The 55,537-nt window shown below is 69.0% G+C and carries 62 protein-coding genes (1 of these 62 cut by a window edge); 26 read left to right on the forward strand and 36 right to left on the reverse strand.

The window, feature by feature from the left end; all coding sequences use genetic code 11:
* A partial coding sequence (locus VFV19_06970) for a hypothetical protein (protein ID HEX4824037.1) occupies window positions 1–626 on the forward strand: 626 nt, incomplete at its 5' end.
* Between the two features lie 62 nt (window positions 627–688).
* Here the strand turns inward: VFV19_06970 and VFV19_06975 are convergent.
* The gene (locus VFV19_06975; GenBank protein ID HEX4824038.1) at window positions 689–1,012 is read right to left on the reverse strand and encodes a hypothetical protein; all 324 of its coding nucleotides are present in this window, start codon (window positions 1,010–1,012) and stop codon (window positions 689–691) included.
* A gap of 155 nt (window positions 1,013–1,167) precedes the next feature.
* Window positions 1,168–5,436, reverse strand: a complete 4,269-nt coding sequence (locus tag VFV19_06980) for a sigma 54-interacting transcriptional regulator (GenBank protein ID HEX4824039.1) — start codon at window positions 5,434–5,436, stop codon at window positions 1,168–1,170.
* Window positions 5,437–5,761: 325 nt separating this feature from the next.
* Between VFV19_06980 and VFV19_06985 the strand changes: the two genes are divergently transcribed.
* The 5 genes from VFV19_06985 to VFV19_07005 all read left to right on the forward strand — a co-directional run bounded on the left by VFV19_06985 (window position 5,762) and on the right by VFV19_07005 (window position 10,825).
* The gene (locus VFV19_06985) at window positions 5,762–6,220 is read left to right on the forward strand and encodes a hypothetical protein (protein HEX4824040.1); all 459 of its coding nucleotides are present in this window, start codon (window positions 5,762–5,764) and stop codon (window positions 6,218–6,220) included.
* 267 nt (window positions 6,221–6,487) lie between these two features.
* A complete protein-coding gene (locus VFV19_06990; protein HEX4824041.1) occupies window positions 6,488–7,711 on the forward strand; it encodes a glycosyltransferase family 9 protein in 1,224 nt (407 codons plus the stop codon).
* Window positions 7,708–8,409: a class I SAM-dependent methyltransferase gene (locus VFV19_06995; protein ID HEX4824042.1), complete on the forward strand. Its 702-nt coding sequence runs from the start codon at window positions 7,708–7,710 to the stop codon at window positions 8,407–8,409. The genes VFV19_06990 and VFV19_06995 overlap by 4 nt, the downstream gene beginning before the upstream one ends.
* Window positions 8,406–10,025 (forward strand): hypothetical protein, encoded by a 1,620-nt coding sequence (locus tag VFV19_07000; protein HEX4824043.1) that lies wholly within the window; start codon window positions 8,406–8,408, stop codon window positions 10,023–10,025. Before VFV19_06995 ends, VFV19_07000 begins: the two co-directional genes overlap by 4 nt.
* Window positions 10,026–10,033: 8 nt before the next feature.
* A complete protein-coding gene (locus VFV19_07005) occupies window positions 10,034–10,825 on the forward strand; it encodes a class I SAM-dependent methyltransferase (protein ID HEX4824044.1) in 792 nt (263 codons plus the stop codon).
* An 11-nt stretch (window positions 10,826–10,836) separates the two neighbouring features.
* Here the strand turns inward: VFV19_07005 and VFV19_07010 are convergent, their stop codons facing one another.
* A complete protein-coding gene (locus tag VFV19_07010) occupies window positions 10,837–12,060 on the reverse strand; it encodes a glycosyltransferase family 39 protein (protein HEX4824045.1) in 1,224 nt (407 codons plus the stop codon).
* Between the two features lie 123 nt (window positions 12,061–12,183).
* Between VFV19_07010 and VFV19_07015 the strand changes: the two genes are divergently transcribed.
* Window positions 12,184–13,329, forward strand: coding sequence for a DUF2914 domain-containing protein (locus tag VFV19_07015; protein ID HEX4824046.1), 1,146 nt, complete (start codon window positions 12,184–12,186; stop codon window positions 13,327–13,329).
* Between the two features lie 42 nt (window positions 13,330–13,371).
* On the opposite strand, the gene VFV19_07020 is transcribed toward VFV19_07015, so the two are convergent.
* From VFV19_07020 to VFV19_07030, 3 genes are read right to left on the reverse strand one after another with little or no spacing between them, the layout of a single operon-like run.
* Complete coding sequence (locus VFV19_07020) at window positions 13,372–14,232, reverse strand: hypothetical protein (GenBank protein HEX4824047.1); 861 nt, start codon at window positions 14,230–14,232, stop codon at window positions 13,372–13,374.
* Window positions 14,233–14,246: 14 nt separating this feature from the next.
* Complete coding sequence (locus tag VFV19_07025) at window positions 14,247–15,791, reverse strand: M56 family metallopeptidase (GenBank protein HEX4824048.1); 1,545 nt, start codon at window positions 15,789–15,791, stop codon at window positions 14,247–14,249.
* Window positions 15,788–16,162, reverse strand: a complete 375-nt coding sequence (locus tag VFV19_07030) for a BlaI/MecI/CopY family transcriptional regulator (GenBank protein ID HEX4824049.1) — start codon at window positions 16,160–16,162, stop codon at window positions 15,788–15,790. The genes VFV19_07025 and VFV19_07030 overlap by 4 nt, the downstream gene beginning before the upstream one ends.
* Window positions 16,163–16,316: 154 nt before the next feature.
* Here VFV19_07030 and VFV19_07035 point away from each other — a divergent pair, with 154 nt between their 5' ends.
* Entirely contained in the window at window positions 16,317–17,537 is a 1,221-nt protein-coding gene (locus VFV19_07035; protein ID HEX4824050.1) for an exopolysaccharide biosynthesis polyprenyl glycosylphosphotransferase, read from the forward strand.
* Here the strand turns inward: VFV19_07035 and VFV19_07040 are convergent.
* The 10 genes from VFV19_07040 to VFV19_07085 form a co-directional block, all read right to left on the reverse strand.
* Complete coding sequence (locus tag VFV19_07040) at window positions 17,489–18,202, reverse strand: response regulator transcription factor (GenBank protein HEX4824051.1); 714 nt, start codon at window positions 18,200–18,202, stop codon at window positions 17,489–17,491. The genes VFV19_07035 and VFV19_07040 overlap by 49 nt on opposite strands.
* Before the next feature lie 26 nt (window positions 18,203–18,228).
* Window positions 18,229–18,861, reverse strand: a complete 633-nt coding sequence (locus tag VFV19_07045; GenBank protein ID HEX4824052.1) for a response regulator transcription factor — start codon at window positions 18,859–18,861, stop codon at window positions 18,229–18,231.
* Between the two features lies 1 nt (window position 18,862).
* Complete coding sequence (locus VFV19_07050) at window positions 18,863–19,792, reverse strand: ATP-binding protein (protein HEX4824053.1); 930 nt, start codon at window positions 19,790–19,792, stop codon at window positions 18,863–18,865.
* Complete coding sequence (locus VFV19_07055) at window positions 19,789–20,412, reverse strand: SpoIIE family protein phosphatase (GenBank protein ID HEX4824054.1); 624 nt, start codon at window positions 20,410–20,412, stop codon at window positions 19,789–19,791. Before VFV19_07055 ends, VFV19_07050 begins: the two co-directional genes overlap by 4 nt.
* Window positions 20,400–20,819: an anti-sigma regulatory factor gene (locus VFV19_07060; GenBank protein HEX4824055.1), complete on the reverse strand. Its 420-nt coding sequence runs from the start codon at window positions 20,817–20,819 to the stop codon at window positions 20,400–20,402. The genes VFV19_07055 and VFV19_07060 overlap by 13 nt, the downstream gene beginning before the upstream one ends.
* A complete protein-coding gene (locus VFV19_07065; GenBank protein HEX4824056.1) occupies window positions 20,791–21,174 on the reverse strand; it encodes an STAS domain-containing protein in 384 nt (127 codons plus the stop codon). Before VFV19_07065 ends, VFV19_07060 begins: the two co-directional genes overlap by 29 nt.
* A gap of 26 nt (window positions 21,175–21,200) precedes the next feature.
* Entirely contained in the window at window positions 21,201–22,121 is a 921-nt protein-coding gene (locus VFV19_07070; protein HEX4824057.1) for an STAS domain-containing protein, read from the reverse strand.
* A 337-nt stretch (window positions 22,122–22,458) separates the two neighbouring features.
* Window positions 22,459–22,950: a hypothetical protein gene (locus VFV19_07075; GenBank protein ID HEX4824058.1), complete on the reverse strand. Its 492-nt coding sequence runs from the start codon at window positions 22,948–22,950 to the stop codon at window positions 22,459–22,461.
* A complete protein-coding gene (locus VFV19_07080; GenBank protein HEX4824059.1) occupies window positions 22,947–23,258 on the reverse strand; it encodes a hypothetical protein in 312 nt (103 codons plus the stop codon). Before VFV19_07080 ends, VFV19_07075 begins: the two co-directional genes overlap by 4 nt.
* Complete coding sequence (locus VFV19_07085; protein ID HEX4824060.1) at window positions 23,255–23,755, reverse strand: RNA polymerase sigma factor; 501 nt, start codon at window positions 23,753–23,755, stop codon at window positions 23,255–23,257. The genes VFV19_07080 and VFV19_07085 overlap by 4 nt, the downstream gene beginning before the upstream one ends.
* 129 nt (window positions 23,756–23,884) lie before the next feature.
* Between VFV19_07085 and VFV19_07090 the strand changes: the two genes are divergently transcribed.
* Genes VFV19_07090 through VFV19_07105 form a run of 4 tightly spaced genes read left to right on the forward strand, consistent with a single transcriptional unit; the run spans window position 23,885 to window position 25,574 of the window.
* On the forward strand, window positions 23,885–24,346 hold the full coding sequence (locus tag VFV19_07090) for a periplasmic heavy metal sensor (protein ID HEX4824061.1): 462 nt from the start codon (window positions 23,885–23,887) through the stop codon (window positions 24,344–24,346).
* A 13-nt stretch (window positions 24,347–24,359) separates the two neighbouring features.
* Entirely contained in the window at window positions 24,360–24,878 is a 519-nt protein-coding gene (locus VFV19_07095; protein ID HEX4824062.1) for an RNA polymerase sigma factor, read from the forward strand.
* Complete coding sequence (locus VFV19_07100) at window positions 24,875–25,192, forward strand: hypothetical protein (GenBank protein ID HEX4824063.1); 318 nt, start codon at window positions 24,875–24,877, stop codon at window positions 25,190–25,192. Before VFV19_07095 ends, VFV19_07100 begins: the two co-directional genes overlap by 4 nt.
* Entirely contained in the window at window positions 25,185–25,574 is a 390-nt protein-coding gene (locus VFV19_07105) for a hypothetical protein (GenBank protein ID HEX4824064.1), read from the forward strand. The genes VFV19_07100 and VFV19_07105 overlap by 8 nt, the downstream gene beginning before the upstream one ends.
* Here the strand turns inward: VFV19_07105 and VFV19_07110 are convergent.
* Window positions 25,544–25,963, reverse strand: coding sequence for a hypothetical protein (locus VFV19_07110; GenBank protein ID HEX4824065.1), 420 nt, complete (start codon window positions 25,961–25,963; stop codon window positions 25,544–25,546). The genes VFV19_07105 and VFV19_07110 overlap by 31 nt on opposite strands.
* A gap of 142 nt (window positions 25,964–26,105) precedes the next feature.
* Between VFV19_07110 and VFV19_07115 the strand changes: the two genes are divergently transcribed.
* From VFV19_07115 to VFV19_07140, 6 genes are all read left to right on the forward strand, one after another.
* On the forward strand, window positions 26,106–26,651 hold the full coding sequence (locus tag VFV19_07115; GenBank protein ID HEX4824066.1) for a sigma-70 family RNA polymerase sigma factor: 546 nt from the start codon (window positions 26,106–26,108) through the stop codon (window positions 26,649–26,651).
* Window positions 26,648–26,968: a hypothetical protein gene (locus tag VFV19_07120; GenBank protein ID HEX4824067.1), complete on the forward strand. Its 321-nt coding sequence runs from the start codon at window positions 26,648–26,650 to the stop codon at window positions 26,966–26,968. Before VFV19_07115 ends, VFV19_07120 begins: the two co-directional genes overlap by 4 nt.
* Window positions 26,969–27,038: 70 nt before the next feature.
* A complete protein-coding gene (locus VFV19_07125; protein ID HEX4824068.1) occupies window positions 27,039–27,932 on the forward strand; it encodes an alpha/beta fold hydrolase in 894 nt (297 codons plus the stop codon).
* Window positions 27,933–27,948: 16 nt separating this feature from the next.
* A complete protein-coding gene (locus VFV19_07130) occupies window positions 27,949–28,569 on the forward strand; it encodes a nucleotidyltransferase family protein (GenBank protein HEX4824069.1) in 621 nt (206 codons plus the stop codon).
* A gap of 123 nt (window positions 28,570–28,692) precedes the next feature.
* On the forward strand, window positions 28,693–29,469 hold the full coding sequence (locus VFV19_07135; GenBank protein HEX4824070.1) for a hypothetical protein: 777 nt from the start codon (window positions 28,693–28,695) through the stop codon (window positions 29,467–29,469).
* A 17-nt stretch (window positions 29,470–29,486) separates the two neighbouring features.
* On the forward strand, window positions 29,487–30,407 hold the full coding sequence (locus VFV19_07140; protein HEX4824071.1) for a protein phosphatase 2C domain-containing protein: 921 nt from the start codon (window positions 29,487–29,489) through the stop codon (window positions 30,405–30,407).
* Here VFV19_07140 and VFV19_07145 read toward each other — a convergent pair.
* The 15 genes from VFV19_07145 to VFV19_07215 form a co-directional block, all read right to left on the reverse strand.
* Window positions 30,404–30,730, reverse strand: coding sequence for an antibiotic biosynthesis monooxygenase family protein (locus VFV19_07145; protein ID HEX4824072.1), 327 nt, complete (start codon window positions 30,728–30,730; stop codon window positions 30,404–30,406). The two genes, VFV19_07140 and VFV19_07145, sit on opposite strands and share 4 nt — an antisense overlap.
* 77 nt (window positions 30,731–30,807) lie before the next feature.
* The gene (locus VFV19_07150) at window positions 30,808–31,677 is read right to left on the reverse strand and encodes an alpha/beta hydrolase (protein ID HEX4824073.1); all 870 of its coding nucleotides are present in this window, start codon (window positions 31,675–31,677) and stop codon (window positions 30,808–30,810) included.
* On the reverse strand, window positions 31,674–32,747 hold the full coding sequence (locus tag VFV19_07155; protein HEX4824074.1) for a hypothetical protein: 1,074 nt from the start codon (window positions 32,745–32,747) through the stop codon (window positions 31,674–31,676). The genes VFV19_07150 and VFV19_07155 overlap by 4 nt, the downstream gene beginning before the upstream one ends.
* 23 nt (window positions 32,748–32,770) lie before the next feature.
* A complete protein-coding gene (locus VFV19_07160; protein ID HEX4824075.1) occupies window positions 32,771–33,454 on the reverse strand; it encodes a class I SAM-dependent methyltransferase in 684 nt (227 codons plus the stop codon).
* A 101-nt stretch (window positions 33,455–33,555) separates the two neighbouring features.
* Window positions 33,556–33,966, reverse strand: coding sequence for a hypothetical protein (locus tag VFV19_07165; GenBank protein HEX4824076.1), 411 nt, complete (start codon window positions 33,964–33,966; stop codon window positions 33,556–33,558).
* Window positions 33,963–34,913 (reverse strand): alpha/beta hydrolase, encoded by a 951-nt coding sequence (locus VFV19_07170; protein ID HEX4824077.1) that lies wholly within the window; start codon window positions 34,911–34,913, stop codon window positions 33,963–33,965. Before VFV19_07170 ends, VFV19_07165 begins: the two co-directional genes overlap by 4 nt.
* A complete protein-coding gene (locus VFV19_07175; GenBank protein ID HEX4824078.1) occupies window positions 34,910–35,293 on the reverse strand; it encodes a VOC family protein in 384 nt (127 codons plus the stop codon). Before VFV19_07175 ends, VFV19_07170 begins: the two co-directional genes overlap by 4 nt.
* Before the next feature lie 12 nt (window positions 35,294–35,305).
* A complete protein-coding gene (locus VFV19_07180) occupies window positions 35,306–36,064 on the reverse strand; it encodes a hypothetical protein (protein HEX4824079.1) in 759 nt (252 codons plus the stop codon).
* Window positions 36,061–36,402, reverse strand: a complete 342-nt coding sequence (locus VFV19_07185; GenBank protein HEX4824080.1) for a hypothetical protein — start codon at window positions 36,400–36,402, stop codon at window positions 36,061–36,063. The genes VFV19_07180 and VFV19_07185 overlap by 4 nt, the downstream gene beginning before the upstream one ends.
* Before the next feature lie 111 nt (window positions 36,403–36,513).
* Window positions 36,514–36,927, reverse strand: coding sequence for a hypothetical protein (locus VFV19_07190; protein HEX4824081.1), 414 nt, complete (start codon window positions 36,925–36,927; stop codon window positions 36,514–36,516).
* 82 nt (window positions 36,928–37,009) lie between these two features.
* A complete protein-coding gene (locus VFV19_07195) occupies window positions 37,010–37,513 on the reverse strand; it encodes a hypothetical protein (GenBank protein ID HEX4824082.1) in 504 nt (167 codons plus the stop codon).
* A gap of 56 nt (window positions 37,514–37,569) precedes the next feature.
* Entirely contained in the window at window positions 37,570–38,139 is a 570-nt protein-coding gene (locus VFV19_07200) for a YdeI/OmpD-associated family protein (GenBank protein ID HEX4824083.1), read from the reverse strand.
* A complete protein-coding gene (locus VFV19_07205; GenBank protein HEX4824084.1) occupies window positions 38,136–38,669 on the reverse strand; it encodes a hypothetical protein in 534 nt (177 codons plus the stop codon). The genes VFV19_07200 and VFV19_07205 overlap by 4 nt, the downstream gene beginning before the upstream one ends.
* Window positions 38,670–38,682: 13 nt before the next feature.
* Window positions 38,683–40,257: a hypothetical protein gene (locus VFV19_07210; protein ID HEX4824085.1), complete on the reverse strand. Its 1,575-nt coding sequence runs from the start codon at window positions 40,255–40,257 to the stop codon at window positions 38,683–38,685.
* A gap of 96 nt (window positions 40,258–40,353) precedes the next feature.
* Window positions 40,354–41,925, reverse strand: a complete 1,572-nt coding sequence (locus VFV19_07215) for a hypothetical protein (GenBank protein ID HEX4824086.1) — start codon at window positions 41,923–41,925, stop codon at window positions 40,354–40,356.
* Between the two features lie 123 nt (window positions 41,926–42,048).
* Between VFV19_07215 and VFV19_07220 the strand changes: the two genes are divergently transcribed.
* Window positions 42,049–44,229, forward strand: a complete 2,181-nt coding sequence (locus tag VFV19_07220; protein ID HEX4824087.1) for a M3 family metallopeptidase — start codon at window positions 42,049–42,051, stop codon at window positions 44,227–44,229.
* 27 nt (window positions 44,230–44,256) lie between these two features.
* Here the strand turns inward: VFV19_07220 and VFV19_07225 are convergent, their stop codons facing one another.
* Window positions 44,257–44,727 carry a hypothetical protein gene (locus tag VFV19_07225; protein ID HEX4824088.1) on the reverse strand — a complete coding sequence of 157 codons (471 nt, stop codon included), beginning with the start codon at window positions 44,725–44,727 and terminating at the stop codon, window positions 44,257–44,259.
* Window positions 44,728–44,872: 145 nt separating this feature from the next.
* On the opposite strand from VFV19_07225, the gene VFV19_07230 reads away from it, so the two are divergent.
* On the forward strand, window positions 44,873–45,616 hold the full coding sequence (locus VFV19_07230) for a glycosyltransferase family 2 protein (GenBank protein ID HEX4824089.1): 744 nt from the start codon (window positions 44,873–44,875) through the stop codon (window positions 45,614–45,616).
* Complete coding sequence (gene lysC / locus VFV19_07235; protein ID HEX4824090.1) at window positions 45,613–48,183, forward strand: lysine-sensitive aspartokinase 3; 2,571 nt, start codon at window positions 45,613–45,615, stop codon at window positions 48,181–48,183. Before VFV19_07230 ends, lysC begins: the two co-directional genes overlap by 4 nt.
* On the opposite strand, the gene VFV19_07240 is transcribed toward lysC, so the two are convergent.
* The gene (locus VFV19_07240) at window positions 48,131–49,162 is read right to left on the reverse strand and encodes a hypothetical protein (GenBank protein ID HEX4824091.1); all 1,032 of its coding nucleotides are present in this window, start codon (window positions 49,160–49,162) and stop codon (window positions 48,131–48,133) included. The two genes, lysC and VFV19_07240, sit on opposite strands and share 53 nt — an antisense overlap.
* Before the next feature lie 105 nt (window positions 49,163–49,267).
* Here VFV19_07240 and VFV19_07245 point away from each other — a divergent pair, with 105 nt between their 5' ends.
* Window positions 49,268–50,785, forward strand: a complete 1,518-nt coding sequence (locus VFV19_07245; protein HEX4824092.1) for a DUF3300 domain-containing protein — start codon at window positions 49,268–49,270, stop codon at window positions 50,783–50,785.
* On the forward strand, window positions 50,782–51,729 hold the full coding sequence (locus VFV19_07250) for a DUF2950 domain-containing protein (GenBank protein HEX4824093.1): 948 nt from the start codon (window positions 50,782–50,784) through the stop codon (window positions 51,727–51,729). Before VFV19_07245 ends, VFV19_07250 begins: the two co-directional genes overlap by 4 nt.
* A gap of 57 nt (window positions 51,730–51,786) precedes the next feature.
* On the opposite strand, the gene VFV19_07255 is transcribed toward VFV19_07250, so the two are convergent.
* Window positions 51,787–53,007, reverse strand: coding sequence for a hypothetical protein (locus VFV19_07255; protein ID HEX4824094.1), 1,221 nt, complete (start codon window positions 53,005–53,007; stop codon window positions 51,787–51,789).
* A 92-nt stretch (window positions 53,008–53,099) separates the two neighbouring features.
* Here VFV19_07255 and VFV19_07260 point away from each other — a divergent pair, with 92 nt between their 5' ends.
* Entirely contained in the window at window positions 53,100–53,777 is a 678-nt protein-coding gene (locus VFV19_07260) for a hypothetical protein (protein ID HEX4824095.1), read from the forward strand.
* A 58-nt stretch (window positions 53,778–53,835) separates the two neighbouring features.
* Here VFV19_07260 and VFV19_07265 read toward each other — a convergent pair whose 3' ends face one another.
* Window positions 53,836–54,081, reverse strand: coding sequence for a GlsB/YeaQ/YmgE family stress response membrane protein (locus VFV19_07265; protein HEX4824096.1), 246 nt, complete (start codon window positions 54,079–54,081; stop codon window positions 53,836–53,838).
* A 137-nt stretch (window positions 54,082–54,218) separates the two neighbouring features.
* Here VFV19_07265 and VFV19_07270 point away from each other — a divergent pair, with 137 nt between their 5' ends.
* Window positions 54,219–55,367, forward strand: coding sequence for an ATP-binding protein (locus VFV19_07270; GenBank protein ID HEX4824097.1), 1,149 nt, complete (start codon window positions 54,219–54,221; stop codon window positions 55,365–55,367).
* An 11-nt stretch (window positions 55,368–55,378) separates the two neighbouring features.
* A protein-coding gene (locus VFV19_07275; GenBank protein HEX4824098.1) for a response regulator transcription factor crosses the window boundary here: on the forward strand, window positions 55,379–55,537 show its start. Its footprint extends 261 nt past the window's final position; the window shows 159 of its 420 coding nt (coding positions 1–159); the start codon lies at window positions 55,379–55,381; the stop codon falls past the right edge of the window.

Consider the following 55,537-nt stretch of genomic DNA (forward strand, 5'->3'; position numbering starts at 1 on the left):
TCGACGTCCGCTCGTCGGCGACCGGCGGCGCGTGGGTCAACGTCTTCCGCCAGCAGGGCGCCGGAAGCGCCAACCCCGACCACCGCGCGATCGACATCAGCGCCGCGGCGGGACGCGCCTCGAGCGTCCAGGTGCGCTTCCACGACTACAACGGCAGCTCGGAGTGGTGGTGGGAGCTCGACAACGTGCGGATCGACACGGGAGCGTACGTGGGCTGCGACATGCCGGTCTGCGGGGGCGCGCAGCCGAACGTCGCGCGGCCGGTCGCCGACGGCCTCTTCGGTACGCCCATGCTGGCGTCACGCGCGAACGGCGCCGGCTCGTCGATCGCGCTCACGTGGGACACGTCGACGTGCACGTCGACGGACCACCATGTTCTCTTCGGCGACCTCGGCAACGTCGCGTCGGTCTCGCCGACCGGCGCGTTCTGCGACCTCGGGACGTCCGGGAACGCGACGTGGACGCAGGTCCCCGCCGGCAACCTCTGGTTCGTCATCGCGGGAGACAACAACGCGACGATCGAGGGAACCTGGGGCACCGACGGTGTCGGCGGCCAGCGCGGCGGCCCGTCACCCTCGGGCTTCTGCGGCATGACGTCGCGCAACAACGGCACGACCTGCCCGTAGGAATCTAAGGGGACAGTAACCGAGTTTTTCTTACCCGCGCAGTTCGCGCGTAAGAAAAAGATTCAGAACGGCACGCCGTCGTCGACGACGACGCTGAGCGGCGGCTCTCCGGAAGCGTCCTTCGGGAGGTCGCTCTTCAAAGTCGCCGTTTGGCTCCCGGCGACCTCGAAGCGCGTGATCACGGTGGCGACGCCGTGGGCGGTTCGCACGCGGCTCATCACGATCCCGCGGAACGGAAGAGGCGACGGATTGACGACCCCCACGACGAGCGTCCTGCCCTGGACCGAGGCCGTTCGGACGATCGGCGCGGAGCCCCCCGCCGCCAGTACCGCCGAACCGAGCAAGACGATGGAGACCACTGCCGTGAACCACCGGAGTTGCCGCATGACCCCCTCCCCCGTTAACGCACCATCAACGATGCCTCCGTCGGCCAATCACATGTTTGCAACACGCCGGCGAATATAGGGGTCAGATAGATTTCGACAACGTAAGTGAGTCAGTAGGAATTCAGCCATATATAAGGAAGGGAAGCGGGACCGGGCTAAAGGCGGTGCTTGCCGATCTTTCGATAGAGAGTCGCGCGGGAGACCCCGAGCAGCTTGGCGGCCTCGCTCCGGTTCCCGTTCGCGGCCTGGATCGCCTGGAGGATGTGGCTCTTCTCGCCCGAGACGAGCGAATAGGCGCTCGGCCTCCCGTCGGTCGACGGCATGAGCGCGCGCTTCATGACGGGGTCCGACGCGATGAGCGCCGCGGAGATCTCGCGGTCGCCCGCCAGAAGCGCCAGGCGCTGGAGCGCGTTCTGAAGCTCGCGGACGTTGCCGGGCCAGTGGTACCGCTCGAAGAGCGAGAACGCTTCGTCGTCGACGACGAGCGGCGGGCGCTTGCGCTCGGCGGCGATGCGCTCGAGCACGTGCGCGACCAGGACCGGGATGTCGCCGGGCCGGTCGCGGAGGGCCGGCAGCTCGACCGTGAGAACTTGGAGACGATAGAGCAGGTCCTGGCGGAACGTCCCGTTCCGGATCGCGTCGCCGAGATCGCGGTGGGTCGCCGTGATGAGGCGCACGTCGACCTCGAGCGTCTTCTCGCCGCCCACCGGGCGGATGACCCCCTCCTCGACGACGCGGAGCAGACGGACCTGCATCGCCGGCGACATGTCGCCGACCTCGTCGAGGAAGAGCGTGCCGCCGTCGGCCTGCTCGAAGAGGCCGGGCTTCGGACGGTCGGCGCCGGTGAAGGCGCCGCGGACGTGGCCGAACAGCTCGGACTCGAGGAGCGCCTCGGGGATTGCCGCGCAGTTCTCGCCGAGGAACGGTTGACGCCGCCGCGGACTGCGCGCGTGGATCGCGCGGGCGACCAGCTCCTTGCCGGTCCCGCTCTCGCCGCGGATCAGGACCGGCAGCTGGGTGTCGGCGACCTTCTCGATCAGGCTGTAGACCGCGCGCATCGCCGGCGAGCGGCCGACGAGGTAGCCGAAGTTCGACGTCGCCTCGGCGGCGGCGGCGAGTCGGCGGTTCTCGCGCTCGAGCCTCGCCCTGAGGCGCGTGTTCTCGATCGCGATCGCCGCCTGGTCGGCGAGCGCTTCGACGAAGCGGAGATCGTCCTGGGTGAACAGGCGCCCGTCGACGCGACTGTCGAGGTAGACCGTACCGATGACGCGCCCGCGCGAGCGGAGGGGAACGCACATGAGCGAGCGGATGCGGTAGAGGCTCACCGACTTCAGCTCGCGGAAGCGCTCGTCCGTGCCGGCGTCGATCGCGAGGATCGGCCGGCCCATGCCGGCCGCCTCGACGATGTGCCGGCTGTACTCCTCGGCATCCAGCCTGGTCTCGTCCTCTAGGTTCCGCGCGAGGTGGACGGCGAAGGTTCCCTGCGCCGGGCCCCCTCGGTCCTCGCGAAGGAAGATCATCCCGCGCGTCGCCTCGACGGCGCCGAGCGCGAGATCGAGGATCGTCTCGAGGAGCGACTCCGGATCGCGCTCGGAGTTCAAGACCCGGATCATGTCGTAGAGCGTGCGGAGGCGTGCCTGGCCGCGCTCCACGCGCGCCTCGTCGCGAAGCGCCGCGTAGACGGGACGATCGAGGAAGTCGCGGCGCACGTGCGTGTTCTCGATACGCAGAGCGACGCCGTGGAGGAGCGCACGCCCCTCGGAGGCCGTGGCGTCGGCCAGCTCGAATTTCCCCTGGCGGTCGAGCGCACGCCCCGCGAGCGCGCACCCGCGCGCCTGGAACGCGGGCCAGACGACCTCCTTGGCGATCCGCCGCGCGCTCTCCGCCTCCCCGAGCGCGGTCTTGAGGTCGCCGCGGACGAGCGCGTGCTCGCCGGCGGCGAGCGCCGCGCGGATCCGGATCTCGGGCTCGACCTCGTCGGCCTTCGCGGCGAGACGGTCGTACTCGGCGCGTGCCGGCTCGAACGGCTCGTGGGCGTCGAGCCGCGCGCGCCGCTCCATCTCGATGACGAGCCCCATGAGGAGGGCCCGCCCCTTGCCACGCGCGCGGCAGCGCTCGAGCGAGGAGGCGAGGAGCGCCGCGATCGCCGACTCGTCCCCGCCGCCCGCTTCGCCCCACGCGTCGGCGAGGAGCATCCGCGCGTAGTCGGCGTTCTCGGGCTCGACTTCGCCCTGCGGCCCCGCGAGCGCCTCGCGCAGGCCCGCCGCGGCCTCGCCCGCCCGCCCGCAACGGATCTGCGCGTCCGCGAGCGCCATCCGCGAGACGAGGACGAGGTTGCGGTCGCCCAGATGACCGGCGAGGTCGGCGGCCTGCTCGGCCCAGTCGATCGCCCGGTCGAGACGGCCGAGATCGATCGCGTTGAGCGCGCTCTTCGAGAGCGCGATCTCCTGCAGACCGGGGTTCCCGCGCGAGGCCGCTTCCCTCCGCACGGAGGCGAGGAGGCGCGCGGCCTCGTCGTAACGCCGCGCGCGCCCGTGGAGCACTGCGAGACCGACCTGTGCTCGGAGATCCTGCCCGTCGAGGGCGGCCGCGGGATCCGCCGCAGCCGCCTGCGCGTAGAGGACGACCGCGCGCGACAGCTCGGCCTCGGCGCGGTCATCGCCGAGCCGCGAGTGGCAGGCGGCGAGCGCGTGGAGCGCCTCGGCCTCCGCGCGGAGGTCCGCAGCGCCGCGCGCGAGCGTGACCGCCTCCTCCAAGACCGGCACCGCTTCCGCCTCGCGGCCGAGGCGCGCGAGCCCGATCCCGAGCGCGCGTTTCGCCCCTCCGAGACGCGCGTCGTTGCCCTCGGCCTCCGCCCTGCGCGCCGCCTCCTCGGCGACCGCGAGCGCGCGGCGGAAACGTCCCGACTGCACGAGCGCCAGGGCTTGAATCAGGAGGATCGCGCCGCGATCGCTCTCGGAAGCCAGGAACAGCGCCGCTCCCGCCGCGCGCGCCGCCGCGCGGTGCCGGCCCGAGCGCAGGAGCGCCTCGGCCTGGCGCCGCCTCAGGGCCGCTCGCCCGACACGATCGCGGCCGACGAGATCGAGCGCCTCTGCGTAGCGCGCCGGATCCACCTCCGCGCCGCGCTCCCACGCCCCTTCGATGAGGACCGCCTCGGCGCGCGCCGGCGAGCCCAGCGACGCTTCGGCGAGCCAGGCCACCCGCTCGTCCGAGACGGCGCCGCCGGTCGCACGCTCCGCCATCGCGCGGAGGCCCTGCTCGGAGAGGGATCCGAGATCGAATCGGAACGCGTCCGGTGCTTCGAGAGGTCGGCTGAAGGCGCGCACCGCCGCCACGATCGTGAGCTTCAAGCGGACCGGCCCGGCGAGCAGGCGATCCGCGAAGATGCGTATCTCATCAGGGTCGGCGCGCCCGTCGTCGACGAGCGCGACAATCCGGGTCGTGAGCGCGCGATCGAGGATCGCCGCGTCGGGCAGGCCGCGCACCGCGAGAGCGCCGCGGCGGATCGCGCCGGCCTCGATCCATCGGAGGAAGCGCGTCTTCCCCGATCCCGGCTCACCGGAGATCCAGATGAGATGCGGCGCCGCGGCCGAGTCGAGCGCCGACTCGATCGCGCCGACGATCCGGTCGCGCCCGGCGGGGGCGCCGGACCGCAGCCGGGCGGCGCGCGTCGCGGGGGTCTCGATCGGATGCTCGGTGCCGGCCGCTTCGTTCAGGCGCGCGAGCGCCTCGGCGGCGCTCGCCGGTCGATGCCGCGGCGACTCGGCGGTCATCGCGTCGATCCAGTCGGCGATCGCGCGCGGCGCAACGCCTCCGGTCGCCTCGCGCACGATCGCGCCGAGCGCGAAGAGGTCCGACCGCCGGCTCGGCGACGCGTTCGACAGGATCTCGGGGGCGAGGTAGGCGAGCGTTCCCGCGGCGCGGCGCGCCTCGACCGACGGCTCGTGCTCGGCGAGCGCGAGACCGAAATCGACGAGGACGACACGGCTGCCGAGCTTGGGAGCCTGACGCACGAGCACGTTCGCCGGCTTCAAGTCCCGATGGATGAGGCCGAAGTCGTGGAGGAACGCGATCGCGCGGAGCGCCTCGACCGTGAGCGGGACGAGGGCGTCGCGCCCTTCGTGCCGGATCGCCTCGACGAAGTCCCGCCCTTCGACGTACTCGAGCGTGAAGCGCGGGAGGCCGCTTGCGGGATCGACGTCGAACTCTTCGACCTCGACAACACCGGGATGATGGAACCCCGCGAGCGTGGCGAACTCGCGGCGGAACGCCGCCTCGTGCTGCGGCGTGTGGGAAGAGGTCAGCTCCTTGAGCGCGAGACTGCGTCCTGCCTGCTTGCGATCGCCGACGAGCCACACTCGTCCCGCGCCCCCCTCGCCCAACAGGCGGTGGATGACGAATCGTGCAGCTCCCTCTTCGCCCATCACTCCTGATAGTGCCTGATGGTCGTCCGGGATGGAATCGATTTGTCTCGGTTCCGAGACATTCGAGCAGGCGCTACCGCGACTCCATCTAAGTAACTCATCTTAATGATAGTTAAGGGAGATGCGAGGGGGTCGATGTCTCACCTCTGCGACATGACCCCGTGGTGCGACGAGGCGTGAGGGGCACGGAGAAACCGGTGCCTGCCGCTTCTTTCTCCCGCTTCGACGACCTTCCGGTCGCGTTGGTCCCGGACTTGCGATGTGAAGGGAGCGCGACGCATCGGGTCCCAGGCACGGGTCGGATGGGCCGCGAAGGAGGTGGGGGATGAAATCGACCGGCATCGTGATCGCGGCCCTGACGCTCATCCTGGCGATCGGGCTTCCTGCTCAGGCTCAGGAATGCGTCAGCGTCCGGATCGACGCGCCGTTCCGTCTTCCCGACGGGAGCGTGAGACCCGCCGGTCGGCTCACCTTGTGCGAGAGCCGTGCGTTCTCGCCGGTGACCGAGCTTCACGCGGTCCTCGTGAATGGCGCGTCCGTCGGGATGTTCCCGAGCCGCCGCCGCAGCAACGAGATCGGCACGATCGTAGCGCCGCAAGTCCTCTTCGAGCGTGAGGGAGAAGGCATGCTGGCGCTCGTGGGGTACGTCGTCCCGTCCGCGGGGCGAAGCCTCTCGTTCCGCCTCCGTCCGGACGATCTCAAATCGGTCGATCCGCCCGCGGTCGTCGCCTCGGCGCCTTCACCGGCGCCGGTCGCCGCGATCGTCGCCGTCAGCGCACGCTGAGCTTCCGAAGCAGAGGGGCATTCCATCCGCCCTCTCCCCTCCCGCGACGGATGGGGTGCCCCTCTGGAATTTCAGTAGAGAGTCAGAGTTCGGAGTTCAGGGTTTCGGGTCCCGGGGGGTCCAGGACCAGGAACCCTGAGCTCCGAATGTTTTCGTCAGATGGGCGCGAGGACGGAGCCGGCCCGTGCAACGCGCTTTAGCGCGGTAGCTCTACGCCGAAGCTCGTGCCGATGTCCCCGCGCGACGGCGTATATCATCCGGCGCGCGATGGGACTTCCGCTCAAGGTTTCAGTTCTTCAACAAGCCGATCGCATCATTTTTGCGCCGGTCTGTCTCGTCCTGACCGCCGTCCGGAGGCTCACCGGCGGGGCCGACGCTTCCGCGACTCCCGACCCGAAGAGCATCCTCTTCGTCAAGCTCGCCGAGCAGGGGTCGACCGTGCTCGCCGCCGGTGCGATCCGGCGAGCCGTCGAGCGGGTCGGCCGCCAGAACGTCTACTTCGTCGTCTTCGAGGAGAACCGCTTCATCCTCGATCTCATGGGGCTCGTCCCCGCCGAGAACGTGATCACGGTGCCGACGCAGTCGACCCTCGGCATGGCGCGGGGCGCGCTCGGGGCGCTCCGGCTCCTGCGCCGTCGGCGCATCGACGCGGCGGTCGATCTCGAGTTCTTCGCCCGCTTCTCGGCGGTGTTCACCTTCCTGAGCGGAGCCAAGTGGCGGGTGGGCCTCCATCCGTACTTCGGCGAGGGTCCGTATCGCGGCGACCTCATGACCCATCGCGTCATCTACAACCCGCACCTCCACACGAGCCAGATGTTCGGCGTGCTCGTCGAGGCGCTCCGGGTCGCGGCCGACAAGCTGCCGACCTTCGACGTGAGGATCCCGCCGTTCCGCCACGCCGAGCCGACGTTCTTTCCTGACGCCGACGAGCAATCGCGCGTGCGCGCCCTGTTGCCCGCCGGCTCCGCGAGGCTCGTCCTCTTGAACCCGAACGCCGGCGACATGCTGCCACTGCGCCGCTGGCCCGAAGACCGGTACGCCGCGCTCGCCGCGGGGATCGTCGAGGCGCTCCCCGACGCGACCGTCGTGATGACCGGCACGGCGGAGGAGGCCGGAGCGGCGCGGGCGCTCGTCGAGCGCGTCGGCTCGCCGCGCTGCCTGTCGCTCGCCGGGCGGACGACGTTGCGCGAGCTGCTCGTCCTCTACACGATCGCCGACGTCCTCGTCTCGAACGACAGCGGGCCCGCGCATTTCGCGGCACTGACGCCGATCGACGTGATCACGCTCTTCGGTCCCGAGACGCCGGCGCTCTTCGCGACCCTCTCACCCCACAGCGTCGCGATCTCCGCGGGGATCGCGTGCAGCCCGTGCATCAACGCGCTCAACAACCGTCAGTCGGCCTGCCGCGACAACCGGTGCATGCAGGCGATCGGCGTCGACGAGGTGCTTGCCGAGGTCGTGACGCGCTTCAGGGCGCGGGCGAGCCGATGAGCGTCTGGCCGAAGGTGCTGCCGCCGCTCGATCCGGCGACGCGCCGCATCCACGACGAGTTCATGCACGACTGGCTCGAGGCGCTACCTCGGCGCTACGGGTTCGCCGACCGGTTCAACCACCGCTACCCGGCCTCGAGGAGCGGCGGCTTCACGACGACGCTCGAGATCGGCGCGGGCACCGGCGAGCACCTGAGATGGGAGAACCTTTCCGAGGCACAGAAGGAGGGTTACGTCGCCCTCGACCTGCGTGAGAACGTCGCGGCGCGATTCCGCGAGCGCCACCCCGGCGTCCGCGTCGTCGTCGGCGATTGCCAGACCCGGCTCGCGTTCGACGACGCCTCCTTCGACCGGATCCTCGCCATCCACGTCTTCGAGCACCTTCCCGATCTGCCGCGCGCGATCGACGAGGCGCACCGCCTCCTGGCGAAGCCCGCGGGACGCCTTCACGTCGTCATCCCCTGCGAGGGCGGCCTCGCCTACACGCTCGCGCGCCGCATCTCCGCGCAGCGCCAGTTCGAGCGTCGCTATCGCCTGCCGTACCGCCAGTTCATCGAGCGTGAGCACTTGAGCCGCCCCGGCGAGGTGGTGCGCGAGCTCGAGCGGAGGTTCACCGTCGTCCACCGGGCGTTCTTCCCGATGAAGCTGCCGGCGATCTTCTGCAATCTCTTCATCGGCCTCACGCTGGCGCCGCGATGAAGCGTTTTCCGTGGACCGCCGCGGCTGCGATCGTCATCACCGTTTTCGTCGTAGCGCTCGATCTTCGGTTCGCCCTCCACGCGGGCGGGCTCTGGCGCGACGAGTCCGCGACGGCGCATTTCGCGACGTTGCCGGCCGTCGGCGACATCGTGAGCCGGCTGCACCTCGACAACTTCCCGTGCCTCTCGCTCGCCGTCATCCGTGCGTGGTCCGCGGCGTTCGGCCCCGGCGACGCCGGCTACCGCGCGCTGGGGTTCCTCGTCGCCCTCGGCGTGCTGGCGGCCTTGTGGCTCCACGGCGCACTGATTGGAAATAAGGGGACAGGTACCGATTTTCAGAATCCGATTCTGAAAATCGGTACCTGTCCCCTTATTTCCCTGGTGCTCTTCGCAGCGAACCCTGTCGTGGTTCGCGCGATCTCGTCGATCCGGCCGTACGGGATCGGGGCGACGCTCCTCGTCCTCGCGCACGCGCTCGTCTGGCGCGCGACGGAGGCGCCGTCGCGGAGATCGTTCGCGACCGCCGCGATCGTCTCGGTCCTCGCCGTGCAGACGCTCTACCAGAACGCGATCCTCCTCGGCGCGATCGGTGTCTCGGCGGCGGCCGCGATCGCCGTCATTCGACCGCGCTCGGCGTGGATCCCGCTCGCGATCGGCGGAGTCGCCGCGGTATCGCTTCTCCCCTACGCCGGGTTCGTGCGGCGCGCGCAGGAGTGGTCGGTCCTCAATCGCGGCAGCGTGACGCTCGATCACCTCGTCTCCGTGTTCGGGTCGATGCTCTCTTCGGCCGGGCCGGCGGCGGTTCTGCTCGCGGCGCTCGCGGCGCTCGTCGCGGCGGCCGCAGGCCTACGACGCTCGAGACAGGACGGCGGACGCACGCTGTATGCGCTCCTCACGCTCGTCCTCGCGACGCTCGGCTTCCTCTTCTTCCTCCGCCTGCTCAGCATGCCGACGCAGATCTGGTACTACGTCCTTCCGTCGGCGGTCGCGGCCGTCTCGATCGACACGATCCTCGCGGCCGCGCCGAAGCCCCGTGTCGCGGCGCGCGGCGTCGCCGCGCTCGTGGGCCTCGCGCTCGTCGCCAGCGGCGCCTGGGCGGGCACCGCCGTGCGGCAGACGAACGCCGACCTCGTCGCCGCCGCCGTGCGCGCGGCGGCGAGGCCCGGCGATCTCGTCCTCGTCCACCCATGGTATTGCGCGATCACGCTCACCCGTTACGGAACGGGCTCCGCCGCGATCGTTTCGATCCCGCCGCTCGACGATCTCTCGATCCACCGCTACGACCTCCTGAAGGCGCGCATGCAGGAGACCGACCCGATGGCGGCGCTCCGCCCACGCATCGACGGCGCGCTCCGCTCGGGCGCCAGGGTCTGGTACGCGGGCGATCTCGAGCTGCCCCCGCCCGGCACCGACCCGCAAGCGCCGCCGCCGGCACCCGTTCCCGGGATCGGCTGGAACGAGGGCGCGTATCTCGACGCGTGGTCGGCACAAGCCGCCGGCTGGCTCCGCTCGGAGGCGCGCGAGGTCCGCCAGGTGCAGGTCGAGGCGCCGGGGCCGGTGAACCCGCTCGAGACGCTGCCGCTCTACGTCTTCAGCGGCTGGCGCGGACCGGCGTAGGAGGCCCGTTGCCCGCCGACGCGATCCTGCGCACGTATCTCGCGAAGACGCCGGTGACCCTCGCTCTCTGGCGGACGCTCGAATGCCGCGCGCTCGCCGCGATCCCCATGACGCCGCCGGTCCTCGACCTCGGCTGCGGCGACGGAATCTTCGGCTCGCTGCTCTTCGCGCCGGGCCTCGACGTCGTCGGCCTCGACGCGTCGGCGTCCGAGATCGCCCTCGCGCGACGCACCGGCACCTACCGCGGCCTCCTCACCGGGAACATCGAGGCGATCCCGCTGGCGGACGCGAGCGTCGCCACCGTGGTCTCGAACTGCGTCATGGAGCACGTCGATCATCTCGACCGCGCGCTCGCCGAGATCGCGCGCGTCCTGCGCCCCGGCGGCACGTTCGCCTTCACGACGCCGTCGGAGCGCTTCACCGAGTTCTTCGCCTACCCGCGCCTCCTGTCGCGCATCGGCCTCGGCGCCCTCGGCCGCCGGTGGGAGCGGTTCCGCAACGACTACCACCATCACGTCAATCTGTTCGGCCCCGAGGTGTGGAAAGCACGGCTCGAGGCGGCCGGCCTCGAGGTCGCCCTGCAGCGCTACCTCGTGCCGGAGCGGGTCGCGCGCCACTGCGATCTCGCGATCGCCAGCTCGCTTCCCGCCGTCGCGGTCCGAGCCGCCGCGGGACGATGGATCCTCCCGCTGCGCCCGCTCGTCCTTCCTCTGCTCCTCCGGATCTACGGCCCCGCTCTCGATGAGACGAGCGACACCGGCGGCGGATTGCTTCACGTTTGTCGAAGAGTTAACAGTTAACAGTTCACGGTTCACAGTCCCCACGGCCAAGGAATGATGAGATCGCGATCGAGCACCATCGTGTGGATTCCCTGCACGATCTCGAGGACGACCGCGGCGGCGCAGGCGACGGCGAGCACCCAGCGGCCCGCGCTCCTGGGAAGGCCGGCGCGGAGGAGCGCGGACGACTGCGCCACGAAGAGCACGATCGCGGCGGGGCTGACGAGGATGACGTAGCGCAGCACCTTGGAGAAACCGATCGCGCCGAGGCCGACGTGGACGATCACGATCGTCGCGATCCACGCGACGAGTGCGAGGCTGATCGAGCGTAGCCGCACGCGTCCCGACTGCATCGCGGTGAGAACGCAGGCCGGAACCAGCGTCGGCAGCACCTCGGGGAGCAGGCGCAGGTAGACGAGAGGACCGCGCTCGACCGTCACGTAGTGGACGTAGGGGTTCGTCGCGACGAGGCGCGGCATCGGGCGCCCCGCGTAGCCGGGGAACGGCGTCCCCGTGACGTGCCAGCGCCAGAGGAGCCAGACGCCGTAGCACGCGGCCGCCGTCCCGAGAGCGACGGCGGCAGCGCGGCGCGCCGGCTTCACCCCGGCGTCCTTCGCGGCGATGAGCGCAAGGAGCGCGAGCCCCGGCATGATGAGGAACGCCGTCGGTTTGACGAGCGCGGCGGCGCCGAGGGCGAGGCCCGCGCCCGCCGCCCAGGCCACGCTGCCGCGGCGCGCCGCGACGAGGCCGAGAACCGCGGCGAGCGTCGCGAGAGCGACGACGGGGCCGTCGAGCCACCAGCGCGCCGTCACCTGCACGACGATCGGCGAGAACCCGGCGAGGAGCGATCCCACCGTGGCCTCGAAGATCCCGAACGGCCGCACGAGGAGCGCCGTGAGCGCGAGAGTCGCCCAGAAGAAGACCGCGAAGCTCAAGACCTCGACGAGCATGAAGCCGGGATCGCCGAAGAAGCGGTGCGCGACCCAGAAGAGCGCGATCCCACCGGGCGGGTGGAAGAACAGCTTCTGCCCGTACTGCTCGACGTCGGTGCCGGGCTCCTGGAGCAGCGGATGTCCCTGCAGGGTGTAACCGCGCCCTGCGTCCCATTGCTCGACGAGCGCGTGATAGATCCGCTCGTCTCCCTCGACGTGCGCGCGGATCTCGATGCCGCGGCGGACTGCGAGCGCGGCCGCGAAGACGACGACGGCGACGATCCACCTTCCGCGCCCGGGGGGCGATGCGTCGCGCTCGCTCACGCGGCGCTAGAGTAGCGCGAATGGGACGGTCGATCCGCACGCCACGCGCAGGATCCTGACGGGAAATGCGGAGATCGCCGATCGGCTGAGACGGTTCCGGCCTTCGCCCGGTACACTTTCCGCATGGAATCGACCGGCGGCCGCCTTCGCGAGGAGCGCGAGACGCGCGGGATGTCGCTCGCCGACCTCGCCGAAGCGACCGGGGTCGGCCTCCCCTACCTCGAGGCGATGGAGGCGGGAGACTTCGACGCGCTTCCCGGCCGCGCCTTCGGCAAGCTCTACATCCGCGCCTACGCCGAGGTGCTCACCTTCGATCCGCAACCGCTCATCGAGCAATACGACCGCGAGCGCCGCGGCGAAGGGCACGGCGGTCCTGATCCCACCCGCCCCGCCCCGGCCGGCTCGCGTCCCGTCGCCGAAGCGATCGCGCGATGGAAGGCCGCGCGGAGCGACGTCGTGGCGGAGTCGCTCGAGCCGGAGTTCGTCGAGCCGGAGTTCGTCGAGCCGGAGTTGGTCGAGCCGGAGACGGTCGAGCCGGAGGCGGTGGCCGACGCCGAGCCGGCGGCGACGCAGCCCGAACCCGAGCCCGTGCCGGTGCTCGAGCCGCTCGTGCCGGAGCCGGAGCCCGCGCTGGCGATCGGAATGATCGCGCCCGATCCGCTCGCTCCTCCCGTCGCTAACACGGACGCGCCGCGCTCTCGACGATCGCTCTTCATCGCCGGCCTCGTCGTGGCCGCGATCGTCATCGCGATCCTCTTTGCCGTCTCACGCCGCTCGACTTCGACGGAACCCGCCTTGCCACCGGTGGCGACCGCTCCCGTCGCATCGCCGCCACCGGTTTCTCCTCCCGCGCCCGTCGTCAAAGAGGAAGCTCCCGCGGTCGCGAAGTCAGCGCCGGCGCCGCCTCCCAAGGTCTCGCCGCCGAAGCCTTCGGGACCACCGAGCGATCTCACGATCTCGGAGTCGGGGCTCGGACGGCGCGTCGTCTCGGGACGTCTCGAAGGCGAGGGCACGGAGTTTCACGAAGGCGACGTCGTCTGCTTCCAGACGCGCGTGTTCGGCGGACGGCGCGGGGACGCGATCCGGCATGTCTGGATCTACGAAGGCCGCGCGCAGCAATCGATCCCTCTCCGCGTGGGCGACGCCGACTGGCGAACGCACAGCTCGAAGACGATCTACAAGTCGGGCTCGTGGTCGGTCGAGGCGCGCGACGCCGGCGGTCACGTCCTCGCCAGCGCTGCGTTCACGTGCAGACCTCGCGGACAGTGACCGTGTTTCCAAGAATCCGAAGAGCGCGGTAGGTTCGTTCGACTAATCGATCCCGTGATCGTGGAGCGAGACGATCTGATCGACCGTGAGCCCGGTGTAGCCTGCGGCCGAGACGCGGGCGACATAGGCCGGATCGACGCCATGGTCGTGGAGACGGAGGATCTCGTCGACGGTGAGCTCGGGGCGTCCGTTCGCGGTGAGCCCTTTGACGAACGACGCTGCGACGCCGTGATCGTGCAGGCGGACGGCGTCGTGCACGCCCACGTTCGCGTTTCCCGACGCGGCGAGATCGCGCACGTACGTGGGGTCGACACCGTGATCGTTGAGCTCGAGGACCGTCTCGACGTCGAGGCCGGGAGCGGCGGCGCCGAGCGCGCGGAGCGTCGATGCCTCGACACCGTGATCGCGGAGCCTCACGAGATCGGCGACGTTCGCGTCCTTCAAGCCAGCCGCCTTCACCGCCGCGGCGAAGTCGAGCGAGATCCCCCGGACCGCCATCCCGAGCAGCTCGTTCTGGGCGATCGTCTCGTAGCCGAGCGCGGCGAGCTTCGAGGCGAAATCGGGTGAGCCGACGAAGCGGAACTCGCCCGAGGCGAATCCCAGGTTGGATCGTCCCGTGAGGAAGAACGTACCGGCGTCCCGCACCATGACGAACGACACCTCGGCGTGCGTGGCGCGGAGCTGGTCGCGGGTGAGACCCTTCAGCTCGGCGAGCGGCTGGGACGAGCCCCACTCCCATCGTGAGCTCGACGTGCCCTGCTTCAGGTCGAGCTGGACCTGCTCGCCGGGGATCCAGTTGTTGATGCTCCACGTGCCGGCGGGTGTCGCGGCCTCGTCGGCGGCGAGCGCAGCCGTGACGGCGAGACCGAGAGCCAGGCTGATGCAGGCGATACGTCCCCTCATCGTCGTCCTCCCGCTCAGATGACGCCGCCGCGCGCGAGCGCGAGCACCTGCGTCACCGTCATCTTGTCGAACCCTTGGCGCCGCATCGAGCGGATGCGGTCCATCGTGACCCCGTAGTTCCGGAGCTCGATCGCCTCGGCGGCCGGGTCGTCGCCGGGACCGATCGCGCGCAGCACCTCGAACGTGGCGGCGTCGACGCCGTGATCGCGAACGGCGATGAGCGTCTCCGTCGGGAACGGCCCGAACGAGAGCGCGCGGATGCGCGCCAGCTCAGCCGGATCGATGCCGTGCTCGGCGAGCCGGATCGCCGTATCGGTCGCGAGGTCGGCCACGAGTCCCGACTGCACGATGCCGCGGACGAAGTCCGGGCGCACGCCGTGGTCGTGGAGCTGGATGAGATCGTCGACTGGCAGGTGGCCGAGACCCGCCGATGCCATCGCTGAGGCGTAGGCGGGATCGACGCCGTGGTCGTGGAGCGCGAAGATCTGCTCGAGGCTGAGGTCGCCGTAACCGGCCGCGGTGAGGCCGCCGAGGAACCCGTCGAGCTGGGCAGGCTTGGCGGGCTTCGCCCCGGCGAGCGCCTCGGGCTGCGGCGCCCCGAGCCCGAGGACGACGGCCGACGCGACGGCGAGGGCGCCGAGCCACGCCGGTGCCGTGGAGCCTTCGCGGCGGGGCACGCCTGCGAGCCGCTCGATGCGCCCGAGGAGCGAACCGCCGCCTGCCGCGAGGACGGCGGCGGGTGCGACCTCCGCGTCGAGCGCCGCCATCGCGCGCGCGTAGGCGACGCGGTCGCCGCAGGCGGCGATCGCGAGATCGTCGGCGACGTGCTCGCGCTCGATGCGCATGCGACGGCTCACCCACCAAACCGCGGGATGGTAGAAGAGCACCGTCTCGACGGCGATCTGGAGCAGGTTGACGAGGTAGTCGCGGCGGACGATGTGGGCCAGCTCGTGCGCGAGCACCATCTCGATCTCCGCCGGCGTGAGCGCGGTCACCGTCGAGAACGGCAAGAGGATGACGGGCCGCCACCAACCCAGCGTCACCGGCCCAGGCGCCGTCGTCGAGAGCGAGATCTCGACCGGCCGGACGAGGCCGAGCCGTGCGCCCAGGGAACGAGCCGTCTCGATCCATGCGACCGCCGGCGATGCCCCACGCCGGCGCATGCGCTGCGCGCCCCACCAGCCGGCGAGCGCGCGGAGCCCCGAGAGCGCGACGCCGCAGATCCAGAGGGCGACGATCCACCTCAGCGCATCGGGAGGAGCAGGAGCGGCGGCCGGCGATGCGGCGACGGCCGGGGCCGCGGGACTCTCGCTCGCGACGACCGCCGCCGCGGAAAACGAGATCGCTTCCCGGCTCGGCCGCATCGTCCTCGCGACGAGCGTCATCACCGGCGACGCCGCCATGAGCGCGAGTGCCGTGCCCAGGACGGCGTAGCGCGCCCGCGGCCGGCTCTTCACGAGCAGCGCGAGCGCGAGCGCGGAGGCGAGCGCGATCGCCGCGCCTTGCCAGACGAAGTGGATGAGCGTCCAGGCCAACGCATCGACGATCGTGGGCGTCATCGGCGTTTCTCCTCCATCGCGTCGAGCAGGCGGCGAATCTCCTGCCGCTCGGCGGGGCTCGACGGCTTGGCGGCGAGGGCGTGAACGACGAGACGCGACGCCGAGCCGCCGAACACCGAGTCGACGAGGTCGCGGACGAGCTGCGCCTGCGTCTTCTCGCGCGGCAGGCGCGCCTCGTACACGTGGGCGCGCTGCGACTCGTTGCGCCGGACGAGGCCCTTGTCGGCCATGATCTGCAGGAGCTTGAGCGTCGTCGTGTAGCCGGTCGCGGTCTCCTCGCGCGCGTCGTGGACCTGCCGCACCGTCGACGGGCCCAAGGCCCAGAGCGTCCGCAGGATCGTGAGCTCGGCGGCCGTCGGTTTATTGCGCATGTGGAGATTATCTACGAAGCTTTTCGTAGATGTCAACCCCCGGCAATCCTCGAGCGTGGGCCGCTCGGGCCGGATTTGCGGGAAATCCCGCCCGCGCGATCGGGAATCCGCCTCATGGTCGCGCTCACGGCGAGCTCGTATCGTCGATCTCAACATGACGATGCTCCTCGACGAAGTCCAGATCCAGGCGGAAGCGGCGACGCCCACCCTCGCGTCACGTCCAGGTCGTCGCGTCCCCCGTTCGGTTCTCGTCCCGGCGCTCACGCGCCTCGAGCCCCCGATCGCCTCGGCCGCGCCGATCCGTCGCCTCCTCGTGGTCGGCACCGGCGCTCTGGCGCACAGCGTCGTCGCCGCGGTGCGCGCGGACCGGACCCGTCGTTACGAGTTCGTCGGAGCCTGCGGGGAGGCGGAGGGCGACGGCCTACCGGCCGGCACCTTCCCGATCCTGGGGCCGGTCGATCGCCTCCCGCACCTCCTGGAGACGCACGCGATCGATACCGCAGTCGTCGCGATCGACGAAGGGAAGGTGCCGCTCCCCGTCCGCGGGCTCATGCGCGCGCGCCTGCGCGGCACGCGTTTCGAGCGCTCCACCGAGTTCTACGAGCGCCTCACCGGGAAGATCGCCATCGAGACGATGACGCCGCGCGACGTCCTCTTCGCCTCCGGCTTCCCTCACCGCTGCCTCGCGGGCAGCCTCGCCCGCGTGACGAGCGCGCTCGTCGCCGGCCTCGCGCTCCTGGCGGCGTCGCCGCTCCTGGCGCTCATCGCCGTTGCAATCGTGCTCGACTCGCCGGGACCGGTGTTCTTCGTGCAGGAGCGCGTCGGCTTGCAGGGCCGCAGCTTCCGGCTCATCAAGTTCCGCACGATGCGCGTCGACCGCGAGGCGCCCTCCGAGTGGGTCCGTGACAACGGGCACCGGATCACGCGCGTCGGCTACTGGCTCCGCCGTTTCCGTCTCGACGAGCTCCCGCAGCTCATCAACATCGTGCGCGGCGAGATGAACCTCGTCGGCCCGCGTCCGCACCCCGCCGCGAACTACCCCCTGCTCGCGACCGTGATGCGCAACGTGCCGGAAACTGGCGTCGAGATCCCGCTGTACTCGCTCCGAACCCTCGTGCGGCCCGGGATCACAGGTTGGGCCCAGGTCAAGTACGGCTACGCGAACGGAGTCGTCGAGGAGGTCGAGAAGCTCCGGTACGACCTCTACTACCTGAAGCACCGCTCGATGTGGCTCGACCTCCGGATCCTCCTCGAGACGTTCAGCGTCGTGTTCTTCTCGAGGACGTTCGAGACGTCGGCCTCTTCCGACGAGGACGAACAGGTGACCTACGGCCCCTCGAACTCCAGCCGGTCCTCGCTGAGATCCAGCCGGTAACCGACGCCCCTCACCGTCAAGATCCGCGGCCCCTCCATCTCCAGGATCCGCCGGAGGCGCCGGATGTGGACGTCGAGCGTCCGCGACGTGATGCCGGTGCCCACGGCGTAACCCCACACCTTCGAGAACAGCGTCTCGCGGCGGACGATGCGCCCGCGCGCCTCGAGGAGGACGCGCAGCAGCTCGAACTCCTTCGACGTGAGGCGGAGCCGGCGCCCCGACGACGTCACCTTGTAGCGGTCGAGGTCCATCTCGACGGCGCCGGCGCGCAAGGTCACGCCTTCCGACGGCCGCGCGGTACGACGGAGCACGGCGCGCATCCGGGCGATGAGCTCGCGCGGGTTGAACGGGCGCGAGACGAAATCGTCGGCGCCGTGCTCGAGGGCGGCGACCTTGTCGGCGTCCTCGGTGGTCGCACTCACGACGACGACGGGGATCTCGGGGGCGTGGAGGCGCTGGCGGATGTGGCGGCAGACCTCGAGGCCGTCGAGCACGGGGCGCTCGAGATCGAGCAGGATGAGATCGGGCGCGGCCGACGAGGCGGCGGCGATCGCTTCCAACTCGTCGCGCGCCTGCACGACGTCGAAGCCTTCGTCGGCCAGGCGGTCACGGAGGCTCGGCCCGTTTTCGGGCCGGTCGCCCAGCATGAGGATCCGGTTGGGCACGGCATACCTCGTCGCGTGCGCTCCACTCAGGGTTGAATGATCCCTTCTCGGATGGCGTAGCGGACGAGGCCCGCCGTCTCGTGAATGTTGAGCTTCGCCATGATGCGGCCGCGGTGAGACTCGGCCGTCTTCACGCCGACGCCCAGGAGACTCGCGACCTCCTTCGTCGTCTTCCCCTCCGCGACGAGCTGGAGCACCTGCCGCTCGCGCGGCGAGAGCTCGACGGTGGCGAGGGGCTTGCGCGCCAAGTAGGCGTCCACGACGTCGCGTGACAGGCCGCGGCTGAGATAAACGCCGCCCCGCGTGACGTCCTTGATCGCGCGGACGAGGTCCTCGACCGCGCGCGTCTTGAGGAGATAGCCGGAGACTCCGGCCCGGAGCGCCTCCAGGAGGCGGTGGTCCTCCGAGAACATCGTGAGGAGGATCGTGCGGGTGTCGGGCGAGGCGCGCTGGATCTCGCGCGCCGCGTCGATCCCGTTCAGGTTCGGCATCGCGATGTCGAGGAGGGCGATGTCGGGGGAGAAGTGTTTCACGAGGCGTACGGCTTCGGCGCCGTCCTCCGCCTCGCCGACGACCTCGAAGCCGTCCTTCTCGAGGAGCGCCCGGAATCCCTGTCTCACGATCTGGTGGTCATCTGCGATCACGACACGAATGGCCATGTCATACCTCCGCGGGAATCGTCGCCATGACGACGGTGCCGCTCCCCGGAGCCGACGACACGTCGACCGTGCCGCCGAGCGCATCGGCGCGCTCCCGCATACCGACGAAGCCGAGGCCGCGGGACTCCTGGGGCGAGCCGTTCAGGATGCGCACGTCGAATCCGACGCCGTCGTCGGCGATCGAGCACCGGATCTTCGGACCGTCCCGGCTGACCCGGACGACGGCTTTCTTCGCGTGCGCGTGCTTGCCTACGTTGATGAGCGCTTGCTGGATGATGCGGTAGAGCACGGTCTGCGCGGTGATCGAGAGGCCAAGGGCCCCGGCGCACTCGACCGTGACCGGGACGCCGGTACGGATCTCGACCCCTTCGGCGAGGAACGCGAGGGCGGCCGCGAGGCCGACGTCCTCGAGCACCATCGGCCGGAGCTCGTGGGAGAGGCGCCGGAGCTGCGACTCGACGACGTCCAGGCGCTCGCGCACCTCCTCCACCTGCGGACGCACCCTCGACGGCAGCTTCCGGTCGAGCTCATGGAGCGCCAAGTGGACGGAGACGAGGAGCGGCCCGAGGTCGTCGTGGAGGGCGTGAGCGATCCGGCGCGCTTCGTTCTCGAGCGTCTCGTTGACGCGGCGGAGCGCCGTGTTCGTCTCGAAGTAGCCGCGGTGCACGATCTCGAACGGCGAGAGCGCCTCGACGAGGAACGCCTGCGCGCCCACCCACGCCGAGCCGTCGCCCGTCAGGATGCCCGCCTCGTGGATCCTCACGAGCGCCTCGTCGTGGAGGCTCGCCACGTCGAGGACGCCCATGCCGGCGGCGAGGGCCTGGCGGCCGATCTCGTAGGCGTGGCTCAGCGGGCCCTCTCCCGCGGCCCTGAGATGGGCGCGCAGCCAGCTCGCGTAATCGTCGGCGAGGCGCTCGCGCTCGGCGATCACGACGTCACCGCCCCGCCGCAGAAGCGGCCGACGAGGACGAGCGCGTCGTCGTTGCCGCGGCCGAACTCGTCGATGATCCGGTGCGCGATGTCGCGCGGATCGCGGCCGGGGTGGTAAGCCGCGCGAAACCCCGGACGGACGCCGTCGGTCGCGAGGATGACGACGTCGCCCTCGACGACAGGCGTGATCTGGATCTGGAGCGTGGGGAGCACGGTGCCGATGAGCCCGCCGCGGACGAGCAAATTGACCTCGCGGCATCGGCCCGCTGGATCGAGGCGCATGAGCGTGGCGGCGACGTCGCCGACGCCCGCCCAGGAGAGCTCTTTCCGCGAGAGGTCGAAAGACGCGACGGTCATCGTCGCGCCCCGCGTGCCGCGGAGACGCGCGTGGCACTGGGTGATGAGCGCCGCGACGGACGACGACACGTTCGCCGCGAGGGTCGAGATCGCGATCCTCGCGACGCTCTCCGCCTCGACGCCGTGGCCGACGCCGTCGACGACCGCGAGGAGCGTCCCGCCGGGGAACTCGTGCACGAGGTAGGCGTCGCCGATGACGTGCTCCCCCGGATGCGGGGTCGCACCGACGGCCCAATCGACGCGCGCACCGCTCAACGTTTCCATTTCGTCGCCGTCACCGTCGTCCCCACGCCGACTTGGGTCTCGATGCTCATCTCGTCCATCAATCGCTTGACGCCCGGGAGGCCGAGGCCGAGCGACGAGGAGGTCGAGTAGCCGGGCTCCATCGCGCGGTCGACGTCCGCGATGCCGGGCCCGTCGTCGCTCGCGATCACCGTGACGCCGTTGACTTCGCGGTTCACGACCTGGCGCAGCGCGATCCTCCCGCCGTGCGCGTAGAGAAGGAGGTTACGCGCGAGCTCCGAGATCGCGGTCGTGATCAAGACCTGATCGGTCGCCCCGAACCCCGACCGCTCCGCGAGGAGCCGTCCCCGCCTCCGGGCCGTCACGATGTCCGCGTCGGTCCGGATGTGGAGATCCTCTTCAACGTCTTCGGGGATCGCTGCGCTCACTGTTGTGGCCCTTTTGTTCAAGATGCGCGAGCCCTTCCTCGAGATCGAGCGCCGTCGCCACGTCCTCCAGCATGAGTCCGAGCTGAACCATGGCGAAGGCGACCTCCGGCTGGATGCCGACGATCACCGTGTGCGCGCCGCGCAGCCGGATCATGTGCGCGATGTCGCTGAGCGTCCTGGTCGAGAACGAATCGATCACGTCGAGAGCGGTGACGTCGACGATGACGCCCTTCGAGCGCGACTTGCCCACCTTCTCCACGATCGCATCCCGGAGCTGCACGAGATCGGCGTCGTGCAGCGCGGTCTGGATGCTCGCGATCAAGTAGGGACCCTGCTTCAGGATCGGAACTTCCACGGGACTCCCTCCTCGCGAGCCGGCCTCTAGACACCCTCGGGCTCGAGCGTGCCGTCGTCGTGCTTCGGCACGACGCGATAGCCGAGAAGGCGCTCCGCCTCCTCGATGCCGCCCTGGAGATCGCCCACGGTCGTCATCTTCGACAGCTCGACGCCGATGTTGACGAGGGTCTGCGCGATCTCGGGGGAGAGGCCGGTGACGATGACCGTCGCGCCGAGGAGGCGCGACGCCTCCACGGTCTGCACCAGGTGGTTCGCGACGTTGGTGTCCATCGCCGCGACCCCCGTGATGTCGATGACCACGACCTTCGCGCGGTTCGCGCGGATCCCGCGCAGGAGCTGCTCGGTGAGCTGGCGCGCCCGCATCGGGTCGATGAGGCCGATGATCGGAAGGATGAGCAGCCGGTCGCGCACCTGGAGAACCGGCGTCGACAGCTCGCGGATCGCTTCCTGCTGCTCGCGGATCGTCCGCTCGCGCTCCTGGACGAAACCGACCGCGACCGTGATCGCGATGCGGTTCGCCGCCGGCTCGTAGGCGTCGAGAACGCGGCTCAGGTGACGGACATCCGATTGATATTTGGCGAACAGCGACCGCGCGAGCACGTCCCTCAAGAGGAGAACGATGCCGACGACCTCATTCGTTTCGACGCCGCGCGGGATGATGCGCTCGGAGAGGTTCCGCGCGTACGCCTGCATCGCCTGGAACGTCCCCGTCTCGAGCGCCTCGACGTAATTGTCGTAGACCGACGTCGTCTCCGCGAAGATCTCGTCCTGGCTCATCGCCGTGAGGAAGCCCGCGCCGGTGATCCGCCGCGCCCACTCCTGACGGAGCTGGCTCGACTGATCGCGCAGGTGCGCGACGAGCTGGCGCAAGAGCAACGTGTTGGCTTCGGGCTGAGGGTCGCCCGCTGCGATCCGGTCGTCATTCCTGTTGGTCAACGTGCTCACGGCTCTCCTCCTTGTCTGTCCCCGAGCGAAGTCACCGGAAATCCCGGCACGTCGTTTATACCGTCCCGCGGAAAGCCTCACGACACATGCAAACTGCGTGTAAACGGCCACGTGAGCGCAGGGACGAAGGGGGAGAAGAGATCGACGCCGCAGGAAAGAGCGCGAGGGCGGGACTTCGAGCGCCGCAGGCCGGTCGCGCGACGGGAAGACGCCGGAGCCGGCTCCCGCGAATCCCTTCCGCGACCGAGGAGATATTCCCTACGGCACTGAGGTGATCACCGGAGGGAAGGCGCGTCGAAAGTGAGGGAGCGGCTCGATGAGCCGCCCCCTTTTCTCTCTAGGGAAGCGACGTGACGAGCACCACGCGAGCCTGCTGGTCGGTGGTCGACGTTCCGAGCACGATCGTTTCGCCGCGCTTGATGGTGAACGACGTCTGGATGTAGGTGGGCGTACCCATCGCGCCGCTCGCCATCGGAATCGGCTCGGCCGCGCGGAGCTGGAACGCGTGGATGTTGATCGAGTCGCCGGAGCTCCGGTCGCGATCGAGCACGAATTCCACGGTGTAAGTGCCGAGCCGCGCTTGCGCTTGCTGGTCCAATTGCAGCAAGGTCTCGGCCTCGACCGCGAAGCTGCGATACGTCGTCATCACCTTCCGGAAGTCGGCGAGCGCCTTCGCCTCGCCCGGCGGCAGGTCGGGGACCGTCCCGTCCTTGCGCGACGCCGCCATCACGGCGACGTGGAAGCGCTCGGTCGTGGGACGATCCGCGGCGAACACGGCGACGCTCGCGATCGTCAGAACGATCATCGTCATCAAGAGAACTCGCTTCATGATCTGAGCTCCTTCGCGTCGGGCGTGCCGACGAACCAGAGGATCCGTGTACCAGCGGGGGCGGTGAGGAGGATGCGCGTCGGCGCAGGGGGCGACGCCGCGGTTGGAGTCTCGGGGAGGCGCACCTCGGTCCAGACGAAGAAGACGACCGCGACGACGGTCGCGGCGGCGAGCGCCCAGCGCGGCAACGGGCGGCCGGCCGCGGGACGCTCCGCCGCGGCCACGAGGCGAGCGCGCATCGCGGCGCGGTCGAAGCTCGAGAGCTCGCGCCCCGTCGCGGGGTCGTGCTCGCGCAACAGATCTCTCATGACAGCTCCCTCCGCAGGGCCTTGAGCGCCGTGTGGTGGTGCCACCGCGCCGTGACCGCCGCGATGCCGAGGATCTCCGCGACCTCGGCGAGCGTGTGACCTTCGATCTCGTGGAGGACGACGACCGCGCGCTGGCGGACCGGCAGCTTCCACACCGCGTCGCGGACCGCGGCGCTCATCCCCGGATCGGCGTCGCGATGCGAATCCTCCTGCGCGGCCTCGGCGGCGTGCGCGCGGCGGACGACCGCGCGGCGATGCCGGTCGCGGCAGAGGTTGACGAGCACCCGCACGAGCCACCGCTCGGCGGCGACGGGGTCGTCCGGAGGCCGGTGCTCGATCGCGCGCAGGAACGATTCCTGGACGAGGTCGCGCGCGTCGTCGCCGCCCCACGTCATCCGGAGCGCCAGCCGGTAGAGGCGCGCGTGGTGGCGGTCGAACAGCTCGCCGATATCCGACGTCACCGTACCGTGTCCCTCGAGAAAGAGCGTCCGTTCCATCACCCCTACCTACGCGAGGGGCCGGAAAACCGTTGGGCGAGGTTACGATTGTTTTGGTCCGGATGACACACCGGAGCCCCGCCGGTCGTCTCCTCGGGGAACGCCCCCGGAGGCGTAAGGAGAAGAAAGATGAAGAGAGTCCTGAGCTTTGCCGCGATGATCGTCCTGGCGGTGACCGTTGCCGCGGCGCAGGGTTACGGACACGGGCCCCACGGTCCAGGCGAGCCCGGCATGAATCTGGCGGACCACCTCACCAAGATGCTCGACCTGACGCCCGATCAGACGTCGAAGGTCCAGGCGATCGTCTCGAAGTACACGGACGGGTCGATGGGAGAGAAGATGCGCTCGATGCAAGAAGCGCAGTCCACGCTGCATCGCACGGTCCACAATCCGGACGCCACCGACGCACAGGTCCAGCAGGCAGTTGGCGTCGTCAGCGGGATCCAGGGCCAACTCGCCCTCGAGCAGCATCACATGGCGGTCGAGGTCGGCACCGTCCTCACCGCCGACCAGAAGGCGAAGTTCCAGCAGATGATGAGCGAGCACCGCGAACACGACGGTCCCCCGCCCATGCAGGGCGGCGGATTCTGATCACGCTTCCGTGGTGGCCCCCCCTCTCGCGGACGAGGCCTCGCTTCTTGCCGCGGCCCGGGAGGGGGACCACGAAGCAGGACGCCTCCTGATGCGCGAGCACGGTCCCTCGATGGTGCGCACGGCCTGGGCGGTCCTCGGCCGCTACGGATCGCGCGATGCCGATGACGTGGTGCAGGAGGCGTTCCTGGCCGCGCTCACGACGCCGGCGCTTCCGTCGGGTGACGTCGGCGCGTGGCTGCGGTCGATCACGGCGCGGAAGGCCCTCGACGCCGCGCGCGCGACGAAACGACGGGGCGAGGGCGAGCTGGTCGACGTCCCGCGGGCCGATGCGGCGGGAGACGTCCTCGCGGTACGTCAGGCGCTCGCGCGTCTCGCCCCCACGGACCGCGCGGTCATCGTGCTCGTCGATCTCGAGGGTCGATCGATGGCGGAAGCCGCCCTGAGCCTCGGCATCACGAACGTCGCCGCGCGCCTGCGCGCCGTCCGCGCGCGGCGCAAGCTCGCGAAGATCCTGGAGCCGGCGCGATGAAGCGCGACGACGTCCGCCGCGCCTTCCGCTGGGCCGAGGGCGACGAGATCCCTCGGGTCGATCCGCTCGTCGATGCCGTCCCTTCGCTGATCGCCCGGGCGAGGAGCGCGCCCGCCGCTCCGGTCTCGTACTGGCCCGCGGTGCCGCGTCTCGCGACCATCACGGCACTCGCCGTCGTCGTCGCGGTCGCGCTCACGCTCACGAGCCGGAGCGAGACCTCGAGCACGTTCGAGCGCGTGATGATGGGAGGATCGGCGAGCACCGGCGATCTGCTCCTCGACGCCGTCCTCGGCGTGGGACGGAACGATGGCTGACGCGGCGCCGTCGCGGTCGTACGCCGTCGTCGTCGTGTTCGCCCTGGGGACGATCTTCGGCGCGGCGCTCACCGTGATCCTCCTCCATCTTCGCGGCGGCATGCCGATGCCGTTCGGCCATCACGGCGGCGTGCACGGACCGCGCGCCGAAGCCGACGCGATGGTCGAGCACATGGAGCACGAGCTGGGCCTGAACGAGGCGCAGCGCGCTCGGATCAAGGAGATCCTGGACGACGCGCACGACAGGGTCCACCAGACTCTCGAAGAGACGCACAAGAAGATCCGCGCGCTCCTGACGCCCGAGCAGCAGGAGAAGTTCGACGCCATGCGACCGCCGGAATTGCCGTTCCCTCACCGCGGAGGGGCGCCGCCGCCTCCGTAGCGCTCCTGGAGCGGCGCGAGGATGTAGCCGTAGAGGAGGAGCGCCATACCGATGAGCATCGGGATCAGGCCGGCGAACTGAACGTCTTGATCGCGTGCGACGTTCATCAGAAAGACCCAGATGCCGACCCCCGCGGCGAAGGTCACGAGTCCGCCGAGCCGCATCGCCTCGCGCCTCCGGCGGTCCGCGGCGCGCTCCTGCTCCTTGAACAGCTCGATCGCCGTGGTTCCTCCGGCTCCGGTCGTCTCGGCGAGCTTCTTCAACGTTTCGCTCCGGTAGTACGCCTCGCGCTCGCGCCTCCGGGCGTCGGTCCACGTCGTCACCGCGAGAAACCCGAACAAGGAGAAGCTCCCCGCAGCTACGATCAAGGCGATGGCTGAGCCATTCATCCTGCTCTCCCTCCGCGGCACCCTCGCCGCTGACGGTGAGACGCCGCCGGGTGCCGTACGGTTGCTTTTTTTGGCGTCGAAAGAAAACGCAACCGCGGAGCATGCCGGGACGTCCAACTCCGCGAGAGGGTGGGCCCGGAGCGTGGCCGATGAGGACGATCGTGACGCCGTGTCCCGCGTGCTCGCGGGAGAAGCCGGAGCGTTCGACGGCATCGTCCGCCAATGGCAGGGGCCGCTCGTGAGCCTCGCCTACCGCTTCACGCGCGATCGAGGCCGGGCCGAGGATCTGGCGCAGGAGGCGTTCCTCCGCGCCTACCGCGCCCTCGACCGCTACCGCGGCGACGCGAGGTTCTCGACTTGGCTCTTCGCGCTGGCGGTGAACCTCTACCGGTCGGAGATTCGGCGCGTCCCGCCGCCGACGGTCTCGCTCGACGACGTCCGTGAGCCGGCAGCCCCCGCCGCGGACGATGACGACAAGACCATCCATGCGGCGCTCCACGCGCTGCCACCGAAGTACCGCGACGTGCTTCTTCTCTACTACTTCCACGAGATGGACGTCGCGAGTGCGGCGCGGAGCCTCGATCTTCCCGAAGGAACGGTGAAGGCCCGGCTCGCGCGCGGACGCGAGCTCCTCCGCCGCAAGCTCGACGCGCTCTCGCATGCGCCGCGCCTCGAGGAGGCCCGATGAAGCCCGAAGAGATCGACCGCATTCTCGCGGAGAAGGACGATCTGGTCCCGTCCTCGGGATTCACCGACGCGGTGATGGACGCCGTGCGCCGCGAGGCGGCGACCCCTCCGCCGATCCCGTTCCCGTGGAAGCGTGCGTGGCCGGTCGTCGTCGCGGGCGCGGCGGCGCTCGCCCTCGTTCCCGCCGTCGTCGTGATCGAAGCGGCGGCACCGTCGCCTCTCCGGGTGCCTCCCGAACTCGGATGGATCGCGCTCGCCGCGGCCGTCACCCTCGTCTCGATCGGCTTCTCCTGGCGCGCTGCTAAACTCCGGGGGTGATCGGCACCCGGGTGGGGGTCTACGAAGTCGCCGACGACGAGTCCGACATTTGGATGGCGACGCTCGGGGAATGAGCCGGATCGTCAGTAAGCGCTTCCTTCTGGCGTTGCTGCTCGCGGGCGTCGCGGCCGCGGCCGGCGTCGTCCTCATCGAAGGCAACACTCTCGCCGGCCCGTCCCAGCGCGAGATCGGCTCCGCTCCGCCGAGCCTCCATGCCGAGACCGTCTCGTTTCCGAGCAAATCCGGCGCGACGCTGAAGGGCTGGCTTGCGCCCGGCACTCCGGGCAAGGGTGCCGTCCTCCTCATGCACGGAATCCACGCCGACCGGACTTCGATGCTGCCGCGCGCGCTCTTCCTCTCGAAGGCCGGCTACGGCGTGCTCCTCTTCGACTTCCAGGCCAACGGCGAGAGCATCGGTGCGCGCCAGACGTTCGGTCATCTCGAGAGCCTCGATGCGCGCTCGGCCCTGGAGTACTTGCGATCGAGGCTGCCGAACGAGCGCGTCGGTGTCATCGGCACCTCGCTCGGCGGGGCGGCCGCGCTCGTCGGTCCGGAGCCGCTCGACGTACAAGCGATGGTGCTCGAGGCCGTCTATCCGACGATCGAAGAAGCCACCGCCAATCGCATCGCCATCCGCTTGGGACTGACGGCGGCGCGTCTCGCGGCGCCGGTGCTCTTGAGCCAGCTCCGCTTCAGAACCGGAGCGACCGCCGACGAGCTTCGACCCATCGACCGGATCGCGAGCGTTCGCGCCCCCGTGTTCGTCATCGCCGGTGGCGCCGACCTCTACACGACCGCGGCCGAGTCCCGGCGCTTGTTCCAAGCCGCTCACGAGCCGAAGGAGTATTGGGAGCTGGCCGGCGCCGGCCATCAAGACTTCCACGCGTTCGCGCGCGCGGAGTACGAGAGACGAGTGCTCGAGTTCCTGCAGCGCAACCTTCGCGACGGAGCAGGCGCGCCGTAGCCTTTATACTGCTCGCATGCCGCGCGACAAGCGGACACCTTCGAGTCCCAAGAACCTCCTCGAAGCGAGCCGTTTTCTCATGAGACAGGGAGATGTCTACGACGCGCTACGCCGTCTCGCGGAGCGTCTGCGCGACGAAGGGCTGGACTACGCGGTGGTCGGAGGAATGGCGGTGGTCGAGCACGGGTCGAGACGTACCACCGAAGACATCGACATCTTGATGCGCCCCGAAACGCTCGAGGCCTTTCGCGAGCGTTGCCTCGGCCGCGGGTACTTGCCGGCGTTCGCCGGAGCGAAGCGTGCCTTCAAAGACACCGCCACCGGCGTTCGCATCGAAGTACTGGTCACGGGCGAGTATCCCGGTGACGGAAAACCCAAACCTGTTTCATTCCCGGATCCATCGAAGGTCTCGACCCAAGGTGACGATTTCAGGTTCATCAATCTCGAGACCCTCTTGAACCTCAAGCTCGCCTCCGGCATGAGCGCACCGCATCGCCTTCGCGATCTCGCCGACGTGCAAGACCTGATCGGGAGGACGCGGTTGTCGCGCGACCTCGGCGACAGCCTCGATCCCAGCGTCCGTGACGAGTACCGCCGCCTCTGGGACGCTGTGGCGGCCGGAGAGAGACAGCCCTGATTCGTCACGACGCTGGGTGCCACGTTTCCGCGGCGAGCGCGAGCGCCGAAAATTCGTCCTGGGTCTTGACTCGCCCTTTGATTTGGCGAGACCATCCCGGATTCTCGGTGGGGGTCGGGTTCCATGGTCATTCTGGGGGATCCAGCGCGCTTCGTCTCGTTCCTCGTCGCCGCGCTGATGCTCACGCTTCTCGCCGGCCTGATCTGGCGACAGCTCGCCCGGCGGAAGACGCCGCCCCGGGACCCGGTGAGGCTTCACCGCTGGTTCCGCGGCTACCACTACGACTGGGCGACGGGGACCGTGGTCGACGTGTCCCACATCAGCCACCGCCAGCGCGAGCTCGCGATCGTTGGTAACACCGGCCAGGGCATCGCGCTGAGCCGCGCCTATGCCGGCGACGTGATCACCGTCGTCGAGGAGGTCACGCTGCTCTTCGACGGCGGTCAGCACGACATCAGGGTCTCGTTCACCGACGACGAACACGACGCGACGACGTTGCCGGTGTTCCAGGGGTGCGAAGGGCATCGCGTCACGGCGCTCTGGCGGCGGCACAAGGACGCCGCCCACGGCGAGTACGTGGTCTTCCGCGACTGGACGACCGGCCGGAATCTCGATCATCCGGCCGCATCGCCGTACATCCATCATTCGGATGCGCCGATCTTCTCCGTCGTGCCGGTGGTCGTCCTCGGCTGGATCGTGGGCGTGTGGACGAACCTGCCGTTCGCCCACGGCATCGTCCGCGATGTCCTCTTTGCGGCGGCGTTCGGTCTTCTCTGGTTCGCGATCCAGTTCCTGATCGGCACGATCGACCGCGGCCGCTCGGTCGAGCAGCTCTCCCGGGCGCTCCATGTCATCGGCGCCAGGGACGCAGCGCCCGAGAACCCCAACGCCGCCCCGTGACGTGGTAGTCTCGGCTCATGTCCGACCCGTCCGATCAGGACACGATTCCGCCGCCGCTCCGGTCGACCGCGCTCGGGCACGACGAGGTCTGGCCGCCGAAGCCGCTCGACATCGTGCAGGTCGACGCGTTCGGGATAACCGACCAGGGTAAGGTTCGCCAGGACAACCAGGACCACTTCTACCTCGGTCAGATCGGGCGCTTTTCGCGTGTTCTCGCCACCTCGCTCCCGCCGGGAGAGCTGCCCGAGCGGATGGAGCAGGCGAACCACGTGGCCGTCGTCGCCGACGGGATGGGCGGTCACAAGGGGGGCGAGGTCGCGAGCCGCACTGCGATCATCGTCTTCTTCCACCTCCTCTTCGACACGACCGATTGGGTCCTCCGCGTCGACGACAAGAGCGCGCAGCGCATCCTCGACCGCGCCGGCCAGCGCTACCGGAGCCTCGACGAGCTGCTCGACGAACGCGCCCGCATCGATCCCAACCTCCAGGGGATGGGAACGACGATGACGCTGACCTACAGCATCGGCTACGACCTCTTCCTCGCGCACTGCGGCGACTCGCGTGCTTACCTGTGCCGCAGCGGCAGGCTCGAGCAGCTCACGCGCGACCACACGCGCGTCCAGGAGATGGTCGATCTCGGCGTCATGTCGCGCGAGGAGGCGGCGACGCACAAGCTGCGGAACGTGCTGACGAACGTGCTCGGCGGCGGCGTCCCGCTGACGGACGTCGATCTCCACCGCGTGAAGCTCGCCCCCGGCGACGCCGTCCTCCTGTGCTCAGACGGCCTCTACGACGTCGTCAAGGACGAGGAGATCGCCTCGATTCTCTCGACCGTGCACTCCGCGCAGGCCGCGTGCCGCGCGCTGATCGACCTCGCCCTCGACCGCAACGCGCCCGACAACGTCACCGTCGTCGTGTCGAGGTACGCGGCGCGCTAACGGTTCGCGTCGACCTGCCTGTACTCGATGAACTCCACCGGCTGCACGCAGTTGGGATAGAGAATGCCGGCGAACTTCTTCACGGCAGCGGATTCGCCGTGCACGCGGTTCGCCTCTTCGTCACGCCACACGAAGAGGTGGACGAAGCGCGTCGGATGCTCGGTCTCCTGCCATACCTCGTAGCGCAGCGCGCCGGGCTCGTTCGCGCGCACGTAGGCCACGAACTCGTGAATCGCCGCGAGGCATTCATCGAGCGCCTCGGGACGCACCTCGTAGCGGGCCAGCTCGTGGATCTCGCCGGGGTTGCCTCGGATGGTGGTCATGGGGCGAGTATGACGGAAGATCAGGCCTGCTTGCTCCGGTAAATGACCCAGATCGCGAGCGAGGCAAGGTGGCGCGGTTACGGCATCGACGGGCGCTTGCGCACGAAGTCGCGGACGATCTTCATCGTGCGGTCGCCGGGCTCGGAGAACTTTCGGATCGCAGTCATGTGCGTCAGGCCGGGAAGGACGCGGTACTCCGCGCCGTTGCCGAGGGCGCGCGTGTCGTCGACGAACTTCTTGTTCGTCATCAGAACCGGCGGCTGCTCCTGCTCGGCCTCCGCGATCAGAAAGAGATACGGCGGAAGACCGGCGTGGAGATGGCGGATCGGCCAGTGATCGAGGTAGGCATCGAGGCTCCCGAACATCGCGTTGTCGGGGTCCTTCTTGAACGCCGCCTCGACACGCGGCCGGCCGTGCTGCTGGATCGCCTTGTCCAGCTCGTCGTCCCACATGATCGACCCCATGGCGATGACGCCGCCGAGCTCCTTCGCGTCGATCCTGTGCGCGCCGAGCCACCGCGCCTCGGCGGCGACGAGGGCGACGAGCATCGCGCCCGAGCTGTGGCCCATGAGGAAGATCTTGCGCGGGTCGCCGTCGCGCTCCTCGATGTGCGCCTTCACCCACGCGACCGCGGAGGCGACGTCTTCCGCGGGCGCCGGCCACGCCGCCTTCGGCGCCAACCGGTAGTTCACGCTCGTGCACCCGATCCCCTCCGCGACGAGCGCCGGGCAGACTTTCCCGTAGTCGTCGTCTTGCTTGTCGCCGCTCGACAGACTCCCGCCGTGGACGAAGACGACGGTCGCAAACGCCTTCGCCTCCGGGGTCTCGAGGTCGAGCGTTTGAAGGGGATCGTGCCCGTACGCGACGTCGCGCTCGATGTGCGTGAACGGCGCCGCATGGGCGGCGGCCGCCACGAGAGCGACGACGGCGAGCCCGGGGATCCTCACGGCACGAACGCGAGCACGAGATACGCGGCGAAGACGACGAGGTGCACGGCGCCGTGGAGCACCGTGGCCCGCCCGCTCGCCAGCGTGATCGTCGAGAGGATGAGCGTCAGGACGAGGAGGACGATCTGCGCCGCGCCGAGCCCCAGCTCGAGCCGAAGGCCGAGCCAGACAGATAGCGCCGCCACGCACGGGATCGTGAGGCCGATGGAAGCGAGCGCCGAGCCGAGCGCCAGGTTGAGGCTCGTCTGCATCCGGTTGCGCGACGCCGCCCGCACCGCCGCCGTCGATTCGGGAGAGAGGACGACGAGCGCGATGATCAGCCCGACGGCGGAGGCCGGCGCGGCGATCGCACGCACGCCTTCTTCGATGGCGGGTGAAAGCTGTTTCGCGAGGCCGACGACGGCGACGAGACACAGCAGGAGCAGGCCCATGCTCGTCGCCGCGACGCGGTTCGAAGGCGGCGTGTGCGGCTCCTCGTCGTCCGGCGTCTCGGCGAGGAAGTAGTCCCGGTGACGGACGGTCTGCGCGAACACGAAGACGGCGTAGAGGATCAACGACGAGAACCCGGCGAAGGCGAGCTGCGCCGGCGCATACGTGGGCCCCGGTGTCGTCAACGTGAAGTTGGGCAGGATCAACGTCAGCGTGACGAGCGGCGCCAGCGCAGCGAGCGCATGCCCCGCCCCTTCGACCCGGAACGGCAGCACGTGATGCTTGAGCGCGCCGACGACGAGGCAGCCCCCGACGACGCCGTTGCAGACGATCATCACCGTCGCGAAGAGGGTGTCGCGAGCCAGCGTCACGCTGCCGGGAACCTTCGACACCATGATCGATCCGATGAGCCCCAGCTCGATCACGGTGACGGCGAGCGCCAGCACGAGAGTCCCGAACGGCTCGCCCACGCGCAGCGCGACCACCTCGGCATGATGCACCCCGACGATGACCGCAGCCACGAGCCCCGCCCCGGCGAGCGCCATGAGGAACCAGCCGAGCGAGCGACCCCAGACGAGGGCGAGCGCGAGACACGCCACGAGGGGAAGAAGGACGCTCCAGTGCAGGAGTTTGAGCTTCACCGGAGCCAGTCTAGCGGAGGCGGCTACCCCGTCGTCGTGAAGAGCCACGCCACACGGCCCTCGAGAGGCGATCGGCCGTCGTAGAAGGGCCAACCCTCGGCACGGAACCACGGCTTCAAACAATGTTCCGGCGGCTCGTCCCCTCGGTAGCTCCCGTAGTGAACTTGACTGAAGAAGATCCCCCGTGCCGCGAGGCGCCCGGCGACGGCGCGAATGGCCTCGGAATCGCTGCCGTCCGGATAGAGCTGGAGCGTCCTCCGCTCGATCACGACGTCGAACGGGCCCTGACAACACTTCGCGTCGCACAAGTCGCCGGCGACGAAGCGCGCGTGGCCACCGGGGCGCGCGCCCCGCCCACCGAGGAGATGGGAGAACAGCTCGGCCGGGGGCGTCTCGTGGCTCACGGCCGCCATCGCGAACGGCGACAGATCGAGCGCCGTCACGTCGAAGCCGGCCGAAGCGAGCGCCCACGGCTCCATGGAGAGTCCGGTCCCGACGCAGAGCACCGTCCTGAAGTCATGCGACCTCATGACGTCCACGAGCTCGCCGTCGTCGCAGAAGATGTCGACGAAGCCCACGATGTCCTTGTCGATCTGCGCGCGCCAGTACTGATCCCAAGGCGCGGGGTCGGTCATCGTCTTCGGCGGCAACCAGCCGAGTTCGTCGTCGATCTTCCGGCCCAGGAGCCGGTCGATGATTCCGCGCATGAGAGCACCTCCTTGGAGAGCTCCTCTCGTTGCCGGCGATCATCGCACGGCGGCCCAACATTTTGGCGGGGAGTCACCAACAAGCTCACGGCCACGGTGCGTCAGTCGCTGTCCGGTGATGTACGCCGCTCCACCACCGCGACCACCGCGATCACTCCCACGACCCAGCCACCCACCGCGTAGGCCGCCCAGTCGGGCCATGGGATCTTCATGACGGAGGTCACGATCCATGCCGCGAGAGGCGGCGCGATGACGAGAAGAAGCGACCGGCCGACGCTCCGGCTCAGCGGAGCGGCCGCGCGCTCCGAATCGGCGATCCAGCTCTGCAAGATCTCTCGAGCGCGCGCGACCTGAGGCGCAGGAACGGCGACGCCGACCGTCAACGTCAAGCCCGATTTCTGACGGACCACGGGAGGAGGATCGTCGATGATCTCCGCCGAGATCCCCGCCGCTCGCAGGACCACGAGCGCTTGTTGCGCGAATCTCGGCTCCGCCCGATAGATCGTCGTCACGGCAACATGCCGATCGACCGCATCCAGGTCTCCGCCAGCTCCGGCCACGCGGTGATCGCCATCTTCGTCCGCCTCAAACCGAACGCGTGGCCGCCCTCGGGGAAGACGTGCAGCTCGGCGGGGACTCGGGCCTTCTGGAGCGCGGCGTAATAGAAGAGCGAGTTCCGGATGTCGTCGACGTCGTCGTTCTCCGCCTGCACGATGAAGGTCGGGGGCGTGTTCTTGGTGACGCGGATGTCGCGGTTGAGCGCTCCGCCCTGCGATTTCTCGAGCCAGTCGAGCCACAGATGCCCGGGATAGAGAGCCACTGCGAAGTCGGGGCGGCAGCTCTCCTTGTCCGCCGCATCGACGGCCGGATACACGCGCTTCTCGTAGCGGGTACTGATCGCCGCGACGAGGTGCCCGCCCGCGGAGAAGCCGAGGACGCCGATCTTGTGCGGATCGATGTGCCACTCCGCGGCGTGGAGGCGCACGAGGCCGAGCGCGCGCTGCGCATCTTCGAGCGCCATCGATGTGCCCGTGTCGGTGAACACGCCACGCGACTGGCTCCACTTGTCGCCGCCGTGGGGCACACGGTACTTGAGGACGAGGCAGGCGATCCCCCTCGCGTTCAGCCAGTCGCAGACCTCGGTCCCCTCGAGGTCGATCGCGAGGATGCGATAACCGCCGCCGGGGAAGACGACGACCGCCGCCCCGTTTGCGTCCGTCTTCGGCGCGTACAACGTGAGGGTCGGCTGGGACACGTTCGTCACGTAGGTCCAAGGCTTTCCGGCGACGAGCGACCCGACGACCGGCGCCGCCGTCTCGGGATCGGAAGGCGTATGCGTCCCCGGCGGCTTGCCGGGCCAGAGCGCAATCTGCTCGTGCCCTGCCGCCGGCTGCCACGGCACCGGCGGCGCACCGGTGGCGGCCCACAGTCCGGCCGACAACATGAACGTGGCGATCACGCGGAGAGCGGGCGCTCGTGCATGAGCGCGAGATGGTTGCCGTCGGGATCGGTGAACTCAGCGAGCCACAGCTCGAACGTAGGCGCGCGATGGACGACGTGCGGATCAGCAATGAACGTCACGCCCTTCACCTTCAGCTCCGCAGCGAGGCCCTCGATCTCGTCGACCTTGAAGTAGATCGTCGCGCCGCGCTGCGCGGTGTGGCCTTGAGGCAGCACGCCGACGAGCAGGCGCACCGGGCCGCACATGAAGAACGCCATCTGCGGTGGCGCCACGAACAGGAATGGGAGGCCGAGCACGTCGCGATAGAAGCCGACGGCTCGATCGAGGTCATCGACGGGAATCATGAGCTGACCGATCGTGGCGTTCGCGAGGTTCATACGGGTCCTTGCTCAGGAACCGGCTTTCGGACGGAGGTACCTGTTGGGAACGTTCGGAAGCGGCGGCACCGTTCGGCCCGCCGCTTCGAGCAACGCGCGGACGTTGTCGTAGATCTGCCGCTCGTCGCGATGGACCTGCGGCATCAGGCCGTGCTGTGCGTAGGAGACCGGCGTCACGTCGAAGAACGTCGTTTCCCACTCGAAGCCTCTACCCCACGTGATCCCGGCGAGGCGCACGTCGGCGCGCGCGCCGGCGTCGAGCAGCATCCGCATGAGCGGCGCCGACCGGTTCGCGTTCGAGCTCACGGTGTGGAAGAGCGGCGTGTGGCCGCCCAGCCCGTGCTCATCGACCGCCGCCCGCGCGTCGACCTCGGCGCCGGCTTCGAGCAGCGCCTGCGCCGCACGCACGTTCCCGTACTCGGCCGCGACGTGCAGGAGCGACGCGCTGTCAAGTGGCGTGAACGTGCAGGCCATCGTCGTTCGATGCCAGATCAACGACGGGTCGCGTCGAAGCGCCGCCGCCAGCCCATCCGCATCGTCGAGAAGCACCTCGCGCAGGTGCGGATCGTCGAGGCGCCCGCCGCGATCGAGGAGGAGAGCCAGACATTCGGGGAAACGATCGGACCGGAAGTACATCTCGACGAGGTGCGTGATCGCCGACTTTCCGTGGATCGGCGTCGCGACGTCGAACCCGCCGTCCAAGACCCGGCGAATCCCCTCGACGGAATGCGTCTCGAAGGCGCCGAGCAGGTCGAACTCCAGAGTCGTCACGTCGAGAAACGGTACCACCGACGCAAGCGCGCCGAGCGAAAGACGAGCGCCGACGCCAGCGTCACGACCGACACGGCGCCGAGAATGATGACGAGCCTGACGAACGGCTCCCCCGCCTCCGACCTTCTCCGCGCCAGCTCTACCGTCGTTCGCACCCACTCGACGGTTCCGAGCACGAGAGCGGCTTGGACGACGCGCACCGCCCACCGCCGCCTGACCGCCAGCAACCCGATCAAGACCAGGACCGCCGCGACCAGCCCGAACCGGCCGGCGCGATAGAAATGCGCGCCCAGAACGAGCAAGCTCAGGACGACGGGGGTGAGCTGGAGAACGATCAAGGTCGCATTCCGTCCTGCCTCGCGAGGTGACTAGACCAAGAACGCAAGCCGAACGCTCAAGCAGAAGATCAGGCAGACCAGCCGCCAGAACATCTCAGATCCCACCGGACTCTAACTCGGATCGGACCAACGGTCGTCCGGCTCGTCGTACCTCCGGTTGATCTCTTCTGTCGCCGCTTCGCGGCGAGCGGCGCGGTAGCGCAACGTGACCTTCCAGAGGATCGCGCCATAGAGAAAAAGGAGGGGCCCCGAGGTCACGAGGCTGCGGGCGCCTGTCGAGATCGCGAGCAGGACAAAGATGACGAATGTCGGACCGAAGAGCAGCCACATGCCGACGACCACGATGCCGGATGGGCTGTGCGCGCCGCGTCGGAGCATCTCGCCTTGCGCGCGGATGATCGACAGGTGATCGAAGCTCGACGACGGGGCGAGGGACGCGCCGCACTCGGGGCATTGCTCGGTGTCGGACTCGTGAAGCGGGAAGAAGCACGTCGGGCAGACGAGCGAGCGCTCCGAGTCGGTCATCGCGCCGTCGGAAGCGCGACCCGGCTCAATCCGCGGGTGCCTCGCCTACGGCGCTCGGGATGTCGCCTCGCGATGCCTCGATTCATCCTTGTCGCCCGCGGATGACGTGCTCGGCGAGGCTGCCGGGCGGGACGGTCGACACATCGTACGAGGGAAACGTGACGGACGGCTTGTCGAGCAAGAACCCGTCGATGAGAGCGCGTACGAGGCGTCGCTCGTAGACCCAATCGTCCGCACCGTACTGCTCGGGGTCGCCGTTGACCCACGACTCGGCGACGAAGACGCCGTCTCCGTGCTTTCGGTGAGCCAGGCGCAGCCCGAAGATGAAGAATCGGGTCCAGCTCCGATGGAAACGCAGCCACCCGTCTTCGAAATAGATGAACCACTTGTCTTCCATGCCTCGGGGCACGAAAGCGCGAAGGAGCTGCTCTGTCTCCGCGGGCGTGAACGTCGCGTTGAAGCCGAGCGGGATGCGGCGCACGGGCGGCGGGAACAGCTTGACCCATTCGACGATCTCGGCGATCTCGGGGTTGTAAGGCGCCGTGAGACTCGCCTTGCGGCGTTGCCGATTCGATTCGGTGCGCATGCGTGCCGCCCTCGCTGGCTTCGACTTTAGCGCACGCGGCGGCCGGCGCCAGTGGATCAGAACAGCCGCTTCCCCCGCTCGCTCGCGTCGATGAGGCGGGCGAGGCGCTTCTCGCGCGTCTCTTCCCGCTTGGCTGTTGTGATCCAGTGCATGATCACCTTGCGATAGCCGGGCGGCGTTCCTTCGAAATGCGTCCACGCGGCGGCGTTGCTCTTGAAGAGGCGGCGCTCCGCGACGGTCAGGACGGCCATTCCCTTCTGTTCGTACGAGTACACGACCGACTTGCGGGCGGTGCGCTTCGCGAAGGCGGCGAGGCCGGCTTCGGCCATGCGGCCTTCCTTGTCCAGCGCCTTCGCCTTCGCGATGTTGATGGCGCTCCAGATCGAGCCGGGGCGCCGCTTCGAGAAGCGGATCGTGTAGGCGTCCTTGCCGAGCGACTTCCTCACACCGTCGATCCAGCCGAAGCAGAGCGCTTCGTCGACCGACTCGGACCACGTCATCGAGGGTTTCCCGCTTTTGACCTTGTGGAAGCCGACGAGGAGCTCGGGGGCGTTCGCGGCGTTTCGTGCGAGCCATTTGCGGAACGCCTGCGGCGTCGCGAAGTACTTCGGCGGGGCCGCGGTCACGGTTTGTATTCGGGCGCGGACGGGCTGTACGGCTTCGACGGGTCGACGCGCTTGCCGTCGACGCGCCATTCGCCGGGCTGGATCTCGTCGATCTTGGAGAGCATCCAGCCGCCTTTGGTGCGTGTCCAGGTCTCGCGCTGGCGCGCATCCGTCTCGACGGTGCGGAGCGCGCCGATCTTGTACTGGAGGCGCATCCAGTGTTGAAGGATGCGGACGGCGGCCTTGTTGCCGCGAAGCTCGATCCCCTCGATCGTGAAGGTGACGTCGATCGTCTTGATCACCTGTTGAAACGCCGCGCGCGTGTACTCGGCCGCCTTCTCGCGGTCCCACACCTCGCCGCTCGGCAGGTGAGCCGTGTAGTCGGCGGTGCGCATCGCGATCACCTTGTCGGGGCCGCGGTTCTCGAGGTAGATCGCGCGGAGGTCGGCGTAGCGCTTCTCGATCTCCGACTTCACGCGTTCGGCGTTGGACGCCGGAGCGGCCGCGAGCATGACCGGGAGCAGGAGTGCGAATCCTCGGAGGGCGGCCATCCCTCCGATCTTATCAATGCGGCGAGATCGCGACGCCGCGGTAGGAGTAGCGGGCCGGCGCCGTGGCCAGCACGGTGGCGGTCGGAGGGTGCACGAAATCATCGATGAACTTGACGAGCTCGACCGGCGCCGAGACCGTCGTCGCGAAGATGGCGATCGTTCCGTCGGGCATCTTCGCGGCGGCGAGATCACGAATGCCTGCCGTAATCCCGCTGTTGAACGTGGCGACCTGCGTCCACGCCGTGCCGTTCCACGTCCACTTCTGGATGCCGCCGCCCATCGCGAGCCCGCGGGAATCGGCCAGATACAGGGTGTCGATACCGGCGACGTTCGGATTGAGATCGAAGAAGGCGAACCCTTCGGGCTCGGAGTTCGTGAGGGACGGGAGCCCCGTCAGCGCGCCTGCGGATTGACCGGTCGTCGTCGGGAGCCCGGAGCCGACGGTGAAGACGTTCGTCGTGGGGCTCGACGGGGAGTCTGCGTAGAGCTGTCCGCCGTAGATGCCGACGGTGCGCACGTCGGTCGGACTCGAAAGGACCTGCGTGCCGCCGGCGGCGCCGAGGGTCGCGTACCAGATGCCGCCGGACGAGCCCGTGGAAGCCCCCGATACCCAGAACGTGGTCCCGTCGTTCGAGACCGCGTCCTTCACATCGCCGGAGCTGAAGGCGGAGGTGAGCCGCGTCGTCGTGTCGATGTTGCCGCCTACGTCCACGCGGCACACGACCCGGGGGACGAACGTCGGGTTGCTCGAGGCGACCGAGGGCGAGCCAGGGTTGGCGCCGTAGCCGGCGAGGGTGAGATAGGAGTCGTCGGCCGATCGGGACAGACCGCCTTCGGCCGTCGCGGTTCCCGCCAGCGTGCACTGCTGGTTCGAGCCGCTGATGGCAGTCGGGAGCGCGACCGTGCTGAGGAGGGTGCCGTCGGTTTTTCTACGCTCGATCGCCACGGCCGTCGCCGAGGTGCTGAGCGCCCCTGAGCCGTCGCCGACGCGGACGAGGCTCACGGTCGGCATGCACACAGCGTTCTCGCACTCGCTGCCGTCACCGTTGGTGCATGTGATGCCGTCGGCGAGCGGGATGTGCCCCGGCACGCCGTTCGAGCAGGTGTCACTCGTGCAGTCGTTGCCGTCGTTGGGGACGTCGAGGTCGTCGGCGGCCTGGAAGCTGCCGCCGTTGCCGTCGCACACCGTCTGCTGGCAGTCGCCGGCCGTCTGGTCCGGAGAGTCGGTGCCGTACTGCACCGGGACGGTCGTGCAGCTGTGCGCGCTGCACGAAGCGTTGAGGCACCCGTTGCCGGTCGGCGGGCAGTCCGCGTCGAACGAGCAGGCGCCTTCATCCACGAGATAGAAAAGGATCGAGCCGCTGGCCGCGCCGTCGGTGTAGGTGGTCCCGCCCGAAAGGGCCAGGAAGTTCCCTGAGGACGCGACCCCCGACGGCAGCGCCGAGCGATACACGCCGTAGTCCGCCGTGCCCGCGGTCCAGTCCAGCTCGACGGTCGTTGGACCGATCCGCTTGGCGGTCAGGGTGACGTCGGCATGGGCCAGCGATCCGACGAGGAGCGCGCCGAGGAGAGCGAGATGGGTCCGCATGAAACCCCCACGTGCGGTCGCTTCGAATATACGAGGACGTCGGGACGACTGCGTGCTTTTCCTCCGGAAAACCCAAACCGCTGCCTAACGGCAGCATCAATGCGGCGAGAGCGCCACGCCGCGGTAGGCGGTGTTCGTCGCCGCGGTCGAGAGCAGTGTGGCCGCAGGGTTCGTGTTGACCCCGTCGTCGATGAAGCGGACGAGCTTGCCGTCGTTCGTCGTGGCGAAGAGCCAGACGGTGCCATCGGACATGCGCGTCGCGGCGAGCCCGCGGACGCCGGTCGTGATGCCGTTCGTGAAGATCGCGGCGGTCGTCCAGGTCAGGCCGTCGATGGTCGTCCACTTCTGCAGCCCTCCACCGATCGCGGGGCCGCGGTCGTCGGCGATGTAGAGGGTGTCGAGCCCGGCGACGTTGGGGTTCAGATCGAAGAACGCGAATCCATTCGGCGATCCGTTCGACCCCGGAAGGCCGACCAACTGAGCGGCGGTCTGGCCGCTCGTCGTGGGGAGGCCCGTCCCGATGGTGAAGACGCTGTCGAAGGCCCCGGACGCAGCGTCGCCGTAGAGCTGTCCGCCCCAGATTCCGAGCCACCGCGAGCTGTTCGGCGTCGCCAGGATCTGGACGCTGTTGTGGGTGCCGCGAGGGATGTACCACACACCGCCGGTGGTGCCCGTCGAGGTGCCGGAAAGGTAGATCGAAGCGCCGTTGACGCTGGCGGCGCCACGGACGTTCGAGGCGTTGAACCCGTTCGCGGTGTTGGTCGAGGTGTCGATGTTGCCGGCGCCGTCGATCATGACGGCCACCCGGTTGGTCGTCGAGGAGCTGCTCCCCGAAACGTTCGTCGCTCCCGGCATCGCGCCGTAGCACGCCATCACCAGGCACTGACCGCTCGTGCATCGCGACAGCTCGCCTTCGGTCGTCGCGGTGCCGGTGAGCGTGCAAGGCTGGTTCGAGGCCATGAACGTGGTCGGCAGAGCGATGGTGGCGAGCGAGGCGCCGTTGATCGTGAACCGGTCGATGAAGACCGCCGCGGCCGAGGTTGAAAGCGCGGTGGCGCCGTCACCGACGCGGACGACCGAGAGGGTGGGCGTGCACACGCCGGACTGGCAGGAAACGCCGTCGCCGTCGCTGCACGCCGTGCCGTCCGCCTGGGGCGGATTGCTCGGGACGCCGCCCGTGCACAGGTCGGCCGTGCAGGCGTTGCCGTCGACCGGGACGTCGGTGTTGTCGGGCTGCTGCGTGATACCGCCGTTACCGTCGCAGACGTTCGTCTCGCAGTCGCCCGCCGTCTGTGCCGGCACGGCGGTGCCGATCGGCACGTTGTTCACCCCGCAATTGCCGAAGCTGCAGACCGCCTGCGTGCACGGATTGCCGGTCGCGGGGCAATCGGCGTCGCCCGCGCAGTGCCCGTCGGTGACGAGATAAAAGAGGAGGCCGCCCGAGGCCGAGGCGTCGGTGTACGTGGCGAGGCCGGTGAACGCGATCATGTTCGCGTTGACGGCGACCGCTCCCGGCGACGCCGAACGGTAGACCTGGTAGTACGGAGACCCCGGGCTCCAGTCCAGCTCGACGGTCGACGGATCGACCCTCTTGGCGGACAGCGTCACGTCGGCATGAGCCGACGAGGCGATGAGCAGCAGAACGAGACTGGCAACCTGGACTCTCATGGTGGCTCCATCCCTTTAATCGCAAAAAGGTACGGAGACCCGCCACGCCGGGCGCACTTTTCGCGCTGACGATTTCGCAACTTGAACGGTGGCCCTGCGTACGCATGCCAGAATGAGGGCCCTATGACCAAACGACATGCCGTCACCGCCGCTCTTCTCGTCCTTCTCTCCGCATGCTCGGCCGCGCCCAAGCCCGACCCCGCGCTGGCCGCCAAGGTGTCCTCATTGAAAGCCAAGGCCGATGCCGATCCGATGCTCGCCGAATGGACCGGTCCGTTCGGCGGCGTGCCGCCGTGGGACAAGGCCAAAGCGGACCTCTTCCCGGGGGCGTTCCAGACCGGCCTCGATCTCCTGCTCGCCGAGATCGACGTCGTCGCGCAGAACCCCGAGCCGCCGACCTTCGCGAACGTGATCGTGCCGCTCGAAAACGCCGGTCGTCACGAAGACCGCGCCGAGACTCTCTTCGGCGTGCTCACGAACAACCTCAACGCTCCCGACGTGCAGAAGGTCGATCGCGAGTGGTCGCCGAAGCAGGCCGCCGCGCGCGACGCGATCGTCTTCAACGAGAAGCTCTTCCAGCGCATCGCGACGGTGTACGAAGGCCGCGCCAAGGCCGGCCTCACGCCGGAGCAGGATCGCCTGCTCACGCGGACGTACGACCAGTACGTGCGCGCCGGCGCCAAGCTCCCCGCCGAGCAGAAGAAGAAGCTCGGCGAGATCAACCAGGAGCTGGCGGTCGCCTACACCGATTTCGCCAACAAGGTCCTCGCCGACGAGAACACCTGGATCGTCCTGCAATCGAACGACCTTGCCGGGATTCCCGACTCGCTGAAGTCGGCCTACAAGGCGGCGGCGGACGAGCGCAAGCTCGCCGGGCAGTTCGCGGTCGTCAACACGCGCTCGTCGGTCGACCCGTTCTTGACCTACTCGTCGCGGCGCGATCTCAGAGAGAAGGTGTGGAAGGCGTTCAAGAACCGCGGCGACAACGGCGACGCCAACGACACGAAAGCGACCATCGCGAAGATCGTCAAGCTGCGCGCGGACCGCGCGAAGCTCCTCGGCTTCGCGTCGCACGCGCACCTGCGCATGGCCGACACGATGGCGAAGGATCCCAAGACCGCGCAGGAGCTCATGATGAAGGTGTGGCCGGCGGCGGTCGCGCGCGTCAAGGAAGAGGTCGCCGACATGCAGGCGATCGCCGGCAAGGACAGCGCCAAGATCACGATCGAGCCGTGGGACTACCTCTACTACGCCGAGAAGGTCAGGAAGGCGAAGTACGACCTGAACCAGGACGACCTCAAGCCCTACTTCGAGCTCGACAGCATGATCCACGGCGCGTTTTACATGGCGGGCGAGCTGTACGGCCTCGAGTTCGAGGAGGTCACGCCGCAGGTGCCGGTGTTCTCAACGGGCGTCCGCGTTTGGGAGGTGAAGGACCGCACGAGCGGGAAGCACGTCGGCCTCTTCTACGGCGATTACTTCGCGCGCGCGGGCAAGCGCTCGGGCGCGTGGGCCTCCCCGTACCAGGGGCACGAGACGTTCACCGGCAAGACGCTGCCGGCGATCACCTCGAACAACAACAACTTCGTGAAGGGGGCGGAAGGCGAGCCGATCCTCATCTCGCTCGACGACGCGCAGACACTCTTCCACGAGTTCGGCCACGCGATCCACGGCCTGCTCTCCGAGGTCAACTACCCCGGCCTCTCGGGGACGCCGCGCGATTTCGTCGAGTACCCCTCGCAGGTCCACGAGATGTGGGTGCTTACGCGGCCGATCCTCGACCGCTTCGCGCTGCACTACAAGACGAAGCAGCCGATGCCGCAGGCGCTCGTCGACAAGGTCGAAGCGTCGAAGAAGTTCAACACCGGCTACACGACCGTCGAGTACCTCTCCGCGGCGATCGTCGACATGGAGCTGCACACGCTGCCCGACGGCGTCGTCGATCCCGCGGCCTTCGAGCGCGACACGCTCGCGAAGATCGGGAACCCGAAGGAGGTGGCGATGCGGCACCGGCTGCCGCAGTTCAACCACCTCTTCACGAGCGACGCCTACTCGGCCGGCTACTACAGCTACCTGTGGTCCGAGGTCATGGACGCCGACACGCGCGAGGCGTTCCAGGAGGCGGGGAACGTCTTCGACAAGGCCACGGCGGAGAAGATGAAGAAGTTCATCCTGGCCCCGGGGAACACGACCGATCGCGCCGAAGCGTACCGGCAGTTCCGCGGGCGCGACCCCGAGGTGTCCGCGCTCTTCAAGAAGCGCGGCTTCCCGATGGGAGGAGCGGCGGCCAGCGGGCAGCCCTGAGGCGAGCCGCCCGCCGGACGACTTCGATCAGTTCGCGACGCGGAAGGCCGCCCACCAGGCGTTCGTGTCCTCGCAGACCAGGCTCGTCAGCATGCGCTGGCGCTGGCCGGAGTGCTCGTCGCCGACGGCGATCGTGTTGTTCTGCGCCTGGATGTTGAGGACGAACGAGCGGCTCCAGCACTTCTTCTGCATCGCGCGCCCGCTCGAGACCGGCGGCTTCCCCGTCGTCACCAGCTCCTCGTCGTCGAGCGGCTGGTAGCCGTTCTTGAGGACGATGGTGTTGACGCGATCGCGGATCTCCTTCTGATCGACCGAGCCGCCCTTCGCCATGTCGTACCAGGCGAAGGAGTCCTTGATGTTGACGAAGCGGATCTGGTCGGCCGGGTTTACGGAGTTCCACTTCGTGATGCTTTCGTCGAGCCACGCCGGAACCGACGCCGCCCGGGCGGCCACGGCGAGCGACATGAAGAAGATGCCGGTCACGATACGAGCACGCATGTGTCGATCTCCTCGAGGAAATGTCCGCCCTAAACGTGGCTCCCGGCCGCCCGAAAGTCAAAATCGGGAGAGTCACCGCGTTTTTCTTACCCAATCGTAGCGCGGAGTTTCGGAAGCTGTCCCCTCTTCGGTTACTGTCCCACTCGTGATCAGCGTTCTCGTTCCCACGTACAAGCGCCCCGAGAAGCTCGCGCGGTGTCTCGCGGCGATCGCGGGTCAAACCTACGGTGACGTCGAAGCGGTCGTCGTCAACGACGGCGGGCCGAGCATGCGCGATGTCGTCGCCGCGATGGACGGGAAGCTCCGCGTCGTTCTCCACGAGGCGAAGCAGAACCGCGGTCATTTCGCGTGCCGCAACGTCGCCCTCGATCTCGCCCACGGCGACCTCATCGCCTTCTGCGACGACGACGACACGTACGCGCCGGATCATCTCGCGTCGCTGGCCCCCGCGATCGCGCACGCGGACCTCGCTTACTCCGGCGTGACGATCCGCGCGACGCACGAGGGCGGCCGGGTGACGATGCTCCCGTTCTCGCATCCGTTCGACGCGGCGCTCCTCCGCAAGACGAACTTCATCGTCCCCTCGTCCGTTCTCTACCGGCGCCGGCTCCACGAGCGCCTCGGCCCGTTCGACGAAGCGGCCGGGCCGTACTGGGATTGGGACTGGGTTCTCCGCGTTTCCGCCGCCGGGGCGATCGTGCACCTGCCGACGATCGGCGTGACGTACGACTTCGATCTGCGCGGCGGAAACCTCTCGGATGGGCCCGAGAAGGACCGTCCGTTCCTCGATTACTTGTCGGCGAAGCATCGCCTGGGGCCGCTGCCCTCGACGAACTTCTACCTGATGGCCTTGAACGATGCCGAGGCGGGCGACACAATGCGCGGATGATCGTCTGCAAATTCGGTGGCACCTCCGTCGGCGACGCCGAGGCTCTTCGCCGGCTCGTCGCGATCGTGAAGGGCCGCCTTCAGGAATCGCCGCTCGTCGTCGTCTCCGCGCTCTCCGGCGTGTCGGACGAGCTGATCCGTCTCGTCGGCGACGCCGCGGCGGGCGAGGACCGCCTTCGCGGCATCGCCGAAAGGCATCGCGCGCTCCTCGCGCAGTGCGGCGACCGCCTTGCCGCGACCGAGTTGGCGCACGCTCTCGACGCCGACCTCGCGTCGCTCGAATCGCACCGCAAGGGCATCGCCCTTCTCGAGGATGCGAGCCCGCAGGTGCGGGCCCGCGTCGTCGGCACCGGCGAGCGGATGTCGAGCCGCATCGTCGCCGCGTGGCTCCGCGCGGCGGGGATGAACTGCGTCGAGATCGACGCCGCCGACGTCGTGCGGACGATCGGGCGCGACATCGAGCGCGACCCGCCCGATCCGGAGGCGATTCGCGAGCGCGCCGCCGCGGTCGTCGTACCGCATCTCGCCCAGGGCCGTGTCGTGCTCACGCAGGGGTTCATCGGCCGCGATCCGGCGGGGCGGCCCTCGCTCCTCGGGCGCGGCGGCTCCGACTACTCGGCGTCGCTCCTGGGCCGGACGCTCGGCGCGTCGCGGATCGAGATCTGGACCGACGTCGACGGCGTCCTCACCGCGAACCCGAAGATCGTCCGCGAGGCCCGCCGCGTCCGCGTGCTCTCGTTCGACGAGGCCAGCGAGCTGGCGTACTTCGGCGCGAAGGTCCTCCACCCGAGCACGCTCCTCCCCGCGGTCGAGGCGGACATCCCGGTACACGTCCTGAACGCGCGGCGCCCGGAGGGAGAGGGCACGACGATCGTGCGCGAGGCGATCCGCCCCAAGGACGCGCGCTTCGTCGTGAAGGCGATCGCGGAGAAGCGCGGGATCACGGTCGTCCACGTGACCAGCACGCGCATGCTCATGGCGCACGGCTTCCTCGCGCGCGTGTTCGAGGTGTTCGACCGCTTCCGGACGGCCGTCGACCTCGTCGCGACCTCCGAGGTGTCGGTCTCCGTCACCGTCGACGATGCGAGCGCCGTCTTCGAGGTCGCGGAGGCGCTCCGCAGCTTCGCGCGCGTCGAGATCGAGCGCGGCATGGCGGTCGTCTGCCTCGTCGGCGAAGGGATGCGCGGCCGCGCGTCGGTCGCCGCGGAAGTGTTCCGCGCGGTGCGCGACTTCCCGGTCGCGATGATCACGAAGGGCGCCTCCGCGATCAACATCAGCCTCGTCGTCGCCGAGTCCGACGTCGCGAGCGTCGTCGCCGCCCTCCATGAAACGTTCTTCCAGGGCACCGTCCCCGCCGAGATCTTCGGCGAGAGCGTGCAAGGGCCGCCCGCCTCCGAGCCCGCACCGGCCTGGCTCCGCGAGGTCGCCGAGAGCCACGGCACCCCGTGCTACGTCTACGACCTCGCCGAGATCGGGCGTCGCGCCGAAGCGGTCCGGGGCGCCGTCGCGACGCTCGGCGGGCGCGCCTTCTACGCGATGAAGGCGAACGCGAACGCCGAGATCCTCGCGCGCATCGTCGCCTGCGGCCTCGGCATCGAGGCGACGTCGCCCGGCGAGGTCGAGCGCGCGATCGCCTGCGGCTGCGATCCGGCGAATCTCCTCTTCTCCGCCGCGAACGCGCGCACCGATGAGATCGTCTCCGTCCTCGACCGCGGCGGGCGCGTCACGCTCTCCGCGCTGTCGGAGATCGCGCGCGTCGGCCGAGAGCGAAAGGGGGCCGAGGTCCTCCTCCGCATCAACCCCGCGCTCGGCGCCGGACATCACCGCCACGTCGTCACCGGCGGCGCGCACTCGAAGTTCGGCATCGCCCTTCGCGATCTGCCCGAGGCGCTCGCGCTCGCGGAGAAGGAAGGCGTGAGGGTCGTGGGCCTCCACGCCCACATCGGCTCGGGCATCGACGACCCCGCGCCGCTCCTCGCGAATGCGCGCCTGCTCTTCGATCTCGCGGCGGCGCATCCCGGGATCCGCATCCTCGATCTCGGCGGTGGGTTCGGCATCCCCTACCGCGACGGCGAGCGCGCGCTCGATCTCGCCGCGGTCGTCGAGGGAATCCGGCCTCTGCTCACGGAACGCTCCCCCGAGATCTGGATCGAGCCCGGCCGGTTCATCGTCGGCGCGGCCGGCTGGCTCCTCGCGCGGGTCACCTGCCGCAAGGAATCCGACGGTCTGACGTTCGTCGGCCTCGACACCGGGATGAACCACCTCCTCCGGCCGGCGCTCTACGGCGCCTACCACCGCATCGACAACCTCTCGGGCGAAGGCCGTCCGATGGAGTGGGTCGAGATCGTGGGCAACGTCTGCGAGAGCTCGGACGTCTTCGCGTCGGGTCGCGCGATCGCGCGCTGCGAGGAGGGCGACCTCCTCGCGATCCGCGACGCCGGCGCGTACGGCTACGTCATGGCGAGCCGCTACAACCTGCGCGACCTCCCGAAGGAAGTCGTCCAGGACGGCGCGCCTACGGCGACGGCCGCTCGTACTTCGCGCGGATCTTCTCCAGGCTCGCGATGATCTCCGCGCGCATGTGGCGGCGCCCCAGCGAGTGCCGCGTGCCCTGCGGGAATCCGGCGACCTGATCGGTCGACGTGCGGTTGATGTAGAAGACGAGCGTCTCACCGCCGAGGCCGAGGCACCCCGACATGATGAGCAGGCAGTTGTACGAGTGGCCGACGTAGAACTGCCGCTCCATGCCGAGGAACGCGTCCTTTTGCTCGTAGAGGAGTCGGTGCACGAGCAGGAAGGCCGGCCGGTCCTGCACGTGCTGCTTGGCCCAGAAGAAGCGGCTCGTGATGCCGGGGATCGCGTGTTCGGGGTAATCGACGAACGCGCGGACGACATCGGGGAAGCGGTCGTGAACGAGCGCGCAACCGACCGCCGCCGCGCGCAGATCGTCGCCGGCGCGGACCACCTTCTCCCCCGACCTCGCATAAGGGGCGATCGCGTTCGTGCCGCCGCTTCGATAGGCGCGCAAGCGCTCCGCGAGCGCAGCGCGGTAAGCGTCGGTGACCGCCTCGGCGCATGCGGCGTCGCACGTTCCGGTGAAGCGCGCGCGAACGGACTCGAAACGCGCGATCTCGGCGGCGCTCAGGTTGAACTCCGTGCCGCGCTTCGCCGTGAGAAGGCCGTGGAGCTCCGACGCCTCGTCCTTCGAGAAGGCGACCCCGGCGAAGTCGGCGTCCTTGACGTCGCCGTCGCCGAGCGCCTGGAACGTCATGATGTTGGGATCCGCCTCCATCATCCCGCTGCCGCGCACCGCCCCGGCGATGTCGGCGATCGGCCGCTTGACGAGCATCGCCACGGTGATCGCCAGCTCCCTCTCGGACAGCTCCTGGAAGTCGGTGCTGACGATCTTCCCGGCGCGGACGTCGGCTATCTGCTGCGCGGAGAGGCCGAGGCAGGCCGCGGCCTCCTCGATCGTGATCGGTGGCGAAGCCGCGGGGGCGACCGCCGCCCATGCCGCGATCGCTGCGATTGCGCCGAAAAAGACCATCGAGGCTGAGGATCGCACAGCCCGACTCCGCTGTCGCCTTGCTCCGGCAATTCGATCTGTCCTATGCTCGCGATGCCTCGCTCGCGTGGCGAGAAAGGAAACTGGATGATCTTCCTCCGTCGCATCGTGACCGTCCTCTGCATCGCGTCGCTGACAGGCGGCGAGACGCTCCTCCTGGCGCAGGAGAACAAGACGCCACCTCCCGCGTCTCCGCCGGCCGCCGCTCCGGCTCCCGCGCCCGCTCCGGCGAAACCGGCCGATCCCAACGCGAAGCCGGCGGACGCGGCCGCCAAGCCTGCCGAGCCCGAGTCGAAGCCGATTCCTCCCGAGCAGCTCGACGCGCTCGTCGCACCGATCGCGCTCTACCCGGATCCGCTCCTGGCGAACACGCTCGTCGCTTCGACGTACCCGCTCGAGATCATCCAGCTCCACCAGTGGATGCAGAAGGAAGAGAACAAGAAGCTCAAGGACAAGGCGCTCTCCGACGCGGTCGCGAAGCAGCCGTGGGACGCCTCGATCCAATCGATGGCGGCGTTCCCGGAAGTCGTGAAGCGCCTCTCCGACGACGTTCAGTGGACGACCGACCTTGGGAACGCCTTCCTCGCGCAGCAGAGCGACGTGATGGATGCGTGCCAGCGGATGCGGAAGAAGGCGAAGGACAAGGGCTCGCTCGAGTCGAACGAGCAGCAGAAGGTCGAGACCAAGACGGAAGAAGGCAAGACGGTCATCGTCGTTCAACCGTCCAATCCCGAGGTGATCTACGTCCCGTCGTACTCGCCGACGGTCGTCTACGGCCCGCCGGTCTATCCGTACCCGCCGATCTACTACCCGCCGTATCCGCCGGGCGCCGCGTTCGTGTCGTTCTCGATCGGCGTGATGTGGGGTGCCGCGATGTGGGGCGGCTCTTGCTGCGGCTGCGGCTGGGGCGGTAACAACGTCAACATCAACGTGAACAACAATTTCAACAGGAACAACATCAATACCGGCGGCGGCAGACCGGGCGGAGTCGGAGGTGTCGGCGGCGCCGGTGGCGTAGGCGGAGTCGGTGGAGCCGGCGGCGTCGGAGGCGTCGGTGGCGCGGGCAAGCCGGGCGGAGTGGGCGGTGCCGGCGGTGTCGGTGGCGCAGGCAAGCCCGGAGGCGTCGGTGGCGCAGGCAAGCCCGGAGGCGCGGGCGGCGGCAACTGGCAACACAACCCGAGCCACCGCGGCGCGGCGCCTTACGGCGACAACAAGACGGCGAACAAGTTCGGCGGCTCGAGCGCCGGCAGCAACAATCGTGCGGGAGCGGGCGGAGGTAACCGCGCAGGCGGTGGCGCTACGGGCGCCCGGCCGAGCACCGGCGCCGTCGGTGGTGGTGGCGGAGCAGGCGGGGCCGGATCGCGGCCGAGCGCAGGGACGTCGAATCGAGGGGGCGGAGGCGGAGGCGGCGACCGCGTCGGCAATCGCAGCGTCGGCGGCGGCGGAGGCAGCAGCAGCTTCGGCGGCAGTGGCTCGCGCGGCGGTGGCGGGTTCGGCGGCGGCAGCGGCTTCTCGGGAAGCGGCGCGCGCTCGAGCTCGTCGCGCGGCTCGTCGAGCTTCGGTGGCTCACGCGGCGGTGGCGGTGGCGGTGGGAGGCGGAGATGACGGCGATGAAGGCGATCCTGGCGACGGCGTTCCTCGGGCTCGCGCTGGGTGCAACGGCAGCCGAGCCGGCGAAGCCGCCGAGTCATCCCGCGGCGCCGGCCGGGCAGAAGACGTACTCGAGCCCCGACGAAGCGGCACGCGCGCTCATCCAGGCGGCGACCGCCGACGACATCGAGGCGCTCAAGCAGATCTTCGGCCCGAGCGGCCTCGATCTCGTCGTCACCGGCGACGACGTCCAGGACAAGAATCGCGCGAAGGCGTTCGCCGACCAGGCGGCGACCAAGCACCGCATCGAGCGCGACCCGAAAGACGCGAAGCGCGCGATCCTCTCCGTCGGCGACGACGACTGGCCGCTCCCGATCCCGATCGTCCAGGGTCCCGCTGGGCACTGGTACTTCGACACGAAGGCCGGCAGGCAGGAGATCCTCTACCGCCGCATCGGCCAGAACGAGCTCGACGCGATCGAGATCTGCGAAGGCTTCGTCGAGGCGCAGGACGAGTACGCGTCCACGAAGCACGACGGCGCCACGATCAACCAATACGCGCAGCGCATGGTGAGCACACCGGGCAAGCAAGACGGTCTCGCCTGGCAGAAGCCGGACGGGACGTGGGACGGTCCGGTCGCGGAGACGATCGCGAACGCGATCGCCGAGGGTTACACCGATCGCGCGCAGCCGTATCACGGCTACTTCTTCAAGGTGCTGAAGGGTCAGGGATCGCACGCCAAGTTCGGCGCGCTCGACTTCGTCGTCAACAACGTCATGATCGGCGGCTTCGCGCTGGTCGCCGCGCCCGCCGAGTACCGCGGCACCGGCGTCAAGACGTTCATCGTCAACCAGGACGGGGTCGTCTACGAGAAAGACCTCGGCGCGAAGACGCTCGACGCGTTCAAGGCGATGACGATCTTCGATCCTGACAAGGGCTGGACGCCGGTTCATCACTGAGAGCAGAGGGGACAGCTTCCGAAACTCGCCCCTCGGAGTTTCGGAAGCTGTCCCCTCTTATTCGTGATGCATCGCGGCAGGATGCACGCGCAGGAAGATCGCACCCGAGACCGGATGCGACGTCCCGTACCGATCGGCGAGCTTCGAGCCGACGAAGCCGACGGAACCGCGGGCACCGGCGTCGATAATGACGCCGGCCTTCTCCAGGATGCGATGCGAGTAGCCGACCGCCAGGTCGCCGACCGGTAGTCGCTCGCCGGCGCCGCCGAGCTCGAACTCGCGAGCGTCCTTCTCGACGTACTCCGCGCGTCCGAAGACGGCGTGCGGCCCGAAGGCCCACGACGACTCGAGGAGCCAGGCGTCGCTCGGCGCCCCGTCGGACGGATCGTTCCGGCCCCACACGAGCGTCGATGCCCAGCCGGAAGCTTCGTAGCTCACCGACGCAGTCGTCCTCCAGACGTCGACGCCCGGCTCGTCCTGCTCGGGATCGTGGAGCTTTCCCGATGAGACCTGCGCGCTCCAGCTCTTCCCGGGATTGAACGACACACGCGCCGAATACGAGTCGAGCGGATCGAGATCGATGTCGTAGCGGTCGGCGTCGGGCTCGCGCCCATTGAACGCCGATCCCTCGACCTTGACGTGCTTCCAGTACGCACCGGCGGTGATGACGCCGAAGGAGATGTGCGTCGAGTCCTCCCAGTGATGGCCGAGCGGGGCGAGCGGATTCGTCGCCGCCGAGGGACGATGGGCGAACGCCGGCGGCCCGAGCGCCGGCTCGCCGACCGGCGCCACGTAAGCCTCGAAGGTCGTGCTCGCGCAGAGAGGCAGGTCGTACCTGGCGGCCAGCTCCATGAAGAGGTCGTGCGGGTGCTGGCGATCGACGAGGCCCTCCCCCGTCTGCATGAGGAGCGGATAACCGTCCCGTCCGAGGAACGGCGCCTCGAGGCTCAACATCCCACGGAGCAGGAGCGTCCCCTTCGTCTTCCAGCGGGCCATCCCCATGAGCCAGTTCGTCGTGAACCCTTTCGTCGTGCCGTCATCGGCGTCGTTCGTCACGACGCCCGCGAACGCGTTGTAGTGAAACATGAGATCCCATGCACCGCGCTCGGTCATGAGCCCCTCATGCGGCGACGATGCGGGAAGCCACGACGTTCCCGATCCATCCTGGAATGTCGGCTCCGGCTCGCCGTGGTGATGCATGTGCTCCATGGGCTCCTCTGCACGCGCGGCGGTGACCGCAAAGGCGAGAGCGAGTGCAGCGTGCGTGCGCGAGCGCATGGGGACCGATGCTAACCGCGATGCGCGACCGGAGGATGCGACATCGATGTGCCCGTCGTATCCTGCGTCATCTTCTTCAATGAGGGGTAATCATGAGAGCGAAGCGCAAGGTCTTGATTTCCAGCGTGATCCTCAGCGTTCTTCTTCTGACCGGCCGTGTGCTCGCACAAGAGGAACCGCCGCCCAAGGATGACAAGGCGCCCGCCGCGGTGCCTGCGAAGGACGACGCGAAGCCCGAGGCTCCCGCCGCGGAAGCGGCTCCTGCCAAGGAGGCTGCTCCGGCCGCTGCGGCACCATCGGCCGCGCCTGCATCGGCCGCCGCTCCATCCGCAGCTCCTGCTTCGGCCGCTGCTGCGTCCGCCGCTGCTCCGTCGCACGCTTCCGCCGCCGCACCGGCGGTCGAGGCCAAGACGCTCGGCGCCTCCGCGAAGTCGTTCGAGGGGCTCGCCAACAGCTACAAGAAGGCCTACGACGACATGCAAGCGTTCATGGCGAACGTCGATTCGCAGATGAAGCCGGCGGACGAAAAGGTCGCCAAGCTCCAGGCACAGATCGCCAAGAACGACACCGACGCCACGGCGGCGAAGGCCGGCGGCGACAACAACAAGGCGAAATCGCTCACCAACGAGAACAAGAAACTCAAGAGCGAGCTCCAGGACGCGATGAAGAACGTCGCCAATGCGCGCGGCGACTTCGTCAAGCAGGCGACGCAGAAGGTGAAGGAGCTCGACGCCGCGACGGATGCCGCGCTTCAGCAGATCAAGAAGTAGCGTATGGAGGGGCCGGCGCTAGCCGTGCGGGCGGCGGCCCCGAGGCCGCCGCCCGTCGTCACGCGCGCTTCAGGAGCCTGACGACCCAGACGAGGACGATCGCGCCGAGGATCGCAACCAGGATCGTCCCCACCATCCCACCGGTCGTCGCGAAACCGAGCGCCCTCATGATCGCCCCGCCGATCACGGCGCCGACGATGCCGAGGACGATGTCGAGCGCGGCGCCGTAGCCGCTGCCCTTCATGATCTTCCCGGTCGCCCAGCCGGCGATCAAGCCGACGACGATCCACCAGACGATGAACATGAGCACCTCCTTGCTGCGAGTCTAACCCCTCGGGGAAAACCCCTCATGGCGTCGGTTGAACCCTGCCATCGACTAGGAAATCTCCCGATTGACCGGCCCGGCCTTTGCTGACACCCTGCCAGGGAGGCACGAGGCCATTGTTCGAGAGATTCCGTCGGTGGGCGAGGAGACGGCCCGGCCGCGCGGCCGGTGTCTTCGAAAGGCGTCTGGCCGAGGTCATCGGCAGCCTGACCGACCCCTTCGTCATGTTCGACCGCCGCTTCCGGTTCGTCTTCGTGAACGACGTCGCGGTCACGGTGCTGCGAAAGTCCCGTGAAGAATTGATCGGGAGCGACGTCCGGGAGGCGTTCCCCCAAGCGGAGCAGCTCCAGCGCGCGATGAAGGATCGCGTCCCGGTCGAGTTCGAGAGCTTCCATCAGCCGTTCCAGCGCTGGCACTTCGCGAAGGCCTACCCGACCTCCGACGGAGGCCTCGCGCTCTTCTTCCGCGACATCACGGACCGGAAGGCCGAGGCCGAGCGTGCGAGCGCCTTCAAGGACGAGTTCCTGTCGACGCTCGCGCACGAGCTTCGGACTCCGACGAACGCGATCCTGGGGTGGGTCCGCGTTCTCGAGCGGCGGCCGGACGACACCTCGCTCGCACACGAAGGGATCCAGGTCATCGCGCGGAACGCCAAGGCGCAATCCGATCTCATCGCCGATCTCCTCGACATGAGCCGGATCATCTCCGGGAAGATCCGGCTCGAAGTCGCGACGGTCGATCTCTCGCACGTCATCGCGGCGGCGGTCGCGACGATGCGGCCCGCGGCCGAGGCGAAGCAGATCCGGATCGATCTCCTCCTCGACCCGAGCGCCGACACGATCCGCGGCGACGCCGGACGGATCCAGCAGGTCGTGACGAACCTCCTTTCGAACGCGGTGAAGTTCACCCCCAAGGACGGCCGCATCGAGATCGCGCTCTCGAAGTCCGGCTCGCAATCCGAGATCGCCGTCCGCGACACAGGCGTCGGGATCGCGCCGGCGTTCCTGCCGTACGTCTTCGATCGGTTCCGCCAGTGCGACGCGTCGACGACGAGGGAGCAGGGCGGCCTGGGTCTCGGGCTCGCGATCGTCAAGCAGCTCGTCGAGCTGCACGGGGGCACCGTGCGCGTCGACAGTCCGGGGACCGGGCACGGAACGACGTTCACCGTGGCGCTGCCGGTCGCGCTCCTGCACGCCGTCGACGACGACGCGGCGCCGGAGCTGCTGTCCACGCTCGCGGTCTTCGCCCGCGGCGCCAAACACTGAGGGGAGACGCCATGGAGATCGCCAGGAGAACGAGGCTGCTGTTCGTCGACGACCGGGTCGAGTTCCGGCGCCTCTTCGAGCTGTTCATGGAGGAACACCCGGACCTCGAGATCGTCGGCATGTCGGCGCGCGCAACCGGCCTCGAGGAGAAGGTGTCGCAGCTCCAGCCC

The organism is Candidatus Polarisedimenticolaceae bacterium (genome assembly GCA_036275915.1).
Classification (GTDB): Bacteria; Acidobacteriota; Polarisedimenticolia; order Polarisedimenticolales; family DASRJG01; genus DASRJG01.

Bases quoted from the DNA above. Each gene is read 5' to 3' on its own strand.
- VFV19_07035 (HEX4824050.1), top strand. From the start codon at position 16,317: ATGACGATGCTCCTCGACGAAGTCCAGATCCAGGCGGAAGCGGCGACG.
- VFV19_07265 (HEX4824096.1), bottom strand. From the start codon at position 54,081: ATGTTCATCGTCTGGTGGATCGTCGTCGGCTTGATCGCCGGCTGGGCG.
- VFV19_06985 (HEX4824040.1), top strand. From the start codon at position 5,762: ATGAAATCGACCGGCATCGTGATCGCGGCCCTGACGCTCATCCTGGCG.
- VFV19_06990 (HEX4824041.1), top strand. From the start codon at position 6,488: ATGGGACTTCCGCTCAAGGTTTCAGTTCTTCAACAAGCCGATCGCATC.
- VFV19_07210 (HEX4824085.1), bottom strand. From the start codon at position 40,257: ATGCGGACCCATCTCGCTCTCCTCGGCGCGCTCCTCGTCGGATCGCTG.
- VFV19_06975 (HEX4824038.1), bottom strand. From the start codon at position 1,012: ATGCGGCAACTCCGGTGGTTCACGGCAGTGGTCTCCATCGTCTTGCTC.
- VFV19_07245 (HEX4824092.1), top strand. From the start codon at position 49,268: ATGATCTTCCTCCGTCGCATCGTGACCGTCCTCTGCATCGCGTCGCTG.
- VFV19_07020 (HEX4824047.1), bottom strand. From the start codon at position 14,232: ATGAGGGGACGTATCGCCTGCATCAGCCTGGCTCTCGGTCTCGCCGTC.
- VFV19_07130 (HEX4824069.1), top strand. From the start codon at position 27,949: ATGCCGCGCGACAAGCGGACACCTTCGAGTCCCAAGAACCTCCTCGAA.
- VFV19_07255 (HEX4824094.1), bottom strand. From the start codon at position 53,007: ATGCGCTCGCGCACGCACGCTGCACTCGCTCTCGCCTTTGCGGTCACC.
- VFV19_07055 (HEX4824054.1), bottom strand. From the start codon at position 20,412: ATGGAAACGTTGAGCGGTGCGCGCGTCGATTGGGCCGTCGGTGCGACC.
- VFV19_07025 (HEX4824048.1), bottom strand. From the start codon at position 15,791: ATGACGCCCACGATCGTCGATGCGTTGGCCTGGACGCTCATCCACTTC.
- VFV19_07220 (HEX4824087.1), top strand. From the start codon at position 42,049: ATGACCAAACGACATGCCGTCACCGCCGCTCTTCTCGTCCTTCTCTCC.
- VFV19_07100 (HEX4824063.1), top strand. From the start codon at position 24,875: ATGAAGCGCGACGACGTCCGCCGCGCCTTCCGCTGGGCCGAGGGCGAC.
- VFV19_07160 (HEX4824075.1), bottom strand. From the start codon at position 33,454: ATGCGCGGAATCATCGACCGGCTCCTGGGCCGGAAGATCGACGACGAA.
- VFV19_06995 (HEX4824042.1), top strand. From the start codon at position 7,708: ATGAGCGTCTGGCCGAAGGTGCTGCCGCCGCTCGATCCGGCGACGCGC.
- VFV19_07030 (HEX4824049.1), bottom strand. From the start codon at position 16,162: ATGCGCAATAAACCGACGGCCGCCGAGCTCACGATCCTGCGGACGCTC.
- VFV19_07105 (HEX4824064.1), top strand. From the start codon at position 25,185: ATGGCTGACGCGGCGCCGTCGCGGTCGTACGCCGTCGTCGTCGTGTTC.
- VFV19_07250 (HEX4824093.1), top strand. From the start codon at position 50,782: ATGACGGCGATGAAGGCGATCCTGGCGACGGCGTTCCTCGGGCTCGCG.
- VFV19_07190 (HEX4824081.1), bottom strand. From the start codon at position 36,927: ATGACCGACTCGGAGCGCTCGCTCGTCTGCCCGACGTGCTTCTTCCCG.
- VFV19_06980 (HEX4824039.1), bottom strand. From the start codon at position 5,436: ATGGGCGAAGAGGGAGCTGCACGATTCGTCATCCACCGCCTGTTGGGC.
- VFV19_07195 (HEX4824082.1), bottom strand. From the start codon at position 37,513: ATGCGCACCGAATCGAATCGGCAACGCCGCAAGGCGAGTCTCACGGCG.
- VFV19_07140 (HEX4824071.1), top strand. From the start codon at position 29,487: ATGTCCGACCCGTCCGATCAGGACACGATTCCGCCGCCGCTCCGGTCG.
- VFV19_07240 (HEX4824091.1), bottom strand. From the start codon at position 49,162: ATGGTCTTTTTCGGCGCAATCGCAGCGATCGCGGCATGGGCGGCGGTC.
- VFV19_07205 (HEX4824084.1), bottom strand. From the start codon at position 38,669: ATGGCCGCCCTCCGAGGATTCGCACTCCTGCTCCCGGTCATGCTCGCG.
- VFV19_07110 (HEX4824065.1), bottom strand. From the start codon at position 25,963: ATGAATGGCTCAGCCATCGCCTTGATCGTAGCTGCGGGGAGCTTCTCC.
- VFV19_07125 (HEX4824068.1), top strand. From the start codon at position 27,039: ATGAGCCGGATCGTCAGTAAGCGCTTCCTTCTGGCGTTGCTGCTCGCG.
- VFV19_07215 (HEX4824086.1), bottom strand. From the start codon at position 41,925: ATGAGAGTCCAGGTTGCCAGTCTCGTTCTGCTGCTCATCGCCTCGTCG.
- VFV19_07085 (HEX4824060.1), bottom strand. From the start codon at position 23,755: ATGGAACGGACGCTCTTTCTCGAGGGACACGGTACGGTGACGTCGGAT.
- VFV19_07075 (HEX4824058.1), bottom strand. From the start codon at position 22,950: ATGAAGCGAGTTCTCTTGATGACGATGATCGTTCTGACGATCGCGAGC.
- VFV19_07145 (HEX4824072.1), bottom strand. From the start codon at position 30,730: ATGACCACCATCCGAGGCAACCCCGGCGAGATCCACGAGCTGGCCCGC.
- VFV19_07080 (HEX4824059.1), bottom strand. From the start codon at position 23,258: ATGAGAGATCTGTTGCGCGAGCACGACCCCGCGACGGGGCGCGAGCTC.
- VFV19_07045 (HEX4824052.1), bottom strand. From the start codon at position 18,861: ATGGCCATTCGTGTCGTGATCGCAGATGACCACCAGATCGTGAGACAG.
- VFV19_07175 (HEX4824078.1), bottom strand. From the start codon at position 35,293: ATGAACCTCGCGAACGCCACGATCGGTCAGCTCATGATTCCCGTCGAT.
- VFV19_07120 (HEX4824067.1), top strand. From the start codon at position 26,648: ATGAAGCCCGAAGAGATCGACCGCATTCTCGCGGAGAAGGACGATCTG.
- VFV19_07260 (HEX4824095.1), top strand. From the start codon at position 53,100: ATGAGAGCGAAGCGCAAGGTCTTGATTTCCAGCGTGATCCTCAGCGTT.
- VFV19_07015 (HEX4824046.1), top strand. From the start codon at position 12,184: ATGGAATCGACCGGCGGCCGCCTTCGCGAGGAGCGCGAGACGCGCGGG.
- VFV19_07090 (HEX4824061.1), top strand. From the start codon at position 23,885: ATGAAGAGAGTCCTGAGCTTTGCCGCGATGATCGTCCTGGCGGTGACC.
- lysC (HEX4824090.1), top strand. From the start codon at position 45,613: ATGATCGTCTGCAAATTCGGTGGCACCTCCGTCGGCGACGCCGAGGCT.
- VFV19_07000 (HEX4824043.1), top strand. From the start codon at position 8,406: ATGAAGCGTTTTCCGTGGACCGCCGCGGCTGCGATCGTCATCACCGTT.
- VFV19_07225 (HEX4824088.1), bottom strand. From the start codon at position 44,727: ATGCGTGCTCGTATCGTGACCGGCATCTTCTTCATGTCGCTCGCCGTG.
- VFV19_07135 (HEX4824070.1), top strand. From the start codon at position 28,693: ATGGTCATTCTGGGGGATCCAGCGCGCTTCGTCTCGTTCCTCGTCGCC.